This window comes from Streptomyces sp. NPDC049627 (genome assembly GCF_044465645.1).
Taxonomy (GTDB): Bacteria; Actinomycetota; Actinomycetes; order Streptomycetales; family Streptomycetaceae; genus Streptomyces.
The window spans coordinates 173015-229291 of the sequence record NZ_JBITLW010000010.1; the positions used below are offsets into that span (position 1 = coordinate 173015).

General features: G+C 70.6%; 53 protein-coding genes (2 of these 53 only partly in view). 12 read left to right on the plus strand and 41 right to left on the minus strand.

All coding sequences use genetic code 11. The annotated features are described in order from the left end of the window. The 10 genes from lepB (ACIBU0_RS27170) to proS all read right to left on the minus strand — a co-directional run. Window positions 1–639: the 5' portion of a signal peptidase I gene (lepB, locus tag ACIBU0_RS27170; RefSeq protein ID WP_398823215.1), read on the minus strand. Its footprint begins 333 nt before the window's first position; the window shows 639 of its 972 coding nt (coding positions 1–639); it begins with the start codon at window positions 637–639; its stop codon lies beyond the left edge, outside the window. After that, entirely contained in the window at window positions 527–1618 is a 1092-nt protein-coding gene (gene lepB / locus ACIBU0_RS27175; RefSeq protein WP_398823218.1) for a signal peptidase I, read from the minus strand. Before lepB (ACIBU0_RS27175) ends, lepB (ACIBU0_RS27170) begins: the two co-directional genes overlap by 113 nt. Then, the gene (lepB, locus tag ACIBU0_RS27180; RefSeq protein WP_398823222.1) at window positions 1611–2342 is read right to left on the minus strand and encodes a signal peptidase I; all 732 of its coding nucleotides are present in this window, start codon (window positions 2340–2342) and stop codon (window positions 1611–1613) included. Before lepB (ACIBU0_RS27180) ends, lepB (ACIBU0_RS27175) begins: the two co-directional genes overlap by 8 nt. 60 nt (window positions 2343–2402) lie before the next feature. Next, a complete protein-coding gene (gene rplS, locus ACIBU0_RS27185; protein ID WP_018531094.1) occupies window positions 2403–2753 on the minus strand; it encodes a 50S ribosomal protein L19 in 351 nt (116 codons plus the stop codon). A gap of 134 nt (window positions 2754–2887) precedes the next feature. Continuing rightward, window positions 2888–3721 (minus strand): tRNA (guanosine(37)-N1)-methyltransferase TrmD, encoded by an 834-nt coding sequence (gene trmD / locus ACIBU0_RS27190; RefSeq protein WP_398823226.1) that lies wholly within the window; start codon window positions 3719–3721, stop codon window positions 2888–2890. Beyond that, window positions 3721–4263: a ribosome maturation factor RimM gene (rimM, locus tag ACIBU0_RS27195; RefSeq protein ID WP_398823229.1), complete on the minus strand. Its 543-nt coding sequence runs from the start codon at window positions 4261–4263 to the stop codon at window positions 3721–3723. Before rimM ends, trmD begins: the two co-directional genes overlap by 1 nt. An 83-nt stretch (window positions 4264–4346) precedes the next feature. After that, window positions 4347–4586, minus strand: coding sequence for an RNA-binding protein (locus ACIBU0_RS27200; protein ID WP_003973401.1), 240 nt, complete (start codon window positions 4584–4586; stop codon window positions 4347–4349). Window positions 4587–4588: 2 nt separating this feature from the next. After that, window positions 4589–5008, minus strand: a complete 420-nt coding sequence (rpsP, locus tag ACIBU0_RS27205; RefSeq protein ID WP_030048919.1) for a 30S ribosomal protein S16 — start codon at window positions 5006–5008, stop codon at window positions 4589–4591. A gap of 346 nt (window positions 5009–5354) precedes the next feature. Then, window positions 5355–5951 carry a hypothetical protein gene (locus ACIBU0_RS27210; protein ID WP_048580659.1) on the minus strand — a complete coding sequence of 199 codons (597 nt, stop codon included), beginning with the start codon at window positions 5949–5951 and terminating at the stop codon, window positions 5355–5357. Window positions 5952–6212: 261 nt separating this feature from the next. Further along, window positions 6213–7628 carry a proline--tRNA ligase gene (proS, locus tag ACIBU0_RS27215; RefSeq protein WP_398823234.1) on the minus strand — a complete coding sequence of 472 codons (1416 nt, stop codon included), beginning with the start codon at window positions 7626–7628 and terminating at the stop codon, window positions 6213–6215. A gap of 197 nt (window positions 7629–7825) precedes the next feature. Between proS and ACIBU0_RS27220 the strand changes: the two genes are divergently transcribed. Continuing rightward, window positions 7826–8683 (plus strand): SAM-dependent methyltransferase, encoded by an 858-nt coding sequence (locus tag ACIBU0_RS27220; protein ID WP_398823237.1) that lies wholly within the window; start codon window positions 7826–7828, stop codon window positions 8681–8683. 12 nt (window positions 8684–8695) lie between these two features. Here the strand turns inward: ACIBU0_RS27220 and ftsH are convergent, their stop codons facing one another. From ftsH to ACIBU0_RS27250, 6 genes are all read right to left on the minus strand, one after another. Continuing rightward, on the minus strand, window positions 8696–10633 hold the full coding sequence (gene ftsH / locus ACIBU0_RS27225) for an ATP-dependent zinc metalloprotease FtsH (protein ID WP_398823239.1): 1938 nt from the start codon (window positions 10631–10633) through the stop codon (window positions 8696–8698). A 129-nt stretch (window positions 10634–10762) separates the two neighbouring features. After that, window positions 10763–12316, minus strand: a complete 1554-nt coding sequence (gene ffh / locus ACIBU0_RS27230; RefSeq protein WP_398823242.1) for a signal recognition particle protein — start codon at window positions 12314–12316, stop codon at window positions 10763–10765. A 204-nt stretch (window positions 12317–12520) separates the two neighbouring features. Beyond that, window positions 12521–14968 (minus strand): [protein-PII] uridylyltransferase, encoded by a 2448-nt coding sequence (locus ACIBU0_RS27235; RefSeq protein ID WP_398823245.1) that lies wholly within the window; start codon window positions 14966–14968, stop codon window positions 12521–12523. A gap of 23 nt (window positions 14969–14991) precedes the next feature. Continuing rightward, window positions 14992–15330, minus strand: coding sequence for a P-II family nitrogen regulator (locus ACIBU0_RS27240; protein ID WP_003997576.1), 339 nt, complete (start codon window positions 15328–15330; stop codon window positions 14992–14994). After that, complete coding sequence (locus ACIBU0_RS27245) at window positions 15327–16670, minus strand: ammonium transporter (RefSeq protein WP_398823248.1); 1344 nt, start codon at window positions 16668–16670, stop codon at window positions 15327–15329. Before ACIBU0_RS27245 ends, ACIBU0_RS27240 begins: the two co-directional genes overlap by 4 nt. 333 nt (window positions 16671–17003) lie before the next feature. Further along, window positions 17004–18497 (minus strand): hypothetical protein, encoded by a 1494-nt coding sequence (locus ACIBU0_RS27250; protein ID WP_398823251.1) that lies wholly within the window; start codon window positions 18495–18497, stop codon window positions 17004–17006. 455 nt (window positions 18498–18952) lie between these two features. Between ACIBU0_RS27250 and ACIBU0_RS27255 the strand changes: the two genes are divergently transcribed. Beyond that, window positions 18953–19609, plus strand: a complete 657-nt coding sequence (locus ACIBU0_RS27255) for a bifunctional DNA primase/polymerase (RefSeq protein ID WP_398823254.1) — start codon at window positions 18953–18955, stop codon at window positions 19607–19609. A gap of 105 nt (window positions 19610–19714) precedes the next feature. Here ACIBU0_RS27255 and ftsY read toward each other — a convergent pair whose 3' ends face one another. Continuing rightward, window positions 19715–20926, minus strand: coding sequence for a signal recognition particle-docking protein FtsY (ftsY, locus tag ACIBU0_RS27260; protein ID WP_398823258.1), 1212 nt, complete (start codon window positions 20924–20926; stop codon window positions 19715–19717). A gap of 105 nt (window positions 20927–21031) precedes the next feature. On the opposite strand from ftsY, the gene ACIBU0_RS27265 reads away from it, so the two are divergent. Next, entirely contained in the window at window positions 21032–22003 is a 972-nt protein-coding gene (locus ACIBU0_RS27265; protein ID WP_398823261.1) for an LLM class flavin-dependent oxidoreductase, read from the plus strand. Window positions 22004–22243: 240 nt separating this feature from the next. Here the strand turns inward: ACIBU0_RS27265 and ACIBU0_RS27270 are convergent, their stop codons facing one another. From ACIBU0_RS27270 to ACIBU0_RS27285, 4 genes are all read right to left on the minus strand, one after another. Then, window positions 22244–23659 (minus strand): sugar porter family MFS transporter, encoded by a 1416-nt coding sequence (locus ACIBU0_RS27270; protein WP_398823264.1) that lies wholly within the window; start codon window positions 23657–23659, stop codon window positions 22244–22246. 214 nt (window positions 23660–23873) lie between these two features. Further along, entirely contained in the window at window positions 23874–27473 is a 3600-nt protein-coding gene (smc, locus tag ACIBU0_RS27275) for a chromosome segregation protein SMC (RefSeq protein ID WP_398823267.1), read from the minus strand. A 250-nt stretch (window positions 27474–27723) separates the two neighbouring features. Then, window positions 27724–27927, minus strand: coding sequence for a hypothetical protein (locus ACIBU0_RS27280; RefSeq protein ID WP_031485142.1), 204 nt, complete (start codon window positions 27925–27927; stop codon window positions 27724–27726). A gap of 382 nt (window positions 27928–28309) precedes the next feature. Beyond that, a complete protein-coding gene (locus tag ACIBU0_RS27285; protein WP_398823271.1) occupies window positions 28310–28591 on the minus strand; it encodes an acylphosphatase in 282 nt (93 codons plus the stop codon). 152 nt (window positions 28592–28743) lie between these two features. On the opposite strand from ACIBU0_RS27285, the gene ACIBU0_RS27290 reads away from it, so the two are divergent. Continuing rightward, on the plus strand, window positions 28744–29889 hold the full coding sequence (locus ACIBU0_RS27290) for a CAP domain-containing protein (protein WP_398823273.1): 1146 nt from the start codon (window positions 28744–28746) through the stop codon (window positions 29887–29889). Window positions 29890–29928: 39 nt separating this feature from the next. Here the strand turns inward: ACIBU0_RS27290 and ACIBU0_RS27295 are convergent, their stop codons facing one another. Next, window positions 29929–30285 carry a hypothetical protein gene (locus ACIBU0_RS27295; protein WP_398823276.1) on the minus strand — a complete coding sequence of 119 codons (357 nt, stop codon included), beginning with the start codon at window positions 30283–30285 and terminating at the stop codon, window positions 29929–29931. A gap of 84 nt (window positions 30286–30369) precedes the next feature. Further along, the gene (locus tag ACIBU0_RS27300; protein WP_398823279.1) at window positions 30370–30954 is read right to left on the minus strand and encodes a flavodoxin family protein; all 585 of its coding nucleotides are present in this window, start codon (window positions 30952–30954) and stop codon (window positions 30370–30372) included. Between the two features lie 107 nt (window positions 30955–31061). Between ACIBU0_RS27300 and ACIBU0_RS27305 the strand changes: the two genes are divergently transcribed. Continuing rightward, entirely contained in the window at window positions 31062–31463 is a 402-nt protein-coding gene (locus ACIBU0_RS27305; RefSeq protein ID WP_398823282.1) for a winged helix-turn-helix transcriptional regulator, read from the plus strand. Here the strand turns inward: ACIBU0_RS27305 and mutM are convergent. The 8 genes from mutM to recG form a co-directional block, all read right to left on the minus strand. After that, complete coding sequence (gene mutM, locus ACIBU0_RS27310) at window positions 31436–32296, minus strand: bifunctional DNA-formamidopyrimidine glycosylase/DNA-(apurinic or apyrimidinic site) lyase (protein WP_398823284.1); 861 nt, start codon at window positions 32294–32296, stop codon at window positions 31436–31438. The two genes, ACIBU0_RS27305 and mutM, sit on opposite strands and share 28 nt — an antisense overlap. A gap of 127 nt (window positions 32297–32423) precedes the next feature. After that, entirely contained in the window at window positions 32424–33254 is an 831-nt protein-coding gene (gene rnc, locus ACIBU0_RS27315; RefSeq protein ID WP_398823287.1) for a ribonuclease III, read from the minus strand. Between the two features lie 7 nt (window positions 33255–33261). Further along, complete coding sequence (gene rpmF, locus ACIBU0_RS27320) at window positions 33262–33435, minus strand: 50S ribosomal protein L32 (protein WP_003951102.1); 174 nt, start codon at window positions 33433–33435, stop codon at window positions 33262–33264. A gap of 2 nt (window positions 33436–33437) precedes the next feature. Continuing rightward, window positions 33438–34082 (minus strand): YceD family protein, encoded by a 645-nt coding sequence (locus ACIBU0_RS27325; RefSeq protein WP_398823290.1) that lies wholly within the window; start codon window positions 34080–34082, stop codon window positions 33438–33440. Window positions 34083–34220: 138 nt separating this feature from the next. Next, window positions 34221–35309, minus strand: a complete 1089-nt coding sequence (locus tag ACIBU0_RS27330; RefSeq protein ID WP_398823293.1) for a cell division initiation protein — start codon at window positions 35307–35309, stop codon at window positions 34221–34223. Between the two features lie 57 nt (window positions 35310–35366). Then, on the minus strand, window positions 35367–35846 hold the full coding sequence (gene coaD, locus ACIBU0_RS27335; protein ID WP_217215171.1) for a pantetheine-phosphate adenylyltransferase: 480 nt from the start codon (window positions 35844–35846) through the stop codon (window positions 35367–35369). Between the two features lie 26 nt (window positions 35847–35872). Then, window positions 35873–36460, minus strand: a complete 588-nt coding sequence (gene rsmD / locus ACIBU0_RS27340; RefSeq protein ID WP_398823297.1) for a 16S rRNA (guanine(966)-N(2))-methyltransferase RsmD — start codon at window positions 36458–36460, stop codon at window positions 35873–35875. Between the two features lie 79 nt (window positions 36461–36539). Then, complete coding sequence (gene recG, locus ACIBU0_RS27345; RefSeq protein WP_398823300.1) at window positions 36540–38747, minus strand: ATP-dependent DNA helicase RecG; 2208 nt, start codon at window positions 38745–38747, stop codon at window positions 36540–36542. A 192-nt stretch (window positions 38748–38939) separates the two neighbouring features. Between recG and ACIBU0_RS27350 the strand changes: the two genes are divergently transcribed. Together ACIBU0_RS27350 and ACIBU0_RS27355 are read left to right on the plus strand one after the other, a co-directional pair. Continuing rightward, window positions 38940–40775, plus strand: a complete 1836-nt coding sequence (locus ACIBU0_RS27350) for an HSP90 family protein (RefSeq protein ID WP_398823303.1) — start codon at window positions 38940–38942, stop codon at window positions 40773–40775. Beyond that, window positions 40775–43726 carry a tetratricopeptide repeat protein gene (locus tag ACIBU0_RS27355; protein ID WP_398823306.1) on the plus strand — a complete coding sequence of 984 codons (2952 nt, stop codon included), beginning with the start codon at window positions 40775–40777 and terminating at the stop codon, window positions 43724–43726. The genes ACIBU0_RS27350 and ACIBU0_RS27355 overlap by 1 nt, the downstream gene beginning before the upstream one ends. A 24-nt stretch (window positions 43727–43750) precedes the next feature. Here ACIBU0_RS27355 and ACIBU0_RS27360 read toward each other — a convergent pair whose 3' ends face one another. Further along, the gene (locus ACIBU0_RS27360) at window positions 43751–45445 is read right to left on the minus strand and encodes a DAK2 domain-containing protein (protein WP_398823309.1); all 1695 of its coding nucleotides are present in this window, start codon (window positions 45443–45445) and stop codon (window positions 43751–43753) included. A gap of 256 nt (window positions 45446–45701) precedes the next feature. Here ACIBU0_RS27360 and rpmB point away from each other — a divergent pair, with 256 nt between their 5' ends. Continuing rightward, window positions 45702–45887 carry a 50S ribosomal protein L28 gene (gene rpmB, locus ACIBU0_RS27365; protein WP_003993230.1) on the plus strand — a complete coding sequence of 62 codons (186 nt, stop codon included), beginning with the start codon at window positions 45702–45704 and terminating at the stop codon, window positions 45885–45887. A 116-nt stretch (window positions 45888–46003) separates the two neighbouring features. Here rpmB and thiD read toward each other — a convergent pair whose 3' ends face one another. After that, window positions 46004–46792 (minus strand): bifunctional hydroxymethylpyrimidine kinase/phosphomethylpyrimidine kinase, encoded by a 789-nt coding sequence (thiD, locus tag ACIBU0_RS27370; protein ID WP_398823312.1) that lies wholly within the window; start codon window positions 46790–46792, stop codon window positions 46004–46006. Next, window positions 46789–47757, minus strand: a complete 969-nt coding sequence (locus tag ACIBU0_RS27375; protein WP_398823315.1) for a thiamine-phosphate kinase — start codon at window positions 47755–47757, stop codon at window positions 46789–46791. The genes thiD and ACIBU0_RS27375 overlap by 4 nt, the downstream gene beginning before the upstream one ends. 206 nt (window positions 47758–47963) lie before the next feature. Here ACIBU0_RS27375 and ACIBU0_RS27380 point away from each other — a divergent pair, with 206 nt between their 5' ends. Together ACIBU0_RS27380 and ACIBU0_RS27385 are read left to right on the plus strand one after the other, a co-directional pair. Then, window positions 47964–48197 (plus strand): Lrp/AsnC family transcriptional regulator, encoded by a 234-nt coding sequence (locus ACIBU0_RS27380; protein ID WP_003997603.1) that lies wholly within the window; start codon window positions 47964–47966, stop codon window positions 48195–48197. 20 nt (window positions 48198–48217) lie between these two features. Continuing rightward, window positions 48218–48727 (plus strand): DUF3515 domain-containing protein, encoded by a 510-nt coding sequence (locus ACIBU0_RS27385; protein WP_398823319.1) that lies wholly within the window; start codon window positions 48218–48220, stop codon window positions 48725–48727. Window positions 48728–48755: 28 nt separating this feature from the next. Here the strand turns inward: ACIBU0_RS27385 and ACIBU0_RS27390 are convergent, their stop codons facing one another. The 3 genes from ACIBU0_RS27390 to ACIBU0_RS27400 form a co-directional block, all read right to left on the minus strand. Continuing rightward, window positions 48756–49913, minus strand: coding sequence for a D-alanine--D-alanine ligase family protein (locus tag ACIBU0_RS27390; RefSeq protein WP_398823322.1), 1158 nt, complete (start codon window positions 49911–49913; stop codon window positions 48756–48758). 82 nt (window positions 49914–49995) lie between these two features. Beyond that, window positions 49996–51006 (minus strand): NAD(P)H-dependent glycerol-3-phosphate dehydrogenase, encoded by a 1011-nt coding sequence (locus ACIBU0_RS27395; RefSeq protein WP_398823325.1) that lies wholly within the window; start codon window positions 51004–51006, stop codon window positions 49996–49998. After that, window positions 51003–51791, minus strand: coding sequence for a lysophospholipid acyltransferase family protein (locus ACIBU0_RS27400; protein WP_398823328.1), 789 nt, complete (start codon window positions 51789–51791; stop codon window positions 51003–51005). The genes ACIBU0_RS27395 and ACIBU0_RS27400 overlap by 4 nt, the downstream gene beginning before the upstream one ends. A gap of 169 nt (window positions 51792–51960) precedes the next feature. On the opposite strand from ACIBU0_RS27400, the gene cofC reads away from it, so the two are divergent. After that, window positions 51961–52599, plus strand: coding sequence for a 2-phospho-L-lactate guanylyltransferase (gene cofC / locus ACIBU0_RS27405; RefSeq protein WP_398823331.1), 639 nt, complete (start codon window positions 51961–51963; stop codon window positions 52597–52599). 123 nt (window positions 52600–52722) lie between these two features. Beyond that, window positions 52723–52926, plus strand: coding sequence for a hypothetical protein (locus tag ACIBU0_RS27410; protein WP_398823334.1), 204 nt, complete (start codon window positions 52723–52725; stop codon window positions 52924–52926). Between the two features lie 63 nt (window positions 52927–52989). Here the strand turns inward: ACIBU0_RS27410 and ACIBU0_RS27415 are convergent, their stop codons facing one another. From ACIBU0_RS27415 to leuC, 4 genes are all read right to left on the minus strand, one after another. Next, window positions 52990–53634 (minus strand): HU family DNA-binding protein, encoded by a 645-nt coding sequence (locus tag ACIBU0_RS27415; protein WP_398823337.1) that lies wholly within the window; start codon window positions 53632–53634, stop codon window positions 52990–52992. A 137-nt stretch (window positions 53635–53771) separates the two neighbouring features. Further along, window positions 53772–54002: a hypothetical protein gene (locus ACIBU0_RS27420; protein ID WP_398823340.1), complete on the minus strand. Its 231-nt coding sequence runs from the start codon at window positions 54000–54002 to the stop codon at window positions 53772–53774. A 265-nt stretch (window positions 54003–54267) separates the two neighbouring features. Continuing rightward, the gene (gene leuD / locus ACIBU0_RS27425; protein WP_398823343.1) at window positions 54268–54861 is read right to left on the minus strand and encodes a 3-isopropylmalate dehydratase small subunit; all 594 of its coding nucleotides are present in this window, start codon (window positions 54859–54861) and stop codon (window positions 54268–54270) included. Between the two features lie 6 nt (window positions 54862–54867). Then, window positions 54868–56277, minus strand: partial view of a 3-isopropylmalate dehydratase large subunit gene (gene leuC, locus ACIBU0_RS27430; protein WP_398823346.1) — the 3' portion only. The gene runs 21 nt beyond the window's last position; 1410 of the gene's 1431 nt are visible here — the last part of the coding sequence; its start codon lies off the right edge, out of view — the gene reads right to left on this strand; the stop codon is at window positions 54868–54870.

Sequence of the window (56277 nt, forward strand, 5' to 3'; positions counted from 1 at the left end):
GCTGCACGGGGTGTTGCCCGGGTAGACGTACGGCTCGTTCAGCGCCTTGCCGTTGACCATCAGCGGGCCGGTCTTCTTGCACTCGACGGTGTCGCCGCCGACACCGATCACGCGCTTGATGAGGTCCTTCTCCTCCGCGGACGGCATCAGGCCGATCCAGCTGAGGAAGGTCTGCAGGGCGTTCGGGTCGGGGGTCGGCTCGCCCGCCAGCCAGTTGTCGGGGTCATGGAAGACGACGACCTCGCCGCGCTCGGGCTCGGAGCCGAACCAGGGGGTGAGCTTGTCGACCAGGACGCGGTCACCCTTCTGGAGGGTGTTCTGCATCGAGTCGGAGGGGATGGAGAACGCCTGGACCAGGAACGTCTTGATCAGCAGCGCGAGGACGAGCGCGATACCGATCAGGATCGGCAGCTCCTTCCAGAAGGAACGCTGCTTCTTCGGCTTGGGCGCGGCGCCGCCCGAGCCCTGACCGTCGGCCGGGGGCTGCCCGCCCGACCCTTCGCCGTCGCCGGCTGCTCCGGGGTGGTCATTCCCGGAGGTCACGGCGCCTTCCGCGGCCGGGTCGGCTGCTTCCACGGGGTGTCCGCGGTGCTCCTCGCCGTCGTGCCCGGACCGTGCGCCAACCGCCACATCCCCCACGCCAACTCCTTACTCTGTGCCGCTGCCTGCCCCATGCGCGGCGCAGGCCCACCACTCCCATAACGAGCGGGAGTTCCGCAGGGCTCGGGAGCTGGACAGTTCCGTTCGAATCGTTGGGAGCAACCCTATGCGACAGCTGGGCCGAGGCGGTCGACCCGGTCGCCGAGTCGGACACCGATGCGTAGGTTTTCGGTTCGTCCAGGGAGGTCCAGTGACCGAGCGGCCACGCGATCCACATGGCCCGTCCGACGACCTCGTCCTCGGAGACCGTGCCTCCGTAGTCCTGGTCCTGGTGCGCGCGGGAGTCGGCGGAGTCGGCGCGGTGGTCACCCATCACCCACAGCCGTCCCTGCGGGACGGTGATGTCGAACTGCGCGTTGGAGGGGGCGTTGCCGGGATACAGATAGTCCTCGTTCAGGGGGACGCCGTTGACGGTGACCCGTCCTTGCGTGTCACAGCACTTGACGCGGTCGCCGCCGACGCCGACGACGCGTTTGATGAGGTCCTTCTCGTCGTCGGAGGGCAGCAGACCGATGAAGGTGAGCGCCTGCTTGACCTGCTTGACGACGACGGGATCCTCCTTCTTCACCGTCGTCTGCTCGCCCCGGAGCCACCCGCCGGGATCCTTGAAGACGACCACGTCCCCGCGCTGCGGCTTGGAGCCGAACCAGGGAGTGAGCTTGTCGACCAGGACGCGGTCGCCGATCTGGATCGTCTGCTCCATGGAGCCGGACGGGATCACGAAGGCCTGGACGAGGAAGGTCTTCAGGACGAGCGCTATGAGGACGGCGACACCGACGAGGAGAGGTATCTCCTTCATCGCGGAGCGCCTGCGGCGCCGTTTGACCTTGCGCTGGAGCTTGCGCCGCTCCGCGCGCGTCCGCCCGCCGGCGGGACTGGCGGCTCGCCGGGCGCCGGTGGGGAGCAGATTGTCGGCGGGATTGCCGGACACGCCGCGGGGCTTGCCACGGTTACCCATGAGCCCCCGCCCCTTCGGCCTCGGCAGCCGCCGGCACGCGCGCGTAGGCGTCGGGACGGTGCAGGCGGGTCCAGTGGGCGGTCGGCCATACGATCCAGTCGGCGCGGCCGATGACGTCGTCGACCGGGATCATGCCGCCGCCGGGCGAGCCCAGATGGTCGCGGGAGTCGCTGGAATCGCTGCGGTGGTCGCCGAGGAGGAACAGCGTGCCGTCGGGCACGACGACGTCGAAACGCACCCTGGACGCACTGTCGCCGGGGTACAGGAACGTCGACTCGTCGACCGAGCGGCCGTTCACCTGGATCCTCCCCTCCTTGTCACAGCAGACCACGTGGTCTCCCCCCACACCCACAACGCGTTTGATGTAGTCCGCATCCCCGAAATACCCGGTTCCGTCGAACACGACAACATCGCCGCGCCGCGGCTCGGCACCGAAACGGTACGCCAACATATTTACGAGAACGCGGTCGCCGATCCTCAATCCGGACTCCATGGATCCGCTGGGAATCTGGAACGGCCGCAGGACGAACGTGTTGAGCAGCAGCAGGAGCACCAGGAAGACCAGCAGGGTCAGGCTGATCCGCCCGCCCGGGAGCCACTGCGTGATCCGCGAGACCAACGCGAAACGCGACCGTTCCTCCTGTCCCTCTGTGTCCGAGATCTCCTCGGAGTCGGAAGGGCGGGAGGAGCGGTCGCGCTCCGTCTGCTGTGCTTCGGTGTCCATCGAGGCCAGATGCTATCCGGCCCCGCTGTGGACCCCACGGGGGCGAGCCCCCTCAAGCGCTCAGTTCTCGCGCTTCTCCTTGATCTTCGCCGCCTTGCCGCGCAGCTCACGCAGGTAGTACAGCTTGGCGCGACGGACGTCACCCTTGGTGACGAGCTCGATCTTCTCGACGATCGGGGTGTGCACCGGGAAGGTGCGCTCGACGCCGACGGAGAAGGAGACCTTGCGGACCGTGAAGGTCTCGCGCACGCCGGCACCCTGACGGCGGATCACAACGCCCTTGAACTGCTGCACACGGGAGCGGTTGCCCTCGATGACGCGGACGTGGACGTTGACGGTGTCACCCGGGCGGAAGGCCGGGACGTCGCTGCGCAGCGACGCGGCGTCGACGGAGTCGAGCAGGTGAGACATTTCGTCTGCTTTCTTCGCTGATGCCACAGGTCATCAACGGGAGCTAGGTGTTCCAGAAGGATGCTGTCCGCGTCGGGGCGGGCGTCGTGTCCCCCTGTGGCAGGGGCGCACGCCGGACGGCGCACAACAGCGGCCTATTCTTCCACGCCCTCGGTCCTGCGCCAAAATCGGCCGAACCGCTCCCCCTCCGGGTCGGGCATCCAGCCCAGGATGGAGAGCATCTCGCGGTCCTTCTTGTCGAAGGCCTTGGGGTCGCAGCGCTCGATGAGGTCGGGCCGGTTGGCCGTCGTACGCCTGAGGGCTTCGTCGCGGCGCCAGCGGGCGATCCTGCCGTGGTGGCCGCTGAGCAGCACCTCCGGGATGTCCCGGCCGCGCCACTGGGGCGGCTTGGTGTAGACGGGGCCCTCCAGGAGGTTGGCCATGGCGCCGGGCGCGAAGGAGTCGTCGCGGTGCGACTCGGCGTTCCCCAGCACGCCGGGCAGCAGGCGCGCCACGGCCTCCGTGATGACCAGGACGGCCGCCTCGCCGCCGGCGAGGACGTAGTCGCCGATGGACACCTCATGGACGGGCATCCGGGTCGCGTACTCGTCGATGACGCGGCGGTCGATGCCCTCGTAGCGGGCGGGCGTGAAGATCAGCCAAGGTCGCTCGGAGAGCTCGACGGCGAGTTCCTGGGTGAAGGGGCGGCCGCTGGGGGTGGGGACGATCAGGGAGGGCGCGCGGGCGCCCGTCTCGTACCCGTCCGCGAGGACCGAGTCCAGCGCGTCGCCCCAGGGGTCGGTCTTCATGACCATTCCGGGGCCGCCGCCGTACGGCGTGTCGTCGACCGTGTTGTGGCGGTCGTAGGTCCAGTCCCGCAGGTCGTGCACGTGCACGTTCAGCTGTCCACGCGCGCGTGCCTTGCCGACGAGGGAGACGTTCAGGGGCTCCAGGTACTCGGGGAAGATCGTGACGACGTCGAGGCGCATTACGGCTCTTCCCTGGTCGACGCGATCTCTGCCTGGTCGTCGATCAGGCCGGGCGGCGGGGTGATGACCGCCCGCTGTTCCTGGAGGTCGATCTCGGTGACGATCTCCTCGACGAACGGGATCATCACCTCGCTCCCATCGGGCCGCTCGACGATGAAGAGGTCCTGGGAGGGCAGGTGCGAGATCTCGGTGATCCGGCCGACCTCGACGCCGTCCGCGGTGACGACATCCAGGTCGATCAGCTGGTGGTCGTAGTACTCGTCCTCCTCCTCGGGCAGCTCGTCCGGGTCGACCTCGGCGATCAGGAGGATGTTGCGCAGGGCTTCGGCCGCGGTGCGGTCCTTGACGCCCTCGAAGCGCAGGAGGAGGCGGCCGCTGTGCACGCGGCCCGTCTCGATGGTGAGGGGTCCCGCGGAGGCGGGATCGGTGGCGAGTACGGCTCCGGGCGCGAGCCTCAGCTCCGGCTCATCGGTGCGTACCTCGACGGTGACCTCGCCCTTGATGCCATGGGCACGGCCGATCCGTGCGACTACCAGCTGCACGTGTCCAAATCTCCTGTCATACGACTACGGGCCGGGGACGGCCCAGTGGCCCTCCCCGGCCCGAGCCGGTGCTGCGTTCGGCGTCAGCGGACGTGGTCCACGTCGACGAGGTCGACGCGGACACCGCGGCCGCCGATGGCACCCACGACGGTGCGCAGAGCGCGTGCGGTGCGGCCGTTGCGGCCGATCACCTTGCCGAGGTCGTCGGGGTGGACCCGGACCTCCAGCACACGCCCGCGACGCAGGTTGCGCGAGGCGACCTGCACATCGTCAGGGTTGTCGACGATGCCCTTCACGAGGTGCTCGAGAGCCTCCTCGAGCATGCTCAGGCCTCGGCCGACTCGGACTCGGCGGCAGCCTCGTCCTTCTTCTCCGCCTTCTTCTTCTGGGTGATCGCCTCACCCTTGCCCTCGTCGTCGCCGCCCAGGGCCTCGAACGACGGGCGCGCCTTCTTCGGCTCGGCGACGAGCAGCGGAGCCGGGGCGGGCTCGCCCTTGAACTTCTGCCAGTCGCCGGTCTTCTTCAGGATGGCGAGGACGGGCTCGGTCGGCTGCGCGCCGACACCCAGCCAGTAGGCCACACGGTCGGCGTCCACCTCGATGACCGACGGGTTGTAGGTCGGGTGGTACTTGCCGATCTCCTCGATCGCACGGCCGTCACGGCGGGTGCGGGAGTCGGCGACGACGATGCGGTAGTGAGGCGAACGGATCTTGCCCAGACGCTTCAGCTTGATCTTGACTGCCACGGGAGTGGGTTCTCCTGGATTTGACGTGGTTGGGCACGGCGAGAATGCCGCGTGGGGTTGCGGTACCCGAGTGCCCGATGGACGCGTCAGCCGGAGGAGAGAGGGGTCCTGTGCGGCTGTCGAGTACAGCTAGCCATTGTGCCACACCCTGCCGGTCGCTTTTGCGCCGAGGGGCCGGTGAAGGGCGCTTGGGCATGACTGAGGGGCACCCGGCGATTCGGGTGCCGTGAAGGTCGGTCGCGCAGGCCCGCGCTGGGGGGTGCCGCACCACGGCGGCACCCCGGCGCCTTACGTCCCCGACCGGCAGCCACGAGATGCCGGTGCTGGACGTTTCCGCGGCTGCGCGTTACGCCGCGCCCATGACCTCCGGAATCCGGAACGGCTTTCCGCAGCCGCCGCACACGATCGGTGCCTGGGCCAGGACCGACGGGACGACCCGGACGTTACGGCCGCAGTCGCACACGGCCTTGACGCGGACGCCGCCGCCGGAGGAGCCGTGCCGGGCCGCCGGGCCGCGGAAGGTCCGGCTCGTGTCGGCGGAGGTCGCCGCGGTGTGGGCCTTCAGGGCGCGCTGGAGGCGTTCGATGGTCGGGCGGTAGCGGCGCTTGGCCTCGGGGTTGAGCGTGACCAGGGAGAAGCCGCTGCTGGGGTGCGGTTCCTCGGGGTGGTCCAGGCCCAGCTCCTCGGCGATGGCGAGGAATCTGCGGTTGTGGTAACGGCCGGCGCGGGAGGTGTCGCGGACGCCGCGCGCGGCGGCGATGCCATGGACTGCCTCATGAAGCAGTCGCTCGAAGGAGAGCTCGTGACCGCACGCGGACGACGACTCCCCGATCAGGGACTCTGGCGCGGCGAGATCCGGCAGCTCGGGGTGGTACCGCTGAATGTCGGCCCACGCCTGTGCCAGCTCTGCGGCGAGAACAGGTGGTGTCTGTGTCGTGCTCACGTAATGACAACGAGCCGGAGTGCCGCTGTGTTCCGATTCCGGGCCATCCCAAATAATTTGCACGTACCCGTCAGTTGCGAATGATGCGCCCTGACGAGGGCGGGTGCGCCGATCTGCGGAGAAGCCTCACAGCTCCTACCAAGCCGGTGCGTAGCCACACGTACGCCCCGGCGCGTAGACGGCGTCCACGCGCCGCTGTCCCTGTGGTCCGCGGAAGCGCAAGAGGCGATTCGGCCGCTCTCGTTCCCCATGGGCGTCATCTCAATAAGCGCGCGCGACGACCGCGACGTTACCGGGGGCGTCGTCGGCGTCCGGCACCGACCCGTCCTCGGCGACCAGACACCGTACGGTCGCGGCGTGCTCGGCCAGCCTGGCCTCGCCTTCTTCGCCGAGCACCGCCCACGGGACGCGCGCCCAGCCGCCGGAGACGGCGGCCTCTACGGCCTCGTCGATCGTCGACACATCGGTGGTGCGGGACTCGCGGCGTTCGCGGGCCTGGGCCAGCAGCAGCGCCTGGTCCTCCTGGAGGACCGTGGGGAGCAGCCGTACGAGCGAGTCGACGGCCACCGGCTCCTTGCCGCCCGGGATGCGGCGGGCCAGCATCGCGGTGCCGTTCTCCAGGTCACGGGGCCCGACCTCGATGCGGACGGGCACGCCCTTGAGCTCCCAGTCGACCGCACGGCGGCCGAAGGGGGTGTCGGTGCGGTCGTCGACGTGGACGCGGATGCCGGCCGCCGTCAGCTGCTCGCCGATCTCGCGGACCTTGGCCAGAACCGCGTCGTCGCCCTTGATGGCGAGGACGACGGCCTGGATCTGCGCGAGGCTCGGCGGGACCCTGAGGCCGTGGTCGTCGCCGTGCATCATCACGAGGGCGCCGATCATGCGGGTGGTCGAGCCCCAGGACGTCTGCCAGACCAGCTCCTGGGTGCCGTCCTTCGACAGGTACGAGGTGTTGAAGGCCTTGGCGAAGTTCTGGCCCAGCTCATGGCTGGTGGCCATCTGCAGGGCCTTGCCGTCGCCCATCATCCCTTCGAGCGTGAGGGTGTTGACGGCGCCGGCGAAGCGCTCCTTGGCGGTCTTGCGGCCGGGGACGACGTCCATGGCGAGGACGTTCACCATGAAGTCCTCGTAGACCTCGCGGTGGATGTGCGCGGCGAAGTCGCGGGCGTCCTCGTAGGTGGCGTGCGCGGTGTGGCCCTCCTGCCACAGGAACTCGGTCGTACGCAGGAACAGGCGCGGCCTGAGTTCCCAACGGACCACGTTCGCCCACTGATTGATCAGCAGGGGCAGGTCGCGGTAGCTCTGCACCCATTTCGAGAAGTAGTCGTTGATGATCATCTCGGAGGTGGGGCGGACGACCGCCGGCTCCTCCAGCTCCTTGCCGCCGCCGTGCGTGACGACGGCGAGCTCCGGCGCGAATCCCTCGACGTGTTCCGCCTCACGCGTGAGATACGACTGCGGGATCAGCAGCGGGAAGTACGCGTTCTGGGTGCCGGTCGCCTTGATGCGGGCGTCCATCTCGGCCTGCATCCGCTCCCAGAGGCCGTACCCGTACGGTCGGATGACCATGGTGCCCCGCACCGGACCGTTGTCGGCGAGCTCCGCCTTGGCGATCAGATCCTGGTACCAGCGCGGGAAGTCGTCCGCCCGTGGCGTGAGTACGGGTGCCTTTGCCATGGCGCGATCGTACGGGCCCACGTTGCCGGAATGTGAAATCTCGCCAGCGGCACATGCAACTCTCAAGCCGCGGCCGCTTTCCACTGGACGGCACGTCGAGGGCGGAGTTTCCTGGCATACGGGGGGATGCGAGCGCATGTCACGGGGGCCATGGAATCGGGCACAGCGGCAACTCTCGGCGGATTGGGGCGCTTTAGATGACACCTACGCTCGTGCGACAGCACCTGCCTCACGCGGGCCCCGCGCCCCGCGTGGACCTGTGTGCACGCGCGCGTGACTGGTCCGAGATCCAGGAGCGGATGCTGGTTCCGCTCTACGAAGCCGTCTACGAACGACTGGAAGTGGGCCCCGGCACCCGGCTGCTGGGCCTCGGCTGCGGGAGCGGGCTCGCCCTGGTGATGGCTGCGTCCAGAGGCGCGGCCGTCACCGGTGTCGAGTCCGCCTCACCCGAACGACTGGCCCTCGCACGGCGGCGTCTGCTGCCCGAGGCGTGGGACACGCGCGCGCGTGCCGCCACCCGGCTGGTCGACGGCTCACCTGGTGACGCGGCCGACGCGGCGGCGCCTGCGTACACCCTGGTGACCGCGTTCGAGCCGATCGGGTGCCTCGCGGGCGACTCCGAGGGGCTCGGCGAGGCGCTCGCGGCCGCGACGCCGCTGGCCGAGCGCGGGGCCCCCGTGGTGCTCGCCGGCTGGGGTCCGCCGGAGCGCTGTGCCACCTCGTCGGTGCTGCGGGTCGCCACCAAGCTGGCCGATCCGCTGCGCAGCACGGGGAGTTGGCGTCCGGCGCTGCGTGACGACCTGGAGGAAGTCGCCCAGCGCGCGGGTTTGCGACCCGACGGTTCCGGGCGGGTGGCCTGCCCCTTCGGATACGCGGACGTCGACAGCGCCGTGCGGGGACTGCTGTCGACGGGGCTCTTCGACGCGGCGATCTCCGCGACCGACCGGGCGCAGGTGGACAAGGAGGTCGAGGAGGCACTGCACCCGCACCAGCGGCGGGACGGGACGGTGTGGATGCCGAACGTCTTCCGGTACTTGATCGCCCGCGTGCCCTGAGCCGGAATTCGCCTACGGGGCCTCGTCCTTCGTCAGCCGAGTGATCCCCGCGATCCGGTACGCGTCGGCCTCCTCCAGCGTCTCGTTCTCCAGCAGCGCCTCGGCCAGGGCGTTCAACTGACCCCTGTGGTCGGTGAGTTTGCGGCACGCCTCCTCGTAGCACTCGTCGACGATCCGGCGCATCTCGGCGTCGATCACGTCGAGGGTCTGCGGGGCGGCCGCGAGCCCGTACGCCTGCTGGGAGTCGCTCGGCAGGGCCGACAGCCGGCCGACGCGCTCGCTCATGCCCCAGCGGGCGACCATTCCGCGCGCGATGTTGGTGACCTGTTCGAGGTCGTTCTCGGCGCCCGTGGTGACGACGCCGTAGACCACCTGTTCCGCGGCCATGCCGCCCAGCGCGCCGATGATGCGGCCACGCAGGTAGCCCTCCGAGTGCGCGTACCGCTCCACCTCGGGGGTCGACATCGTCACCCCGAGCGCCCGGCCGCGCGGCACGATGGTGATCTTGCGCACGGGGTCGGCGCCCGGCTGCAGCATGCCGAGGAGGGCGTGTCCGCTCTCGTGGTAGGCGGTGCGCCGGCGGTCCTCCTCGGGCATCACGAGGGTGCGCTCGGCGCCCAGCTGCACCTTCTCCAGGGCCTCGGACAGGTCCGCCTGGGACACCCTGTCCTGCCCCCGCTTGACCGCGAGCAGGGCGGCCTCGTTGGCGAGATTGGCCAGATCCGCACCTGTCATGCCCGGGGTGGTGCGGGCCAGCTGGGCCAGGTCCACGTCGTCGGCGAGCGGGATCTCGCGGGTGTGGATCCCCAGGATCGCCTCGCGTCCGCCGCGGTCCGGCGGGGCGACGTTGACCACCCGGTCGAAGCGGCCGGGCCGGGTCAGCGCCGGGTCCAGGATGTCGGCGCGGTTGGTCGCCGCGATGACGATCACGCCCTCCGAACCGGAGAAGCCGTCCATCTCGGTGAGGATCTGGTTCAGGGTCTGCTCGCGCTCGTCGTGCCCGCTGACCGAGGCACCGCCGCTGCGCACCCGTCCGATGGTGTCGATCTCGTCGATGAAGATGATCGACGGTGCCACTTTGCGGGCCTCGGCGAACAGCTCCCGCACGCGGGAGGCGCCGACTCCGACGATCATCTCGATGAACTCGGAGGCGGAGGCGGAGAAGAACGGCACGCCCGCCTCGCCCGCCACCGCCCGCGCCAGCAGCGTCTTGCCGGTGCCGGGCGACCCCGCGAGCAGCACGCCACGCGGCATCTTCGCGCCCATCCTGCGGTAGACGTCGGGATGCTCCAGGAAGTCGACGACGTCGTCCAGCTCACCCTTGACCTCGTCGATGCCGGCCACGTCGGCGAACGTCGTGCGCTCCTTGCCCGGCTGGAGCTCGACGGGCTTGGGCGGCGCCTTCCGGCCGAGCATGCCGCCCGCGCCGCCCAGGCCCGCGCTCATCCGCCGGGCGAAGAAGATCCAGACCGCGACCAGGAACGCGATCGGGATCAGGGAGAACAGCAGGTTGGACAGGACGCCCCGCTCCCGGACGACCGGCCGGGCGGTCACCGTCACGTCGTGGCTGCTCAGCTGCCGCCAGAGGTCGTCGTCCGCGAAGGCCGGGCGCTGGGTCTTGAACCTGGTGTAGTCGCCGTCGCCCTCGGGGTTGTCCCGCGCGCTCTTGAGCTCGCCCTGGATCGCGTCGCCCTTGGAGTAGATCTTCTCGACGTTCCCGGCGTCGACCTGCCTGCTGAACTCGGTGTAGGAGATCGTCGGCTCGTTGCCCCGGTCGAGGTACGTCAGCCCGACATAGGCGAGCAGGAACACGATCACCGCGGTGAGGGCCAAGCCCCACCAGCGACCGCGTCCCCGTCGGGCACGGGGCCGCCCGGGGGGCTCGTCCGGCGTGCCCTCGGTGCGCCACGGCTGGTCAGGGGCCTTGCGTGGTGGCGCGGCATTGCTCATATCTGGACGTTACGGCAGATACCCGGCTACGGCATGCGCTGGGGGCGCCCCCCATCAAGAGGAGCGCCCCCAGTGACGTATGAAACCGTCCGAACCGTCGGCGAACCGAACCGCCGGTGAACCGAACCGTCAGCCCATGAACTTCTTGAACTCGTCCGGCAGCTCGAAGTCCTGCCCGCCCTGCTGGCCCGGCAGCCCGAGGGCGTTGCCCGCCTGAGCGGCGGCGGCCCGGCGTGCGGCGGCCTCCTGCTCCTGCTGCTTGCGCTTCATCGGGTTGCCGGAGCGCTGCTTGCCCTTGGCCTTCTTCGGCTGCTTCTTGGCGCGGCCGGGGCCGCCGCCCATGCCCGGGATCCCCGGCATACCGGGCATGCCGCCGCCCTGGGCCATGCGGGACATCATCTTGCGGGCCTCGAAGAACCGCTCGACGAGGTTCTTCACCGCGCTGACCTCGACGCCGGAACCACGGGCGATTCGGGCGCGCCGCGAGCCGTTGATGATCGTCGGGTCCTGGCGCTCGCCCGGCGTCATCGACTTGATGATCGCCGCGGTGCGGTCGACGTCGCGCTCGTCGAGGTTGTTGATCTGGTCCTTGATCTGGCCCATGCCCGGGAGCATGCCGAGCAGCTTGGAGATGGAGCCCATCTTCCTGACCTGCTCCATCTGGGCCAGGAAGTCGTCGAGGGTGAAGTCCTGGCCCTTCTTGGAGGCCAGCTTCTCGGCCATCTTCTGGGCTTCGGCCTGGTCGAAGGTCTTCTCCGCCTGCTCGATCAGGGTGAGCAGGTCACCCATGTCGAGGATGCGGGAGGCCATCCGGTCCGGGTGGAAGGCGTCGAAGTCGTCGAGCTTCTCGCCGTTCGACGCGAACATGATCGGCTTGCCGGTGATCTGCCGGATCGACAGGGCCGCACCACCGCGGGCGTCACCGTCGAGCTTGGAGAGCACCACGCCGTCGAAGCCGACGCCGTCGCGGAAGGCCTCCGCGGTGTTGACGGCGTCCTGACCGATCATCGCGTCGACGACGAACAGGATCTCGTCCGGGGAGACCGCGTCGCGGATGTCCGCGGCCTGCTGCATCATCTCCTGGTCGATGCCGAGGCGGCCGGCGGTGTCCACGATCACGATGTCGTGGACCTTGGTCCGCGCGTGCTCGATGGAGTCCTTGGCGACCTTGACCGGGTCGCCCACGCCGTTGCCCGGCTCGGGCGCGTAGACCGCGACGCCGGCGCGCTCGGCGACGACGCTGAGCTGGTTGACGGCGTTGGGGCGCTGGAGGTCGGCGGCGACCAGGAGCGGCGAGTGGCCCTGCTCCTTCAGCCAGTGGCCGAGCTTGCCCGCGAGGGTGGTCTTACCGGCACCCTGCAGACCCGCCAGCATGATCACGGTGGGCGGCTGCTTGGCGAAGCGCAGGCGGCGGGTCTCGCCGCCGAGGATCGTGACGAGCTCGTCGTTGACGATCTTCAGGACCTGCTGGGCCGGGTTCAGCGCACGGGACACCTCGGCGCCGAGGGCACGCTCCTTGACGTTCTTGATGAACGTCCGGACGACCGGCAGCGCCACGTCCGCTTCGAGGAGGGCGATGCGGATCTCGCGCGCTGTGGCGTCGATGTCCGCCTCGGAGAGCCGTCCCTTGCCGCGCAGGTTCTTGAAAGTCGCTGAGAGGCGATCGGAAAGAGTATCGAACACGGCGCTCGCGGTCCTCGGGGTCGGTGGCGGCTGGCAATCGCCCTCCAGGGTATCCCGGCGGCGCGGGTTGCCGGGATCCCCGGGTTCGGGGCCTGTCTTTCGGATCGGCTCGGCGTCGCGGGCCCGGCACGCACATCTGCCGCGTCGCCGTCGGTCGCCGGCTCCTTCGTCCCTTTGCAGCGGACCTGAGCCGAAAGACAGGCCCTACCCCCGCAGCGTCTCCTCCAGCTTCCGCGCCACGGACGCCGCCTCCTCGCCGGGCAGCGGCGCTCCCTCGGGCCCTGTGACATAGAACGCGTCGACGGCGTTGGCGCCCAGCGTGCTGACGTGCGCACTGCGCACCCGTACGCTCGCGTCCTCCAGCGCCCGGCCGATCCGGAACAGCAGCCCCGGCGCGTCCTGGGCGCGCACCTCGATCACTGTGGCGAGGCGTGAGGCGGCGGGGTGGACCGACACCCTCGGCGGCGGCGCCACGACGCCGCGGCGGCGCGGATACGCCGCGTCCCGCTCGGCGAGGCGGCCGGCGATGTCCAGCGAGCCGTCCAGGGCCCGTACGAGGTCGGCGCGCAGCCGGCTGGCCTGCGGCAGGGAGCCGTACTCGGCCGCGACCCGCCAGTTCAGCAGCAGGACCGAGCCGTCGACGCCGTCGGGCAGGTCCAGGGTGCGCAGTTCGGCGGTGCGGACGGTCAGGCGGTGCATCGCCAGGACGCCGGCCACCGCGGGCAAGACGCCCGGCTGGTCCGGTACGGCGATGAGGAGCTCCACGCCGAGGGGTTCGGGGGCACCGGAGGGCTGCTCGTCCGTCGGCGGCTCGGTCTGTGCGCGCAGGGCCAGGACGGGGCTGCCCGTGGCGACCGCCTCGATGGCGAGCCGTTCCTGCTCGGCCGTGGGCGCGGCGGCCTCGGGCTCGTCCGGGTCGTCCCCGGCGAGCACGGCCGCGACCCGTTTCACCAGGTCGGCGACGAGCGAGCCCCGCCAGGACGACCAGGCCGCCGGGCCGGTGGCCAGGGCGTCCGCCTCGGTCAGGGCGTGCAGCAGCTCCAGGGTGGACTGCGACCCGACCGCGTCGGCGACCGAGCGCACGGTGGCCGGGTCCTCCAGGTCGCGCCGGGTGGCCGTCTCCACGAGCAGCAGGTGATGACGTACGAGGGTGGAGAGCACCGTCACGTCGTCGCGGTCGAAGCCGATGCGCGCGGCCACGTCCTTGACGATGATCTCGCCGGCCACCGAGTGGTCGCCGGGCCAGCCCTTGCCGATGTCGTGCAGCAGCGCGGCGACGAGGAGCAGGTCGGGGCGGTGGACGCGGCGGGTGAACTCCGAGGCGCGGACGGCCGTCTCGATGAGGTGCCGGTCCACGGTCCAGATGTGTACGGCGTTGCGCTGCGGACGGCAGCGCACGCGCTCCCAGTCGGGCAGGAAGCGGGTGATCAGCCCCTCGGCCTCCAGCGCCTCCCACACGTCGACGGTCGGCCGCCCGGAGCCCAGCAGGGTCACGAGCTGCTCGCGCGCCTCGGCGGGCCAGGGCGTGGGCAGGGGACGCACGGTGGCCGCCATGCGCCGTACGGCGTGCAGGGAGAGCGGGAGTCCGGCCTGCGCGGCGGCGGCCGCGGCGCGCAAGGGGAGCACGGGGTCGCGTTCGGGGCGCGCCGCTCGGGCGAGCACCACCTCGCCGTCCTGTTCCACCACGCCCTCGGCGAGAGGAGACCTTTCCGCAGTGGGTTTCGCACCCCCCAGCATGGCGCGCAGCCGTGGCCGCACAGCGCGCGACCGCAGCACGCGCCCTACTTCGCGCCACGTGACATCACTCGCATACGAGATGACCCGCGCCGCCTCGTACACCTGCCGCAGCAGCGTGTCGGCGTCGAGCAGGCCGAGGTCGGCCGCGACCTGGTCCTGCTCCTGCAACGCCAGCCGGTCGGTCGCCCGCCCGGTCGTCAGGTGCAGCGCGTCCCGTACGTCGAGCAGCCGGCGCCGGGCGTCGGCGAGGCCCTCGCGCGGGGCGTCGGCCAGCCAGGAGGCGGCGACGGCGCGCAGGATGGTGGCGTCCCGCAGGCCGCCGCGCGCCTCCTTCAGATCGGGTTCCAGGAGGTACTGCAGCTCGCCCTGGCGCTCGGCGCGTTCGGCGGACAGCTCCTGGAGTTCGGGCAGACGCTTGGGCGCCTGGTTGCGCCAGTCGGCCAGGACCGCCGTACGCAGTCCGGCCGTGAGGCCGAGGTCGCCCGCGATGTGCCGGGCGTCCAGCAGCCCGAGCTGGACCTTGAGGTCCTCGCCGGCCGTCTTGCGGGCCTCGGCGGGCGTGCGCACGGAGTGGTCCAGGGCGAGGCCGAGGTCCCACACGGGGTACCAGATGCGGTCGGCCAGGGCGGCCACCGCCTTGCCGTCGCCGCCGTCGTGCAGCAGGAGCAGGTCCAGATCACTGCGCGGGGACAGCTCGCCGCGGCCGTAGCCGCCGACGGCGACCAGGGAGACGCCGCGCATCCCCTCGGCACCGGCCGCGAACAGGCCGGTCAGCCAGTCGTCGGTCAGTTCCGCGAGGGCGGCACGGCGCGGCGGCCCGGACCGCGCCCCCTCGGTGAGGAGGCGCAGCCGGGCCGCCGCGTAGCCGCTGGGTCCCGAGTCCTCTGCTTCGTTGTGCACGTCCGTACTCGACACCCAGCAGCTCCTGTTCTTCTCTGTCAGAGCGCGTCGGGCCCGCGCTCGCCGGTACGGACCCGTACGGCCGTCTCGACCGGCAGGGACCAGACCTTGCCGTCACCGATCTTGCCGGTGCGGGCGGCCTTGACGATGACGTCGATCAGTTGCTCGGCGTCGTCGTCCTCGGCCAGGACCTCGATACGGATCTTCGGGACCAGGTCGACGGTGTACTCGGCACCGCGGTAGACCTCGGTGTGGCCCCGCTGACGACCGTAGCCGCTCGCCTCGGTGACCGTCAGGCCGTGCACTCCGAAGGCCTGGAGGGCTTCCTTGATCTCGTCGAGCCGGTGCGGCTTGACGACTGCGGTGATGAGCTTCATGCGTCCACCTTCTTGCTCGCAGCTTCGGCGACCGCGGCCGGAGCGGCGGTCCGGGCGGCGGCACCACCGCCGGCGCCGCTGAAGTCGTATGCGGTCTCGGCGTGCTCGGCCTGGTCGATGCCGGCGACCTCCTCGTCCTCGGTGACCCGCATCCCGATCGTCTTGTCGAGGATGAAGGCGAGGATCGCGGAGACGACCAGCGAGTAGGCCAGGACGGCGAAGACACCGGCGCACTGCTTCCAGAACTGGGTCAGGCCGCCGCCGTAGAAGAGGCCCTCGACCTTGGACTGGCCCTCACCGCTGGCGAAGAAGCCGATGAGCAGGGAGCCGATGACACCGCCGACCAGGTGGACGCCGACGACGTCGAGCGAGTCGTCGTAGCCGAGCTTGTACTTCAGGCCCACGGCCATGGCGCACAGCAGACCGGCGATGGCACCGACGGCGATCGCGCCGATCGGGGTGACCGCACCACCGGACGGGGTGATGGCGACCAGACCGGCGACCGCGCCCGAGGCGGCGCCCAGCGTGGTGAACGCGCCGTGGCGGATCTTCTCGTAGACGAGCCAGGCCAGCATGGCGGCGGCGGTGGCGACCTGCGTGTTGACGAACATCAGCGCGCCGACGCCGTCGTCGTTGCCGAGCCACGAGCCGGCGTTGAAGCCGAACCAGCCGAACCACAGGAGCCCTGCGCCGAGCATGACCAGCGGCAGGCTGTGCGGGCGCATCGGGTCCTTCTTGAAACCGACGCGCTTGCCGATGACCAGGATCACGCCGAGCGCCGCGGCACCCGCGTTGATGTGGACCGCCGTACCACCGGCGAAGTCGATCACACCCAGTTCGAAGGCCCAGCCACCGGTGCCCCAGACCCAGTGCGCGACCGGGAAGTAGACGACCGTGGCCCACAGGGCGATGAACAGCGCCCACGCGGAGAACTTCACACGGTCCGCGAGAGCACCGCTTATCAGGGCGGGCGTGATGATCGCGAACATCAGCTGGAAGACCATGAACACGAAGATCGGGATGGTGTAGCCGTCCCAGAGCTCCGTGAGGCCGATGTTGCTGAGGCCGAGCCAGTCCGAGTTCCAGCCGATGATGCTGCCGGAGTCGGTGCCGAACGCCATGGAGAAGCCGTACAGCACCCACAGGATGGTGACGATTCCCAGGCTGATGAAGCTCATCATCAGCATGTTCAGGGTGCTCTTGACGCGGACCATGCCTCCGTAGAAGAAGGCCAGGCCCGGGGTCATGAGCATCACCAGGGCGGAACAGATGAGCATGAAACCTGTGTTGGCGGCGGACAGCTCCGGAGCGTCTGCCGCAAGCGTGATGGCTGGTGCCATCGGCGTCTCCTCGTCATGTGGTACGGCCCCGTGCGGGCGAAGCCTGAGCGGATTGAGGGGTGGGCCGGTTATGCGCCATGAGATTGGCGCAGCGCCGTTTCGGTGGAAGCCCCTCGTTGTTTCGCCGCCGTGACGAAGGCACCCTGCGTGTTACGCGTTGATGAACTCCGAGATGTTGCGCCGCTCGATCGTTATCGTGGCGCAACCTTCGGTGAAGGAAATAAACCGGCCGCGGCGGGCCTTCCGATGACCTGGCATGGGGGAGCCGAGTCGGGCAGTTCGGGAGGGCCGGCCGCGGCCGGGGTTCTGGGGGTTTGCAGGATTCCGCCGGGCTCAGACCGCCTCGACGCTCTCCGGCAGCTCCACCGCGAGCCGGTCGGTGAGGTCCACGACCTCGGCGAGATCCCCGAAGTCGCGTACGGCCGTGTCGACCGTCTTTCGAATACGAGTGTTGACGCGTTCGGAGCGCACCTTCTTGGCGACCCGCATGGCCTGCTCGGCGTAGACCGCGCTCTGCTCCGGCTCGCGCCGCAGCAGATGCACCGTGGCCATGCCGATGAGGTTCAGCGCGTACGACCGCTGGTGTTCGCCGTCCTTCGCGAACAGGTCCACGGCCTGCTGCATCACGGGTTCGGCCAGCGAGGCGTACGTCGGGCTGCGGCCGGCGACATAGGCCAGGTCGCGGTAGGAGTGGGAGTTCTCGCCGTACAGCTCGGCCTCGGAGAAGAAGCGGATCCAGTCCGGGTCCGGCTCGTCCCACTCGTCGGCCTCGGCGAAGGTGTCCTCGGCCATCCGGACGGCCCGCTTGCACTTGCCGGGCTGGCCCATGTTGGCGTACGCGCGGGCCTCCATCGCATACAGCATGGACTGGGTGCGCGGGCTCGCGCAGTCCCGGCTCCCGTACTGCGCGAGGTGGACCAGCTCCAGGGCGTCGTCGGGCCGGCCGAGGTGGATCATCTGGCGGCTCATGCTGGAGAGGACGTACGAGCCGAGGGGCCGGTCACCCGCCTCCTTGGCGGCGTGCAGCGCGAGGACGAAGTACTTCTGTGCGGTGGGCTGCAGCCCGACGTCGTAGGACATCCAGCCGGCCAGCTCCGCCAGCTCGGCGGCGACCTTGAACAGCTTCCTGGTGGTGGCCTCGGGCTGGGGCTCCTGGAGCAGGTCGGTCACCTCGTGCAGCTGGCCGACGACCGCCTTGCGGCGCAGGCCGCCGCCGCACTGGGCGTCCCACTGCCGGAACATCACGGTGGTGGATTCCAGCAGGTCCAGCTCGGGCTTGGACAGGCGGCCCCGCGCGCGGGAGGACGGGATGGGCCGGGGCTCCTGGTGCGGGGCGGGCGGCGCGGGGACGAGCCAGCGCTGCATCGGTTCGATGAGGGCCGGGCCCGCGGCCAGGGCCAGCGAGCTCCCGAGGAAGCCACGCCGCGCCAGCATCAGGTCGCTGCGCGAGAACTCGCTGAGCAGCGCCACCGTCTGCGGGCCCGTCCAGGGCAGGTCGACGCCGGACACGGAGGGTGACTGGCGGGCGGCGCGCAGGCCGAGGTCCTCGACGGAGACGACGCAGCCGAAGCGCTCGGAGAACAGCTCGGACAGGATCCGCGGGATGGGTTCGCGGGGGTTCTCCCCGTCCAGCCAGCGGCGTACGCGGGAGGTGTCGGTGGAGATGTGGTTGGCGCCCAGCTGGCGGGCCCGGCGGTTCACTTGGCGGGCGAGCTCGCCCTTCGACCAGCCGCTGCGCACGAACCAGGAGGCGAGCAGCTCGTTCGGGCGCTTGTCAGCGTGCGATGCGCCACCAGCACTCGTACCGCTTCCGCTGTTGCCGCTCACTGGAACGCCCCCATCCCTTGGACCACTTTTCACCGAGTGCGCCAAGCCCTATCAGAATGCCGGTACATACGGTCGTCCGTCCGGCGGTTCCACTCTTCGAACGGAAAGCCGACTTGCCCCCGGCATACCCACGAGTGCATGTGCCCCAGAGGCCCGTGCACACACGGTAATCCTACGATCACGCCTCCAGCCATGGCGATCCCGGAATCGCCACCATTCGCCACCCCTTCGAATGAACTAACGGTGGCCTCCACGCGATTCACTTGACATAGGACGGCCGGGAGTGGCGGAGCGAAGCACTCAGGGGCGCGCATCGCCAAGTCCACAACCCGGCGTACTTCCGGGCGCCACGTGGACCGAGCGGCGCGACGGGGTAACCGGCCGCCATGAACACAGAGGGTCACGATCCGCTTCCGCGTCGTAACCACCGGCGCGTTGGACCCGTTGGAGGGGGCATGGGCTTCACGATCGGCGGCATCCGGGAGATCCGATCCGGCTCGCGTCGACGCGGCCGCTCCTCGGAGTGCACCGCCGTCGCCGAGTACACCGGGTTGTGGGGCTGGGACGTGGTGCCCGGCGCGCGGGCCGCGGCGGGCGCCTGTTCATGCGGCCGTTCCGACTGTGACGCTCCGGGCGCACACCCCCTCGACTTCGCTCCCGAGGTTCCGGCCGGGGCCACGCTCGACGAGGTCGGCAAGGCATGGGCGGAGGTCCCTGGCGCGGCGGTGATGCTGCCCGTCGGGCGTGCGTTCGACGTGATCGAGGTGGCCGAGCCCGCCGGTCGCCGTGCGCTGACCCGGCTCGAACGCATGGGGCTCCCCCTCGGCCCGGTCGCCGCCATCCCCGAGGGCCGCGCCCACTTCTTCGTCGCCCCCGGCGCCGCCGCCGAGCTCCCCGAGCTCCTCTACCGCATGGGCTGGGACGACCCCACCCACCTCGACCTGCGCGGCCTAGGCCCCAATACACACATCACGGCACCGCCCTCCGACCGGGGCGGGCTGGGGCCGGTGCGGTGGCTGCGGCCACCGGAGCTGGACACGGCGACGAGACCACCGGCCGCGCGGTTGCTGCTGGGCACGCTGGCCTATGTGGCGCATCGGTCGCGGGCGTAACACACGTCCCGAACGTCACAGACGTACACAGCGAAACGCCCGTCCCCCAACTGCACCTTGGGGAACGGGCGTTTCTTGCACCACCTACCGAATTCGGTAGGTGGTTCACTCTCCGATAAGGGCGTCAACGAACGCCTCCGGCTCGAACGGCGCGAGGTCGTCGGCGCCCTCGCCCAGCCCGACCAGCTTCACCGGCACGCCCAGCTCGCGCTGCACAGCGACGACGATGCCGCCCTTGGCCGTGCCGTCCAGCTTGGTGAGCACGATGCCGGTGATGTCGACGACCTCGGCGAAGACGCGGGCCTGGACCAGGCCGTTCTGCCCGGTGGTCGCGTCCAGCACGAGCAGCACCTCGTCCAGCGGCGCGTGCTTCTCCACGACCCGCTTGACCTTGCCGAGCTCGTCCATGAGGCCGGTCTTGGTGTGCAGGCGCCCCGCGGTGTCGATCAGGACGACGTCGGAGCCCATCTCCTTGCCTTCCTTCACCGCGTCGAAGGCGACGGAGGCGGGGTCGCCGCCCTCCGGCCCGCGCACGGTGTAGGCGCCGACGCGCTCGCCCCAGGTCTGCAGCTGGTCGGCGGCGGCGGCGCGGAAGGTGTCGGCCGCGCCCAGGACGACGGAGCGCCCGTCGGCCACGAGGACACGGGCCAGCTTGCCGGTGGTGGTGGTCTTGCCGGTGCCGTTGACGCCGACGACCATCACGATGCCGGGCTTGCTGGTCTCCGGCTCGGTGCGGACCGTACGGTCCATGTCGGTGCCGACCAGCTTGAGCAGCTCCTCGCGCAGCAGGCCGCGCAGCTCCTCGGGGGTGCGGGTGCCGAGGACCTTCACGCGCTCGCGCAGCCCGTCGACCAGTTCCTGGGTGGGCTGCACACCGACGTCGGCGGTCAGGAGGGTGTCCTCGATCTCCTCCCAGGTGTCCTCGTCGAGGTGCTCGCGCGACAGGAGCGTGAGCAGCCCCTTGCCGAGGGCGTTCTGCGAGCGGGAGAGCCGGGCGCGCAGCCGGATCAGGCGGCCGGCGGTGGGTTCCGGGACCTCGATCTCGACGGGCGGGAGCTCTTCGACGACGGGCGGTTCCTCGACGGCGGTCGGGGCCCCGCCGCCGGGAAGGTCCACCTCCTCTATGGTCCGGCGCGGTTCGTCGCGCGGCGTCTCGGCCTCGTCGCCGACGTGCGGCTCGGCCGGAGGGGCGGTGATGTCGGGGGCGGCGGGCGGCGGCGGGGGCAGCTGCTTCTTGCGGCGGGTGCCGACAATGAGCCCGCCGAGCGCGCCGAGCACGACCACGGCGATGACTACAGCAAGGATGACGATGTCCATAACGCGTCCAGTATCGGCCATGGAGTCCCGCGACACCCCTATGGATGTCTGACACACCGTCAGCTAACGTCCGCCTTCACACCCGCCCGGTGAAGGGGGACCCCCATGCCCGTCACGGTCGTACGCTTCAACCTCGTCGAGCCCGACGCGACGCCCGCCTCGCTCGCCGCCCGCTATCGGGCGGCCCTGGAGATGGCCGCGTACGCCGACGAGCACGGAATCACCACCGTGCAGACCGAGGAGCACCACGGCGCCGACAACAACTGGCTCCCCTCCCCCTTCGCCTTCGCGGCCGCGGTCTTCGGCGCCACGCGGCGCATCGCGGTCACCGTGTCGGCGATCATCGGCCCGCTGCACGACCCGCTGCGGCTCGCCGAGGAGATCGCCGTACTGGATCTGCTCAGCGGCGGCAGGCTGGTCACGGTCGCCGGGATCGGGTACCGGCCCGAGGAGTACGCCCTGTTCGACGTGGACTGGAAGCGGCGCGGCAGGCTCCAGGACGAGTTGCTGGAGACGCTGCTGAGGGCCTGGACCGGCGAGGAGTTCGAGTACCGGGGCCGTACGGTACGGATCACCCCGCGCCCGTACACCGACCCGCACCCCCTGCTCCTGGTCGGCGGCTCCTCGAAGGCGGCCGCCCGCCGGGCCGCCCGGCTCGGCCTGCCGTTCTTCCCCAGCGCGCATCTGCCGGAGCTGGAGACGTACTACAAGGAGCGGCTCGTCGAGTACGGCACCGAGGGCTGGACCATGATGCCGGCCGCCGAGACGCCGCTGCTGCACGTGGCCGAGGATCCCGACCGGGCCTGGGCCGAGTACGGCGGTCACTTCCTGCACGAGGCGCGGACGTACGCCTCCTGGCAGTCCGGCGGCATCCGCTCCGCGGTGAAGTCGGCGGCGACGAGCGTGGCGGAGCTGCGCGCCGAGGGGGTGTACCGGATCGTGACGCCCGAGGAGTGCGTGGCGCTGGGCCACGAGAACTACGTACTGCACCCGTTGTCGGGCGGGATGCCGGTGGAGGAGGGGTGGCGGAGCCTGCGGCTGTTCGCGGAGCACGTGGTTCCGGCGCTGGGCGGCTGACCAGCGGGGATATTCGGTCCGGACGCTTCGAGTCGTGGCGTACGACCCTGCGGGGTCGGGGTCGGTGCGCTCGCCGAGTGCACGAGGTCGCCCTGCTGTGTGAGGAACACCGGGACGGGGTGACCGGCCGGACGCGAAACCGCCGCCCCGGCTCGGGCAGTGGCCGAGCCGGGGCGGCGGCGGGGTTACGGGGAGAGGGGCAGCGGGGACTTGGCCCTTCCCCCCGAGTTCGGGGGCCGGTCAGCCCATCTCCTCCAGCTTCTTGCCCTTGGTCTCGGGCACGAACTTGAGGATGAAGGGGATGGAGAGGAAGGCGAACACCGCGTACATGACGTACGTCAGCGACAGGTTCCAGTCCGACAGGTCCGGGAAGGTGATCGTGATCACCCAGTTGGCGATCCACTGGGCCGAGGCGGCCACGCCCAGTGCGGCGGCGCGGATCTTGTTCGGGAAGACCTCACCGAGCATGACCCAGACGACCACGCCCCAGGACAGGGCGAAGAAGAGGACGAAGGCGTTGGCGGCGATCAGCGCCACGTAGCCCTGCGCGGTCGGCAGCGGGTCGTTGCCGTTCTGGAAGGAGAAGGCCCAGGCGGCCGCCGCGAGCGAGATGCCCATGCCGACGGAGCCGATGAGGGCGAGCGGCTTGCGGCCGATGCGGTCGACGAAGATCATCGCGATGACGGTGCCGATGATGTTGATGATCGAGGTCTCGAACGAGTAGAAGAACGAGCTCGACGGGTCGACGCCCACCGACTGCCACAGCAGGTTCGAGTAGTAGAAGATGACGTTGATGCCGACCAGCTGCTGGAAGACGGACAGGCCGATACCGATCCACACGATCGGCAGCAGACCGAACCGGCCGCCCAGCAGGTCCTTGAACGTGGACTTGTGGTCGCTGCGCATGGCCTGGTCGATCTCGGCGACCCGGGCGTCCAGGTCCACGTTGCCCTCGACGTCGCCGAGGACCTTCTTCGCGTCGTCGATACGGCCGACGCTGATCAGGTAGCGCGGGGACTCGGGGATGGCGAAGGACAGCAGGCCGTAGACGACGGCGGGGACGATCATCACGCCGAGCATCCACTGCCAGGCCTCCAGGCCCGCGACCGTCCCGCGCTCCTCGCCGTCGGCCATGTTCAGGATGGCCCAGTTGACCAGCTGCGACACGGCGATGCCGATGACGATGGCGGCCTGCTGGAACGAGGCGAGCCGGCCGCGGTACGCGGGCGGGGCGACCTCGGCGATGTAGGCCGGGCCGATGACGGAGGCCATGCCGATGGCGATGCCGCCGAGGACACGCCAGGCGGCGAGGTCCCACGCGGCGAACGGGAGGCCGGAGCCGACGGCGCTCAGAGCGAACAGCACCGCCGCGATCTGCATGACGCGGATGCGGCCGATGCGGTCGGCTATGCGGCCGGCGACCGCGGCACCCACGGCGCTGCCGAGCAGGGCGCTGGCGGCGACCGTTCCGGTGACACCGGAGCTGAGGTCGAACCGGGCCTGGATGCCGCCGTTCGCTCCGTTGATCACGGAGCTGTCGTAGCCGAACAGGAAGCCGCCCATGGCGGCCGCCGCGGTGATGAAGACGACGTGCCCGAGATGTTCGGGGTGCGCCGTCCTGGCTCCTGACGTGGGGGCCTGCGCTGTGCTGGTCACGTGTTCTCCTCGGGCCCCGGCAACGCTGCCGGGTGGGGGTCAGCCGCTCCAAGTAGTGATACCTGAAGGTAAAAGCAACGTTGCAGAGACTATGCCTTCAAGTTTCGAAGTCAATAGACCCGGAGCTATGACTTTCGAGACGCGACGAGGTGAAGCGTGTTCACTTCTTGAAGTGAATGGTGACTGAGTGGAGTGATCGCCCCGCTGACCGGCGTCAACGCAGCCGCTGGCTGATGACCTTCGACACGCCGTCGCCCTGCATGGAGACGCCGTACAACGCGTCGGCGACCTCCATCGTGCGCTTCTGGTGGGTGATCACGATCAGCTGCGAGGCCTCCTGCAGCTCCTGCATGATGCGGATCAGCCGCTGCAGGTTGGTGTCGTCCAGGGCGGCCTCGACCTCGTCCATGACGTAGAAGGGGCTGGGCCGGGCCTTGAAGATCGACACCAGCATGGCCACGGCGGTCAGCGATCGCTCGCCGCCGGACAGCAGGCTGAGCCGCTTGACCTTCTTGCCGGGCGGGCGCGCTTCGACATCGACACCCGTGGTGAGCATGTTGTCGGGATCAGTCAGGATCAGCCGTCCCTCACCGCCCGGGAACAGCCTGCTGAAGACGCCTTCGAACTCCCGGGCGGTGTCCCGGTACGCCTCGGTGAAGACCTGCTCGACGCGCTCGTCGACCTCCTTGACGACCTGGAGGAGATCGGCACGGGTCTTCTTCAGGTCCTCCAGCTGCTCACTGAGGAACTTGTGGCGTTCCTCCAGCGCGGCGAACTCCTCCAGCGCGAGCGGGTTGACCTTGCCGAGCTGCTGGTAAGCGCGTTCGGCGGCCTTGAGCCGCTTCTCCTGCTCGGCCCGGACGAAAGACCTGGGCTGGTTGCGGGGGTGCTCGGGGTCGTCGGGAAGCTGCTCCCCCTCGGCAGGCGGCGACGGCGGTACGAGCTGGTGGGGGCCGTACTCCGAGACGAGCCCGGCCGGCTCCACGCCCAGCTCCTCCAGGGCCTTGGTCTCCAGTTGCTCGATCCGCAGCCGCTTCTCTGCGCCGAGGACCTCGCCACGGTGGACGGAGTCGGTGAGCTTGTCGAGCTCGGCCTTGAGGTCGCGGCCCCGGTTCCGGGCGACGGTGAGTTCCTGCTCACGGCGGGCCTTGGCGGCCTCGGCGGCGGTGCGTTCCTCGTCGGCGCGGGCGAGGGAGACCTCGACGTGCGCGAGGAGTTGTCGGGCACCGGAGGCGACGGCTTCCGCGACGGACGCCTCGTGCCGCAGCCGCGCCCGCCGCTGCTCGGCACGCGCGCGTGCGTCTCGCTCCGCTCGGGCGGCGCGGTCGAGGGAGTCGGCGCGGCCGGCGAGCCCCTTGACGCGTTCTTCGTGCGTGCGGGCCTGGAGGCGGGCCTCCATCTCGGTCTGGCGGGCGTTGGCGCCGTCGGCGGCGAGACGGTCGCGTACCGACGTGTCGGGCTCGTCGTCGACCGGCATCTCCTCGGCGACGGCGAGCCGTTCGGCCAGCTCCTCGACCTCTTGGAAAGCCTTGTCGAGCGCCTCCTGCGCGCGTGCGGCGGCGGCGACGGAGCGCTCCGCCTCGCCCGCCGCGCCCCTTGCCTGGCCGGCGAGCCGGCCGAGCTGCTGGGCCACGGCCGACTTCTCCCGGTCGGCGGCCCGGCGCCGCTCTCCGAGCTCCTCGACATGGGCGGCGCATTCCTTACGCCGTTCCTGCGCCGCGTGCTGCGCCTCGGTGAGCGCTTCGCACCGGACGGCCAGCTCTTCGAGTTCGGCGGCGGCCTCGTCCACGGAGGCCTGTACCTCCAGGAGGCTCGGGGCGCCCGCGGAGCCGCCGTGGGCGAAGTGGGCACCGAGGAGGTCGCCTTCGGCCGTGACCGCGGTGAGGCCGGGGTGGGCGTGGACGAGGTCTTCGGCGTCTTCGAGGGTGGCTACGACGACGATGCCTTGGAGGAGGCGTCGTACTGCCGGCATGAGGTCGGCGGGAGCGCGGACCAGGTCTGCCGCGTATGGTCGTCCGGCGTCTGCGGGTTCGTCGGGGCTGGGCGCCCAGTTCCCCGCGCCCCTTGGGTGGGCTGCTGTACCGGTGTCTTCAAGCGCACCCGCCAGCAGCAGCGACGCCCGACCCCCGTCCTGCTTCCGCAGCAGCCTGATCGCATCGGCCGCCGCCGACGTTGACGTCACCGCGATCGCGTCCGCCGCCGCACCGAAGGCGGCAGCCAGCGGAACCTCGTAGCCCGGCGTCACGGTCAGCAGTTCCGCCGCCGGCCCCAGCAACCCCGTGAGGCGGTCCTTCGCGCCGAGCAGCGCGCCGGTGCCGTCCTTGCGGCGCAGGCCCAGCGCCAGCGCCTCGTGTCGGGCCTGCGTCGCCGCGCGCCTGCGTTCCGCCGCCGTCGCCGCCTCGCGGGCAGCCGTGAGGGCGGCCTCCGCCTCGGCGAGCTGCTGCTTGGCGGTCTCGTGCTGCTCGGCCAGTTCCGCATCGCCTGCGTCCAGGCCGTCGACCTCGGCCTTCAGGGCCTCGTACTCCTCCTGCGCGGCGAAGGCCCGCTCCTGGGCCTCGTCGCGCGCGGCTGCCAGGCGCTCTATCTCGGACTGGGCGGCAGCCGCACGCGAGCGCGCGGCGTTGACCTGGCCGTTCAGCCGGGCGAGGCCCTCGCGGCGGTCGGCGATGGCACGGGCGACGTCCTTCAGGCGGCGCTCTTCGAGGGCGAGCTCGCGTTCCAGTTCGGCGCGGTGGGCGACCGTGTCCTCCAGGGCCCGTTCGGCCGCCTCAAGGGCCGCTTCCAGCTCGGCCTCCTGCTCCCGGATGCGGGCGGCCTCGCGTTCCATGTCCTCGGGGTCGCGGCCCCGGCGCTCCTCCGGCGGTGCGGACGTCGCGCTCTTGACGCGCGCGTCGGCCAGCGAGATCGTGCCGCGCACCCGTTCCGCGAGCTGGGACAGCTCGTACCAGGTCTGCTGGGCCCGCTGCAGGCGCGGCGTGAGCTGCCGTACCTCGTCCTCAAGGAGCGCTTCGCGCTGCAGGGCCTTCTTCAGCTCCTGCTCGGCGGCTTCCTTGCGTTCCTTCAGCGCGGCCTCGTCGGCGATCTCGGCCTGGAGCGCCTCGCGGAGTCGTACGAGATCGTCGGCCAGCAGCCTCAGGCGGGCGTCGCGCAGGTCCGCCTGGATGACGGCGGCCCTGCGCGCCACCGCGGCCTGGCGGCCCAGCGGCTTCAGCTGCCTGCGCAGCTCGTCCGTCAGGTCCTGGACGCGCGCGAGGTTGGCCTGCATAGCGTCCAGCTTGCGGAGGGCCTTCTCCTTGCGCTTGCGGTGTTTGAGGACGCCGGCGGCCTCCTCGATGAAGGCGCGGCGGCCCATGGGATCGGCGTGCAGGACGGAGTCGAGCTGGCCCTGGCCGACGATGACGTGCATCTCACGGCCGATGCCGGAGTCGGACAGGAGCTCCTGGATGTCGAGGAGGCGGCAGGTGTCGCCGTTGATCTGGTACTCGCTGCCGCCGTTGCGGAACATGATCCGCGTGATGGTGACCTCGGAGTACTCGATGGGCAGCGCCCCGTCGGAGTTGTCGATGGTCAGCGACACCTCGGCGCGGCCCAGCGGCGGGCGGCCGGTGGTGCCGGCGAAGATGACGTCCTCCATCTTGCCGCCGCGCAGCGACTTGGCGCCCTGCTCGCCCATGACCCAGCTGAGCGCGTCCACGACATTGGACTTGCCCGAGCCGTTCGGGCCGACGACACACGTGATTCCCGGCTCGAACCGGAGCGTGGTCGCCGAGGCGAACGACTTGAACCCGCGGAGGGTCAGGGCCTTCAGGTGCACGCCGCTGGACTCTACCTTCCGGGGGTGTCTCGCTCCATGAACCCACGGTTTCACCAGTGAACGTCCAGGGCACACCAGACGTTAAAGAGGGTGAAAGGATGCGCGGGCCATCAAGGCGGGGGCAAGAAAGAAGGGACGCCGAAGCGTCCCTTGCAACTTCTGACGGCTGGCTCGCCAGTCGCCTGACAACTTAGCGGTTGGATACGGGCAGCCCAACCACTGCTTGTGCTGTCGTGGAGCGATGCAGTGATCAGGTGAGCGCAGGCTCCGCCTGGTGTGCGTCGATGCTCTCCATGATCCTGTCGTGAGAAGCGGCAGCCTGCAGAGCGTCCTTCTCCGCCTGGATCCGTACGAGTTCGGATTCGAGGTCCTGGACGCGCTGCTGGAGCCGTCGCATCTCGGCGAGGAGTCGAGGGTCGGAGCCGCCGACGTAACCGAGAAGCGCCTTTGCCATGATGGATGGTCCTCCACACTGAGTGACCGACCGATGCGGTGTGGGTCGTGAGGGATTCGCACCCGCCGTTGCTTGGCAGGCCTGGAGTTGTGCTGCCGTTCAGCCATGCCAAACAGCTAAGGTGCGCGGGGCTTTCAGCGTCTCACCAAAAAGTTTGACGGTCAACACGATCACGCCCCGTATTCGCGGGCAACCCGGGGGCGCGCGGCCGGAAAGCGGCGGCGCTGCGACTCCTGCGGGCCCTCAGGGCGTGGCGATCATCCTTACGGCGGGAGCCTGCCACTGCAACCGGGTTCTTGGCAACCACCTGCTCATTTCTGCTCGGGGCAGTTGCCGGTGGCACGTCCCTCCGCTTGCACCGGGGCCGCTTCGCAGAACCGGCTCAGCGGATGGCGAAGCCGTCGTAACCCCCGCGAGGTGTGTCCCAGATCTCGGTGACGCCGTCCACGCGCCCGGGCGTGTCGTCACCCTGGAGCCAGTCCAGAAGCCCCTCACAGCCCTCCCGGGGACCCTCCGCGACCACCTGGACCCGACCATCGGCCAAATTGAGAGCAAAACCACTCAGGCTGCCGATCTCCAGCGCCTTGGCCCGCGTGAACCAGCGGAAACCCACACCTTGGACGCGTCCACGCACCCAGGCGACCAGCCGTACATCCTCGCTCATGAGTGCAACCTAACGGGCCAATGTCTCTTCGAGCACTTCCTCCTCGCGCGCCATGCGGTACCGTCCCCACCCAATGCATCTCATATGAAACTCACTCGATCGTGTGAGTTCTGTGAGGACGTTGAGACTGCACGGACGAGGAAGGCCAGAACATGGGACGCCACCGACGCTCCGCCGCCGGCCGCGCCGCCAGGGGCCGCGCCACGGGGATCACACATACGGACGGCTCCTATACGGAGGGCCACGACCCGCTGGACTCGTACACGGGCGACCGCCCCGTCAGAGGCATCGCCCCCTATCTGAACCCCGAGGCGTACGCCGAGGCCTACGCGAGGAGTGACGCCTACCTCTTCGCTACGGACGACGAGTACGACTCGTTCACCGATCCCGCGACGTTCCCGCCCGACGCCGACTTCGACTTCCGCGGCGACACCGCGGCCTTCGCGAGCGAGGGCTTCACTCCGGACGCCGGCTCCCGGCGCCCCGCGAGCGGCTCGCACCGCCGCCGCAAGAAGAAGGCCGCGGCGCCGGTGAAGACCGGGCTCCTCGGCGTCTCCGCGGCGGTCGCCCTGGGCACGGTCGCCGTCGCCGCGGGCGTGGTGCCCGGCATCGACAACTACCAGCTCGGCGGGAGCAGCGGCACGGACAAGGTGCAGGCCGCCGACACCCCGACCAACTCGCCGAGCGAGCAGGGCGGCACGTCCGGCAGCGCCGAGAGCCATGACGACGGCTCCTCGACCAGCCGCGACGTCGAGCGGCCCGCTTCGCCGTCCCCGTCGACGTCGTCCGCCGCGCCGACGAAGACCCCGTCGAAGAAGCCGTCGGCCACGCCCAGCGCGAAGCCGAAGGAGACCCCTTCGCGTACGGCCACGAAGGCGCCGGAGAAGCAGAAGACCAGCGCTCCGGTGGTGGTGTCCGCGGAGACCGCCGCCGCGGCCGAGGTGCTCAAGCTCGTCAACGAGGAGCGCGCCCAGGTGGGCTGCAGCGCGGTCTCCGCCAACAGCGCCCTGGCCGACCTGGCCCAGAACTTCAGCGAGGACATGGCCCAGCGGGGCTTCTTCGACCACACCGACCCCACCGGGGCGTCCCCGTGGGACCGGGCGGCGAAGCTCGGCGTCACCGACCTCGGCGGCGAGAACATAGCCCGCGGCCAGGCCGACGCGGCCGCGGTGATGGAGGCCTGGATGAACAGTCCGGGCCACAAGGCCAACATCCTGAACTGCGACTTCAAGACGCTGGGCGTCGGCGTGCACTTCGGCGCCGGCGGGCCGTGGTGGACGCAGGACTTCGGGTACTGACAGGCCCCGGACGCGTCGGAGCGCGCCGCGTCCCGGCCGTCAGTCCTCGGCGGGCCCCAGCGGACGCAGGGCCGACCTGTAGTCGCCGGTGGTGACGAGGTTGTCGATGACGTGGACCATGGCGGGGATGCCGGGGTCTCGGACGATCAGGTTGTCCCAGCCGTAGAAGTACCGGCCGCCGAGGTTCTCCCCGGTGTCCTTCCAGCGGTCCATCAGACGGCGGGCCTCATCGAGGGTGGTGACGGTCCCGGACCACCGCTGTCCGTCGGCGAACGTCACCCACATGTCGACGTCGCAGACCTCGTCGAGTTCCTCCCCCGCGCCCGGGACGAAGCAGATCTCGTATGCGTCCCTGCGCACCCGGTAGAACGGGCCGTCGTACACACTTCCCCCCACGCCAAGGCGCCGTCCCCCGGTGGCCGGCTCGGTGAGCAGGCTACTGCGGGGGCGGCGCCTCGCGCGCGTTCATTACGACGCCGCTCAGGCGGCCACGCGGCCCCGCGCGAACACCTTCGCCGTCTCGGCCACCCGGCGCCCCAGGTGCTCGGCCGTCGCCACGTCGGCCTTGTGGACGGCTTCCGGGCCCTGGTCGGCGTTGGTCTGGGCGGCGGCGCCGGCGAAGACGCCGAGGCGGTTGAGGTCGTTCTCGGAGCCGGCGCTGTGGTTCCAGCCGGGGAGCAGGCCGAGGTTGATCCAGTGCATGCCGAGCTGGGCGGCCAGGATCTGGAAGAACTGCAGGGTGTGCAGCTTGTCACCGCTCTTGGAGGCGGAGTTCGTGAAGCCGGCGGCCAGCTTGTCGGTCCAGGCCTGGTCGGCCCAGCGCTTCGAGGTCGCCTCGGCGAAGACGTGGAAGGCGCCGGATGCGGTGCCCATGTAGGTGGGCGAACCGAACACGATGGCGTCCGAGGAGTCGAGGGTCGCCCACTGCTCCTCGGTGATCTCGTCGACCTTGATCAGGTGCACCTCGGCACCGGCCTCGACGGCACCGGAACGGACGGCCTCGGCGATGACGGCGGTGTGGCCGTAGCCGGAGTGGTAGGCGATGGAGATGACAGGGGTGGTCACGTGCGTACTCCTCAAATAGGCAGCTCACTGGCGATGACGAAAGGAAAGCACTAACTTCTGGTTAGTGCAACCTGTTGGTTAGCGCTGCACTGGAGTACGCTTGAGGTATGGACATCACGCAGGACCGCACGGCGACCCAGGACCTGCCGTACAACGTGTTCGCCAAGGCCTGCCCTTCGCGCGGCACGCTGGAGCACGTCACGGGCCGCTGGGGCGGGCTCACGCTCGGCGCCCTGTACGAGGGCTCGCTGCGCTTCAACGAGCTGCGCCGCCGCGTCGACGGCGTCAGCGAGAAGATGCTGTCCCAGACGCTGCACGCCCTGGAACGCGACGGCCTGGTGCACCGCGAGGCACAGCCGACCAATCCGCCACGCGTGGACTACGAGCTGACGCCATTGGGGCGCGAGGTCGCCGAGCGGCTGCTGAGCCTCATCCACTTCGTGGAGGGGCAGATGGACGGCGTACTGGAAGCACGCCGCCGTTACGACGAGACGCGCGGCGCCCTCTGACACTTCGGGCAGAAGTAGCTGGACCGGTTCATCCACGGCCGGCGCCGCATGGGCGTACCGCACCGCTTGCACGGCAGCCCTTCACGGCCGTACGCGTCCAGCGACCGGTCGAAGTACCCCGACTCACCGTTGACGTTGACGTACAGGCTGTCGAAGCTCGTGCCGCCCACCGCGAGGGCGGCGTTCATCACGTCCCTCGTGTGGCCCAGGAGTTCGAGGGTGCGCGGGCGGGTGAAGGTCGCGGTCGGGCGGTCGTAGTGGAGGCGGGCGCGCCAAAGGGCCTCGTCCGCGTAGATGTTGCCCACGCCGCTGATCAACGACTGGTCGAGCAGGGCCCGTTTGATGGTCGTGCGCTTGCGGCGCAGGGCCTGGTGGAAGGCCTCGTCGTCGAAGAGCCCGTCGAGGGGGTCGCGGGCGATGTGCGCGATGACGTCGGGCAGGCCGCCCGGGGTGTTGTCGTGCAGCGACAGGCCGCCGAAGGTGCGTTGGTCGACGAAGCGCAGTTCGGTGCCGAGGGCGTCCGCGAAGCGCACCCTGATCCTGAGGTGCTTCTCGTCGGGCGCCGTGTGCGGCTGCACCAGCAGCTGACCGCTCATGCCGAGGTGGGCCAGGATGGACTGGTTCGTGTCCTCCAGGGGCAGCCACAGGTACTTGCCGCGACGGCTGGGGGTGCCGATGCGGTGCCCCTTGAGACGGTGCGCGAAGTCGTCAGCGCCCGCGATGTGACGGCGTACGGCACGCGGGTGCAGCACCTCGGCGTCGGCGACCGTACGGTGGGCGACCCACCGCTCCAGACCGCGCCGGACGACCTCGACCTCGGGCAATTCGGGCATGGGATCCCCCGTACACCTGCGTGGACCCGTAAGGCCCGTTCTACACCTGCGCGGCCCGCCGAGGCCGCTCAATGGGCCGAGCGCCCGCCCCACGGCGGGGTACGGGCGCTCGGATCGCGCTGTTCGGTCAGGCGGAGGCCGACGCGTCGGCGTCGGGCTCGGCGGCAGCCTGGGCCGCCTTCTTGGCCCGCTCGTCCGCTGCGGCCTTGATGGACCGCCACGCGGATTCCGCGGCCTGCTGCTCCGCCTCCTTCTTGCTGCGGCCGGTGCCGGTGCCGTACGAGACGCCTCCGACGCGGGCGGCAGCAGTGAAGGTCTTCTCGTGGTCGGGGCCGGTCTCCGTGACCAGGTACTCGGGGACGCCGAGCCCCTCGGTCGCGGTGAGCTCCTGGAGACTGGTCTTCCAGTCCAGGCCGGCTCCGAGGTTCGAGGACTTCTCGATCAGGGGGTCGAACAGGCGGTGCACCAGCTCCGCCGCCGAGTCCAGGCCCTGGTCGAGATAGACCGCGCCGATCACCGCTTCCAGGGTGTCGGCGAGGATGGACGCCTTGTCCCGGCCGCCCGTGCCCTCTTCACCGCGGCCGAGCCGGATGAAGGAGCCCAGGTCGAGCCCACGGCCGACCTCCGCCAGCGCACGCGAGTTGACCACCGCGGCCCGCAGCTTGGCCAGCTGGCCTTCGGGCAGGTCGGGGTGGGTGCGGTACAGCGTGTCCGTGACAACGAGACCGAGGACGGAGTCCCCGAGGAACTCCAGGCGCTCGTTGGTGGGCAGGCCGCCGTTCTCGTACGCGTACGACCGGTGCGTCAGCGCACGCACCAGAAGGGCGGACTCGAGCTTGTACCCGAGCCGCCCTTCCAACAGCGTGTGGGACGAGGCCTGGTTGTCCGCCTTCTTCCTGGCGTTTGGGTCCGCCTTGGCGTCATCCGCCTTCTTCGGGGTGGACACAGTGCCTCTCACCAGCCGCTCAGACCTCGAGGACCTGGCGCTTGTTGTAGGTGCCGCACGACGGGCACGCGATGTGCTGCTGCTTGGGCTCGTGGCAGCGCTCGCACGCAACCAGGGTGGGGACCGCAGCCTTCCACTGCGACCGGCGGTGGCGCGTGTTGCTGCGCGACATCTTCCGCTTCGGAACAGCCACGGCTACTTCTCCTGCTTCTCGTCGACGCCCGCTTCGGCGCCGCTCATCTCGTCCTTATCGCCGGATTCGAGCGAACCGGCGAGTCCCTGCAGTGCCGCCCAACGGATGTCGACGGCGTCATGGTGGTGGTCCGGGTCGTCCGCAAGGCGTGCGCCGCACTCGGCGCACAGACCTGGGCAGTCGTCCTGGCACACCGGCTGCATCGGCAGTGCGAGCACCACCGCATCGCGCAGCACGGGTTCGAGGTCGAACAGGCCGTCCTCGAGAAAGAGCCTGTCCTCGTCGTCCTCGGCGTCGTCGCCGGGTTCCGCACCGTGGTGGTGACGGCCCCGATCGTCGGCGTCAGGGTACGAGAACATCTCCTGGAAGTCCGCTTCGACGTCGAGCTGAAGCGGCTCCAGACACCTTACGCACTCCCCCTCGGCCTGTGCACGGGCGGTGCCTGTGACGAGCACACCTTCCATGACCGACTCGAGTCGGAGTTCGAGCTCCACCGGGGCGCCTTCCGGCACTCCGACCACTCCCTGGATACCGAGATCCTTGGGAGCGTCGACCTCGCGGGTCAGGCGCTGCAGCGCACCAGGCCGCCGGCCCAGCTCGTGTGTGTCGAACACGAGAGGGTTGCGGTGGTCGAGGCGGGCTGTCACGCCATTCCTGCTTTCGATCTGCTGAGCTCAGGGGGTCACTGCCCTGCGGTGTTCCCGGGCAGCGTTGATCGCGGACGTACGCGCGACCGAAGAGCCAGGATACTGGACCTTTCGCTCACGGCCCAATCCGGTGGCTCTTTACTGGCCCCGCCCCTGCTCGTAGGCCCGCAACTGCTCGGCACTGATCATGCTGGTGTCGAAGAGGCTGGTCTCGTCGAGGGCGTAGCCCTGGCCGCCCTGCGCGGTCTGCTGCGGGACCTGGTGCTGGGCTGCCTGGTTCGGGTCGTAGGCGGCCTGCTGGGGGGCGTAGCCGGGGTAGCCGTAGGGGTCGGCCTGCTGGTAGCCGTAAGGGTCCTGCTGGCCGCCGTACGTCTGCTGGTAGCCGCCGTACGGATCGGCGGTCTGCTGCTGGTAGCCGTACGCCGGCTGCGCGGTCTGCGGGTCGTACTGCGGCTGTGGCGGTACGGCTGCCGCGGCCGGCTCGGCGGGGGCGGCCGGGGCGTCCTGCTCCGCGAGTGCGGCGAGGTCGGCGAGGTAGTCGGCGTCGCTGGAGTGCTGGACGGTGCTCATGTCGTCGGCGAGGGCGCCGAGGTCGTCGGTGGCGATACGGCCGTGCAGCTTCTGCCGGCCGCGGCCGACGGCCTCCAGGGTCTTGGCGAGGACCGCTTCGAAGGCGCCGAGCTTGACGTCGACGTACTCGTCGGCGGTGCGGCGCAGGGTCTCGGGGTCGTGGCTGCGCTCGGGGGCGTCCTCGTCCTCGTAGCCCTGCTCGTCGGTGCCGGGGCCGGTGCCGAGGAGCTTCTCGCGGCCGCGGCCGACGGAGCCGAGGGTCTTGGTGAGGACGACCTCGAAGTTGGCGAGCTTGGAGTCGACGTAGTCGTCGGCCTCCGCGCGGATCTCCTCGGCCTCCTTGCGGGCCTCGGCGAGGATGCGGTCGGCCTCGGCCTGGGAGCGGCGGGCGACCTCGGTGTCGGAGATCAGCGAGCCGCGCTCGGCATGGGCGCCCTGGATGATCCGCTCGGCCTCCTGGCGGGCCTGCTCGACCATCTGCTCACGGTCGCCGATCAGCTCCTGGGCCTGGGCGAGGGAGCCGGGCAGGGCCGCGCGGACCTCTTCCAGCATCGAGAGCAGGTCGGCGCGGTTGACCACGCACGAGGCCGACATGGGCATCGACCGGGCGCCGGAGACCGCGGCCACGATCTCGTCGAGCTTCTTCTGCACGTCCACCTGTGCTCGCCACTCTCTACAGCTGTGTTGGAGACGGACGGGACGACTGTAGCCCCATCAGTCCTTGCGCAGGCGCTTGTTGAGAGCCTCCAGGACCACCGGGGGAACCAGGTGGGAGACGTCGCCGCCCCAGGTGGCGACCTCCTTGACCAGGGAGGAGGACAGGAAGCTGTAGGTCGGGTTGGTCGGCACGAAGAGCGTCTCGACGCCCGACAGACCGTTGTTCATCTGCGCCATCTGCAGCTCGTAGTCGAAGTCGCTGACGGCACGGAGGCCCTTGACGATGGCCGGGATGTCGCGCTGCTTGCAGAAGTCGACGAGGAGGCCGTGGAAGGCCTCGACCCGGACGTTCCCGTACTCGGCCGTGACCTGGCGGATCAGATCGAGCCGCTCGTCGACCTCGAACAGGCCCTTCTTGGCCTTGTTGATCATGACGGCGACATAGACCTCGTCGTACAGCCTGGAGGCGCGGGAAATGATGTCGAGATGTCCGTTGGTGATCGGGTCGAACGACCCGGGACAGACGGCGCGGCGCACTTGTGATCCCTCGCTCTCCGGTCCGGTCATCGTGCGTCTTCGCACGTAGAGGCGGCGCGACCGTACCAAAACGTTCCCTCGCCGTAGCGGCGGGCCCGGATCGCCTCGAAACCGTCCGGCCACCTGAACTCGCCGCCTCTGGTGCTGCGCTCCACGGTGACGAGAGCGTCCGGGGTGAGCCAGCCCCCAGAGCGGAGTGTGAGCAGAATCTCGCGAAGATCGTGATCTGTGACTCGGTACGGCGGGTCGAGGAAGACGATGTCGTACGGCTCGGTCGGCGGCGGTGACTGGATGATCTGTTCGGCTTTGCCTGCGATGACCTGAGCGCCGGGGAGGCCGAGATTCTTGACGTTCTCGCGGACGATGCGGGCGGCACGGGCGTCGGCCTCGACGAGGAGGGCGTGGCCGGCGCCGCGGGAGAGGGCCTCCAGGCCGACTGCGCCTGAACCTGCGTAGAGGTCGAGGACGCGTTCGCCGTCCAGAGGGCCGCCCAGGAGGGACTGCCAGGTGGAGAAGAGACCTTCGCGTGCGCGGTCGGAGGTGGGGCGGGTGCCGGTCCCTGGCGGGACGGCCAGGCGACGTCCGCCGGCTGCGCCGGCGATCACGCGGGTCATCTTCGGTCCTTGGTCGTGGGCGGCTTTAGGTTCAGTGTGGCTGGTCGCGCAGTTCCCCGCGCCCCTTAGGGAGTCTCCCTCACCCCTTCTCCAAGTACTGCTCCCTCTCCTCGTCCAAGAGGGCGTCCAGGGCCGTCCGTAGTCCGGGAAGCTGCGTCAACTCCGGGTCGGCGGCCACCAGCCTCGCCGCCTCCTCCCTCGCCTCCGCGATGATCTCCTCGTCCTCGATGACCGTCAGGACCCTCAGACTGGACCGGGCGCCCGACTGGGCCTGCCCCAGGACATCGCCCTCACGGCGCTGTTCCAGGTCGATGCGGGACAGCTCGAAGCCGTCCAGGGTGGAGGCGACCGCGTTCAGGCGCTGTCGGGCCGCACTGGCCTCCGGCATCTCGGTGACCAGGAGGCAGAGGCCCGCCGCCGAGCCCCGGCCCACGCGGCCGCGCAGCTGGTGGAGCTGGGAGACGCCGAAGCGGTCGGCGTCCATGATCACCATCGCCGTGGCGTTGGGGACGTTGACGCCCACTTCGATGACCGTCGTGGCCACCAGCACGTCGGTCTCGCCGGCGGCGAAGCGGCGCATGACGGCGTCCTTGTCGTCCGGGTGCATCCGGCCGTGCAGGACCTCGACCTTGAGACCGCTGAGCGGACCCTTGGAGAGCTGGTCGGCCACGTCGAGGACCGCGAGCGGCGGGCGCTTCTCGGCCTCGTCCTCGGGGGACTTCTTCTTGCCGGTCTTCTTGGGGTCGTCCTCCTCGTCGCCGATGCGCGGGCAGACGACGTACCCCTGATGGCCGTTCGCGACCTCTTCGCGCACCCGCTCCCAGGCGCGGGCGAGGAAGTGGGGCTTGTCGGCGGCCGGGACGACGTGGGAGGCGATGGGTGAGCGACCGGCGGGCAGCTGGTCGAGCACCGAGGTCTCCAGGTCACCGAAGACGGTCATGGCGACCGTGCGCGGAATGGGCGTCGCGGTCATGACGAGCAGATGCGGGGGCTGCTTGCCCTTGCCGCGCAGCGCGTCGCGCTGTTCGACGCCGAAGCGGTGCTGTTCGTCCACGACCACCAGGCCGAGGTCGTGGAACTGCACCTTGTCCTCGATCAACGCGTGGGTGCCGATCACGATCCCGGCCTCTCCGGTGACCAGGTCGAGCAGGGCCTGGCGGCGGGCGGCGGCTCCCATGGAGCCGGTCAGCAGGACCACCTTCGTGGCCTGCTCGGCGCCGCCCAGCATGCCGCCCTCGGCCAGTTCGCCCATCATCTCGACGATGGAGCGGTGGTGCTGCTGGGCGAGCACCTCGGTGGGCGCGAGCATGGCGGCCTGACCGCCCGCGTCGACCACGGCGAGCATGGCGCGCAGGGCCACCATCGTCTTTCCGGAACCGACCTCTCCCTGCAGCAGCCGGTGCATCGGGTGCTCCATCGCCAGGTCGTCGAAGATCTCCTTCGAGACCTTCTGCTGGCCCTCGGTGAGAGTGAAGGGCAGGCGGTCGTCGAAGGCGGCCAGGAGGCCGTCGGGGCCTGCCTTGCGGGCCACGGCCGGAAGTTGGGCGTCGGCGTGGCGGCGGCGGGCGAGGGCGACCTGGAGGACGAAGGCCTCGTCCCACTTCAGGCGCGAGCGTGCGTCCTCGATGTCCGCCTTGGTGTGGGGGCGGTGGATCTTGAGGAGGGCCTCGGGGAGGGAGACCAGGCCCCGGCCCTCGCGCAGGGAGTCCGGGAGGGGATCGACGGCCTCCTGTGCGCTGGGGAGGACCGTCTGGATCGCCTTGCCGATCTTCCAGGACTCCAGCTTGGCGGTGGCCGGGTAGATGGGGATCAGGGTGCCCGCCCAGGTCTCCACGGTTTCGTCCGAGTCGCCGCGCAGCAACTCGTACGCCGGATGCGCCAGTTGCAGACGGCGGTTGAAGACGGAGACCTTGCCCGCGAACATCGCGCGTGTGCCCGGCAGGAGCTCCTTGTGGGGCTTGTGCACGCCGTTGCCGAAGAAGACCAGCTGGAGGCGGCCGCTGCCGTCCGTGATGGTGACTTCGAGGCGCTGGCCCTTGCCTCGGGGGGCCTTGGTGGAGGCGAACGTGTGCAGGCGGGCGTCGGCGACCTGGGCGACCACCGTGACGTGTTCGTCCATGGGAAGGTCGGCGAGGTGGGTCAGCTGGCCGCGCTCCTCGTATCTGCGCGGGTAGTGGTGCAGGAGGTCGCCGACGGTGTGCAGGCCGAGGTGCTCGGCCATCACCTTCGCGGTGGGAGGGCCGAGCACTTTCTTCAGTGGTTCTTCCAGTGCGGGCACGAGATCCATTCCACACCACGGCACTGACAATGCCGTACAGCTCGCACCGGCCACGATGGTAAACGTCCCGGAAACCCCTGGTCAGGCGGCTCGTTCCGGCCCTAGGATGGCGCGCTCCGGCCATCCTTTCCGCGGTCACCGCCTCACCGGGGCCGCCCGACCCCGCGCCGTCGCGACAGTCCCCCCGCCGGCGCAGCGACGATGGACTCCCAGACCTCACAGTCAGCTCAGGCACCTCAGCCGTCCCAGTCACCTCATACGTTCCAGGTCGACCTGCGTGGTCTGGTGGACCTGCTGTCCCATCACCTCTACTCCAGCCCGAAGGTCTATCTGCGCGAGCTGCTGCAGAACGCCGTCGACGCCATCACCGCCAGACGCGCCGAGGAGCCGGGCGCGCCGGCAGCCGTCCGGCTGTACGCCGAGTCGGGCGCCTTGCGGGTCGAGGACTCCGGGATCGGGCTCACCGAGGCGGATGTGCACACCCTCCTCGCGACCATCGGGCGCAGCTCCAAGCGTGCCGAGGGGCTCCAGGCAGCGCGGTCCGACTTCCTGGGGCAGTTCGGCATCGGGCTGCTGGCCTGTTTCGTGGTCGCCGAGCGGATCCGGGTGGTCAGCCGCAGCGCCCGTACGCCCGACGCGGCGCCGGTCGAGTGGACGGCGACGGACGACGGTTCGTACACCGTGCGGACGCTGCCGGACGACGCCCGCCCCGAGCCGGGCACCACCGTGCACCTGGTGGCGCGGGCCGGGGCGGCCGAGTGGCTGGCCGAGGACCGGGTGCTCGCGCTGGCCCGGGACTTCGGTTCGCTGCTGCCGTACGACGTGCGGGTCGGCGACGAGGCGGTCACCGATCTGCCGGCGCCCTGGGACCGGGCGTACCCCTCCCCCGCCAACCGGCGGGTGGCCCTGGCCCGGCACTGTCACGACCTGTTCGGTTTCACGCCGCTGGACTCGATCGCGCTGGACGTGCCGCTCGCGGGGGTCCGGGGCGTGGCCTACGTCCTTCCCTCGGCGGTCAGCCCGGCCCAGCGGGCGGGTCACCGTGTCCACCTCAAGGGCATGCTGCTGACCGAACGGGCCGAACAGCTCCTGCCCGACTGGGCGTTCTTCGTGCGCTGCGTGCTCGACACGGACAGCCTGCGGCCGACGGCCTCGCGTGAGGCGCTCTACGAGGACGAGACGCTGGCGGCCGTACGGGAAGCGCTGGGCGAAAGGATTCGGTCCTGGCTGACCGGCCTCGCGGCCGGTGATCCGGAACGGCTGGCGGCCTTCCTGGCCGTGCACCACCTGGGGGTGAAGTCCCTCGCGCGGCACGACAAGGAGATGCTGCGCACGATGCTGCCGTGGCTGCCGTTCGAGACGAGCGACGGGCGGCTGTCCCTGGAGGAGTTCGCGCAGCGGCACCCGGTGGTGCACTTCACGCGGACCGTCGAGGAGTACCGGCAGGTGGCGCCGATCGCGTCCGCGCAGGGCGTCGGGGTGATCAACGGCGGTTACACGTACGACAGCGAGCTCGTCGAGGCACTGCCTTCGGTACGGCCCGGGACGGTGGTCGCCGAACTGGACGCGGACACCGTGACCGCGCACCTGGACTCCGTCGATCCTGCCGAGGAGCTGGCCCTGTCCGGCTTCCTGGCGGCCGCGCGGGCGAAGCTCGACCCGCTGGGCTGTGATGTCGTCCTGCGCGCCTTCCATCCGCTGTCCGTGCCCGCGCTGCATCTCGACGACCGGGCCGCCCGGCACGAGCAGGCGCGTGCGGAGGCACAGGAGCAGGCCGACGACCTGTGGGCGGGCATCCTCGGCTCGCTGCGCGGCAGCGCCCCACGCGCGCGTCTCGTGCTCAACCACCTCAACCCACTGATCCGCAGGATCGGTTCCCTGGGCGACGCCGAGCTGATCGGCACTGCCACCGAGTCCCTCTACGGGCAGGCCCTGCTGATGGCGCAGCGCCCGCTCAGGCCCGCCGATTCCGCGCTGCTGAACCGGGCCTTCATCGGTCTGCTGGAGTGGGCCACGAACGGCGAGGAGGGCCGCTGATGAGCGGAATCGACGGGACCGCGGCCTTCGACTCGCTGCGCCGGGCGATGGCGGAGAACTCCGACGAACCGGAGGGCCCCGCCCGCAACGCGCGCGCGGAGCAACTGCTCGCCGAGGCCGAGAAACTGAACATCCCGCTCGCCGTGATCGAGGCGCTCGGACACCAGCTGAAGGTCTACAACTACAGCTCCGAGAAGGACAAGATGTTCGTCCCCTTCGCGCGGCTGCTGCGCATGTGGGACGAGCGGCCCGAGGACTTCGACGAGTACGAGACGCACTCGCTGCACTGGGTCTTCAAGTGGATGTCGTCCGGCATGCTCGACCAGCCGCACATCCCGCTGGCCTCGATCGAGAAGTGGCTCGGCGAGATGGAGCACCGCTACCGGCTCGCCGGGCACTCCGAACGGGCCGTGCGCAGCGCAGAGTTCAGCGTGGCCGCGCACGTCGGGGACGTCGCGCGGGCCGAGCGGGCGTACGGCGCCTGGCTGGCCGCCGACCGGGACAGCATGGCCGACTGCCACGCGTGCGAGCTGCACGGGCAGGGCTGGTGGCAGGCGGAGCGGGGCCGGGACGCGGAGGCACTCCAGCTGTGGCAGCCCGTCCTGGAGGGCGAGTTCACGTGCGCCCACGAGCCGCACACGGTCCTCGCGTCCTCCCTGGTGCCGCTGCTGCGCCTGGGCCGCGTGGACGAGGCCCGCGCCAACCATCTGCGGGGCTTCAGGCTCGTGCGGCCCATGGAAAGCATGCGCGGGGCGTACGCCGATCACGTGGAGTTCTGTGCGCTGACCGGCAACGAGGCGCGCGGCCTGGAGCTGCTCGCGGAGCGGCCGGCGTACTTCACGGACGACGGGCATCCGCGCAGCAAGCTGGAGTTCATGACCGTGGTGGCCCTGCTCATGGAGCGCCTGGCCGCACTCGGGCTGGGCGGCCGGCAGGTGCCCGGGCCGGCGGGCCGTGACTGGACCGCTCGTGAACTCGCCGCCCGCGCGCGCGGGGAGGCCCTCGCGCTGGCGGCACGCTTCGACGAGCGCAACGGCACGGCGCACACCAGCGAACGGGCACGCGCGCGTATGGCACAGCGGCCGCTGGTGGAGCGGCTGCCGCTGGGGGTGCGTACGGCGGTACGGCCCACGGTTGTGGCGGCGCCCGCGGCGGCTCCAGCCGACGCGCCCGAGACCTCCGAGGCCGACCTGCCCGCGCTGCTCGCCGAGGCACGACGCCTGTCGGACACCCTGCAGCCGAACGCCATCGAGGCCTGGGCCGCCGTCTCCCGGGCCGCCGAGGGCGTCGAGCTGACCGCCCTCGACCGCGCCGAGATCGCCGACCACCGGGCGATGGACCTGGGCCCGCAGGGCATCCCCTTGTTCGACGAGGCCGCCGGGCTGTACGCGGAGGCGGGCGATCCCGGGGAGGCTCTGGCGGCACGCGCGCGTGGAGCGTACGTCCGCGCGCTCTCGGGGGAGGTGGCGCAGGCCCTCACTGCGATCGCCGACCTGTACGACCAGGTCCTCGCGCTGTACGCCGACGACGGCACGGGCGTGCGTCAGACGGCGGCCGTGCTGATGAGCCGGGCCCGGATTCTGATGCGGCGCGTCCACGAGACGGCCGAGGACGCGGTGGAGGAAGCGGCAGTCGCCGAGGCCAGGGCCGCCGCCCGGGAGGTGCTCGCGCTCGTCGACGGGCGGGGCGGGGACGACGTACGGCTCGCCTCGCGGGCCGCGGAGGCGCAGGCGATGCTCGCGGAGCTGGCGGCGCTCACGGGGGACGTGCAGGGGGCCGCCGAGCTGTTCGCGCGGGCCTCGGCGGCGTTCGTCGGGGCGGGGTTGCCGTGGTTCGCGGTGGAGTACGAGGCCCGGCTGGCCGGGCTCGCGCACCATCTCGGCGACACGGCGGAGGCCGAGCGGGCGCTGCGGGCGGCCCTGGAGCACGGCGGTCCGCATCTGGAGGCCCCGGGGCGGGCCCAGCTGCACCTCCAGCTGGCCGAGGTGCTGGGCGGCAGGGGGTTGTCCGAGGAGGCCGCCGAACACGCCCTTCAGGCGGCGCACTGGGCCGACGAGGCGGGCGAGAGCCGCACGCTGGGCGCCTGGGCGCGGCATCAGCTCGGCGGGTTCCTGCTGCGCCAGGGGCGGTTCGCCGAGGCCGCCGAGGTGCTGGAGTCGACGCTGCCCGACCTGACCGCGACGACGCACGGCGACGGGATGGTCGTCCAGACGCAGTGGTGGCTCGGCGACTGTCTGAGCGAGCTCGGCGAACACCGCGCGGCGGCCGAACGCCGGCTGCAGGCCGCCGAGATCGCCCGGCACTGGCCCGAGCAGCACGACCACGCCACGCTCGCCCACCTCGCCGCCGAGTCCCTCGGCCACGCCGGTCTGCTCGTCGAGGCGGACCAGGCCTACACGCGCGCGGGTGCCCTGTGGCGCGAGCTCGGGAACATCCACGGCCTCGTCCGCTCCTTGCGCGCACGCGCGTGGCTTGCGTTGCGGGAGGAGGACAGGGACGACAGGGCATACGAGTTGATGGCGAGCGCGGTCCGGGAGTGCGCCGCGGCACTCGACGCGGCGGCCGACGACGAGGGCCGGCAGCGGCTCACCGCCGAGCTCGGCCACACCCACCGGCAGTTCGGCGACCTCCTCGCCCGTTCCGCCGCGGAGGACGCCGAGGACGAGTCGATCCGGGCCGCTCTGGAGGAGGCGCTGTCCCAGGTGACGGAAGCCGTCACGGTGTTCGCCACGCTCGGCGACGACGCCCTGCACAGCCGTACCGGAGCCGAACTCGCGGCGGGCTGGCTGGAGGCCAACCTGAGCCGTCCGGACCGGGCAGCGGCACGCGCGCGTGCGGTGCTGGCGGCGTACGACGGCGCCGACGAGGACGAGGCCGCTCAGGAGCGCCGGACGGAGGCCGGGCAGCTGCTTCAGGTGGTGGAGGAACGGGACACGGAACAGCGCCGCTGAACGGCTGACCGCGCGCCGCGGCGCTCACTCCACGCCGATGAGCAGCAGCGCCCCTTGCCGCCCGCCCCGGTACACCACCGTGTCGACGGCGAGGTACGACTCCCGCACGCGTGCCTCCAGATGCGCGGCGATCGCTTCGGGCGCCTCGTCGCCGAGGACGAGGGTGACGAGTTCACCGCCGGCCGCGAGCATGCGGTCGAGCACGGCCTCCGCGGTGGCCGTGACGTCCGAGCCGATCACGGCCACGTCGCCGTCGACGAGGCCGAGGACGTCGCCGGCCTGGCAGATCCCGGCCATGGTCCAGGACTGGCGCTCGGCGACGGCGACCTCGGCGTAGCGGGTCGCCCCGGCCGCCGAGGTCATGGACACGACGTCCTCGTCGAAGCGCCGCTCGGGCTCGTGCACGGCGAGCGCCGCGATGCCCTGGACGGCCGAGCGGGTCGGGATCAGCGCCACGCGGATGCCGTCGGCGCGGGCCTGTTCGGCTGCCGCGGCCGCGGTGTGGCGCAGCTCGGGGTCGTTGGGCAGCAGCACGACCTCGCGCGCGTGGGCGCGCCGTACGGCCTCCACGAGCTCCCCGCTCGCGGGCGGCTCCCCGGGGCGCGCGAGGACGGTGGTCGCGCCCGCCTCACGGTAGAGCCCGTCCAGGCCCTCACCGGGCACGACGGCGACCACGGCACGCTGGACCCGCTCGCGCGGCGGCCGCTCGGCGCCGGTGGTGTGCACATCACCGGCGCCGAAGTGGGTGATCCGGATCCGGTACGGCCGCCCGGCCTCGACCCCGGCTTCCACGGCGGCCCCGGCGTCGTCGACGTGCACATGCACGTTCCACAGCCCGTCCCCGCCGACGATCACCAGCGAGTCCCCGAGGCCGTCGAGCCGCTCCCGCAGCCGTGCCACGGCCGCGTCCTCGGCCTCCAGCAGGTAGATCACCTCGAAGGCGGGGCCGCCCGTCTGCACGACGTCGGTGCACTCCTCGGCGTCGGCGCGGGAGGGGCCGTCACCGACAGCAGGGGCCGTATACGAACCGCCCTCCACGCGCGCGTGCACCCCGGGTACCGCGGCGACCGCTTCCCCCGTGAACGTCTCCACCAGCGCGCCCAGCACCGCGACCAGTCCCCGCCCGCCGGCGTCGACCACTCCCGCGCGCTCCAGGACCGCCAGCTGTCCGGGCGTCGCGGCGAGCGCCGCACGCGCCCCCTCGTAGGCTGCCCGCGCGACCGCCCCGCAGTCGTCGCCGTCGGCCCCGCCGGCCGCGTCCGCGGCGGCCGAGGCGACCGTGAGGACCGTGCCCTCGACGGGGTGGGCCACGGCCCCGCGGGCCGAGTCGGCCGCGTGCCGCAGGGCGAGGCGGAGACCGGAGCCGTCGGTATGGGCGCTGTCACCGTCCGTGGCGAGCACCTGAGCCATGCCGCGCAGCAGCTGGGCGAGGATCGTCCCGGAGTTCCCCCGGGCGCCTATCAGAGCCCCGTGGGCCATCGCGCGGGCGGCGTCCGCCAGGGTGGGCTTGCCCACGTCGTACGCGGTGAACACGGCCTCCACCGCCGCGACCGCCGACTCCACCGTCAGATACAGGTTCGTCCCGGTGTCCCCGTCGGCCACGGGATAGACGTTGATCGCGTCGATCTCCTCACGCGCGCGACCGAGGGACTCCAGCGCGAGGCCGCACCAGGTGCGCACCGCGAGAGCATCGAAGAATGTCTGCGGCACCTGCGCCACCTGCGCCTCCTCGGACTGCTGGACGTGGGACGCAGCGTAGACCCAGGACCGGTGCCCGCCGGAAGAGGGCCGGGAGCGGGCCCCTGAGCAGCCATGGTAGTTTCGTTCTACTGGCGCAGCCGTTGTATGCTGCTCCGGTTGCCCGATCCAGATCGGGCCGTTCCCCTGGCAACGCCACTCAGATCTCTGATCCTAGATCTCGATCCCGGCCTGCCGGGATTAACCGTAAGTGCATCTGAAGTCTTTGGAGTGACCCGTGGCTGCCAACTGCGACGTCTGCGGCAAGGGGCCGGGCTTCGGCAACAACATCTCGCACTCGCACCGCCGTACGTCCCGCCGCTGGAACCCGAACATCCAGCGCGTCCGTACCGTGGTCGGCGGGACGCCGAAGCGCGTGAACGCCTGCACCTCGTGCATCAAGGCCGGCAAGGTCTCGCGCTGACGCTCAGCTGAGCGCGCGGCCACCGCTGGTTCGCCGCACGAAGCCGGTCCACCTCTGGTGGACCGGCTTTTTGCTGTACCCACTTGCTGGACCCACAGAACCGGCCGAGCCCAGGATCAGGGCGTCCTGAACCGCCACCCGTGATCCACCGGCCCGATGCCCCCGCCGAGCGCGAACCCGGCCCTGATCGCCCCGGTGACGTACTCCTTGGCCGCGGCCACCGCCTCCGGCACCGGCAGCCCCTTGGCGAGCCCCGAGGCGATCGCGGAGGCGAGCGTGCACCCCGTCCCGTGCGTGTGCCGGTTGTCGTGCCGGGGCGCCCGCAGCCAGTGCTCCTCGGAGCCGTCCGTGAGGAGGTCAACGGCGTCGCCGGGCAGATGCCCGCCCTTGATCAGCACCCATCGCGGCCCGTACGCCAGAACGGCCGCCGCGGCCTCCCGCAGCTGCTCCTCCGACTCGACGCGCACGCCCGTCAGCTGCGCCACCTCGTCCAGGTTCGGCGTCGCCACGGTCGCCACCGGCAGCAGCTTCGTACGCACCGAATCGAGCGCGGAAGCCGCGAGCAGCGGGTCCCCGTGCTTGGACACCCCCACCGGGTCGATCACCGCCGGCGCGTCCGTCCCGCCGAGCAACTCGGCAACCGTCTCGACGAGTTCGGCCGAGGCGAGCATCCCCGTCTTGATCGCCTGTACGCCGATGTCGTCGACGACACTGCGGTACTGCGCCCGCACGGCCGCCACCGGAAGCTCCCAGGCCCCCTGCACGCCAAGGGAGTTCTGGGCCGTGACCGCGGTGATCACGCTCATGCCGTGCACACCGAGCGCGAGCATCGTCTTCAGGTCGGCCTGAACGCCCGCTCCCCCGCCGGAGTCGGAGCCCGCCACCGTCAGCACATGGGGGATCATGACTCGATGTCCCCGCCGAAGTGGTCCCAGCCGCCCTTCTTGGTCCACGGCGCCCCGTCCACCGTCACCTGGGGCAGCGCCGAGGGGTTGAGGACCTCGCCGATGACCTTCCAGCGGGCCGGGAGCTTCACGTCCGGCGGGAACGTCGCCACGATCGCGTGGTCCTCTCCCCCGGTCAGCACCCACTGCATGGGGTCGACGCCGACGGCCTGCCCGATGTCGTTCATCTGGGTCGGAATGTCGATCGCGCCGGAGCGGATGTCGATACGGACCTTGCTGGCCTCGGCGATGTGCCCGAGGTCGGCGATCAGCCCGTCGCTCACGTCGCACATCGCGGTCGCGCCGAGCCCCGCGGCGGCCGGACCCGCGTGATACGGCGGCTCGGGGCGCCGGTGCGCCTCCACGAAGGCGCGCGGCGAGCGGAAACCGCGGGCGAGCACGGCGTATCCGGCGGCGGACCAGCCCAGCCAGCCGGTCACCGCGACGAGGTCGCCGGGCTGCGCACCGGCCCGGGTCACGGGCTCCTGGTTGCGCAGATCGCCGAGCGCGGTGATCGACACCATGATCGAGTCACCTCGTACGACATCCCCGCCGACCACCGAGGCGCCCGCGACCTGGCACTCGTCGCGCAGCCCGTCCATCAGCTCGCTCGGCCAGGTCACCGGGAGTTCGGCCGGCACGACCAGGCCGAGCAGCAGCGCGGTCGGTACGGCGCCCATGGCGGCGATGTCCGCGAGGTTCTGCGCGGCGGCCTTGCGGCCGACGTCGTACGCCGTGGACCAGTCGCGGCGGAAGTGCCGGCCCTCCAGCAGGATGTCGGTGCTGGCCACGACCCTGCGGTCGGGCGCGGCCACCACCGCGGCGTCGTCGCCGGGGCCGACCCGGACCGCCGGGGTGGTGGTGAGACGGGAGGTGAGCTCCCTGATGAGCCCGAACTCACCGAGCTCACCAACAGTGCCCTTCATTGCCCTTACGCCCCTTCTGTCCCTGTCCGCACCCGGTCGCGCGTCACTACTGTCCTCGCTACGGTCGAGATGTCCGTCAACTTCTGTCGTGCCTGCACCCCGGCGCGGCGACCGTGGCCACCGCAGGTCTCCCCGCGGCGAGCGGCGACGCGATACCGTGGCGTTCCTTTTCCCCACATGATCCTCGTGGCCGCCCTGGAGGTTCCGTGGTACAGGCGTACATCCTGATCCAGACGGAGGTCGGCAAGGCGTCGACCGTCGCCGAGACGATCAGCAAGATCCCTGGAGTCATCCAGGCCGAGGACGTGACGGGACCGTACGACGTCATCGTGCGCGCCCAGGCCGACACAGTCGACGACCTGGGTCGCATGGTGGTCGCGAAGGTCCAGCAAGTGGACGGCATCACCCGCACCCTGACCTGCCCGGTCGTGCATCTGTAGCCCCCGTCTACCCTTGGCCGGTGAACGTTTTCCGTCACCGGCACACTTCTGTCCTCGGGCTGCCCGCACTCGTCCTGCTGATCACCGCCTCGGGCTGCTCATCAGCAGACGACAGCGCGTCGGCGGCGGTTCCCGGCCCCGGCGCGAAGGCCGGGCAGCTGTGCCGGAACCTCGACAAGGTACTGCCGGCCGAGGTGGACGGTGAGAGCCGTGAGGACCCCTCGCCCGCGTCCGCGCTGACCGCGGGCTGGGGGAACCCGGCGATCATACTGCGGTGCGGTGTACCGCGACCGCCCAAGATGCTCGACCCCAAGGTGGCCGAGGGACGGGACCCGGACGCGGTGCCCGGTGGGGTGGAAGGCGTCAAGTGGCTGATGGAGAAGCAGGACGGCGGGGACTACCGGTTCACGACCGCGAGCCGCCTCGCGTACGTCGAGGTCACCGTGCCGGAGGGCCGGGACAGTTCGGGTGTGCTCATCGACCTGGCTCCGGCCATCAAGAAGGCGATCCCGGAAGGGATCGCCGACTGAAGGGTGCGCATCCGGACGGTACGGGCTCCTACCTGAGCCCGGTGGACCGCCGGAGCGCCGCCTGGATCAGCTGGTCCACGAGGTCCGGGTAGCTGATCCCGCTCGCCTGCCACATCTGCGGGTACATCGAGATCGGCGTGAAGCCGGGCATCGTGTTGATCTCGTTGATCACGAACTCCCCGTCCTCGGTGAGGAAGAAGTCCGCCCGGACCAGTCCCTCGCAGCTCGCCGCCTCGAAGGCGTCCACCGCAAGCCGCTGGACCTCGGCCGTCTCCTCGTCCGTCAGGGGCGCCGGCACGATCCCCGGGGTCGAGTCGATGTACTTGGCCTCGAAGTCGTAGTACGCGTGGGCGTCCGGCGGCGGGATCTCGGCCGGTACGGAGGCACGCGGGCCGTCCTCGAACTCCAGGACGCCGCACTCGATCTCCCGGCCGCGCAGCGCCGCCTCGACGAGGATCTTCGGGTCGTGCCGCTGGGCCTCGGCGATCGCCTCGTCCAGGCCGGACAGGTCCTCGACCTTGGTGATGCCGATCGACGAACCCGCGCGCGCGGGCTTCACGAAGAGCGGCCAGCCGTGATCGCCGGCGAGGTCGACGATCTTCTTGCGGGCGGCGGACTGGTCCTGCTCCCACTCGCGCGGCCGGATCACCACGTACGGGCCCACCTTGAGCCCGAACGAGGTGAACACCCGCTTCATGTACTCCTTGTCCTGGCCGACGGCCGAGGCGAGCACGCCGGAGCCGACGTACGGCACCCCGGAGAGCTCCAGGAGGCCCTGGAGGGTGCCGTCCTCGCCGTACGGGCCGTGGAGCACCGGGAAGACCACGTCGATCTCTCCGAGGGCCTTGGGCACCGATCCGGGCTCGCTGTAGACCACTTCGCGGTTGGCCGGGTCGACGGGGAGCACCACGCCGCCCTCGCCGGAGTCGGTGAGATCCTCGACCTCGGGCGTACGGCGGTCGCTGATCGCCATCCGTTCCGGTTCGTCCGCGGTGAGCACCCAGCGGCCTTCCCGAGTGATGCCGATCGGCAGGACGTCGTACTTCGCCCGGTCGATCGCGCGCAGTACGGCGCCGGCGGTGACCATGGAGATCCCGTGCTCGGAGCTGCGACCGCCGAACACGACGGCCACACGCGGCTTGCGGGGCGGCTGGCCAGGGCTCTGGGGGAGGTTCTCGGTGCTCATATCGCGATGAGCGTACCCGCCCGTAGGGGCCGAGTCAGCGTCCGGGCCGCGTGTGGGCAAAGGGCGCGCCGGTGCCCTTCGCTCAGCGTCGTTCGGGCTTCGCGCTGCGCGACATCAGCTCCTTGAGGGCCACCACAGGCGGCTTGCCCTCGTGGACGATGCCCACGACCGTCTCCGTGATGGGCATGTCGACGCCGTGCCGGCGGGCCAGATCCAGCACGGACTCACAGGACTTGACGCCCTCGGCGGTCTGCTTGGTGACCGCGATGGTCTCCTCCAGGGTCATGCCCTTGCCGAGGTTGGTGCCGAAGGTGTGGTTGCGGGACAGCGGCGAGGAGCAGGTCGCCACCAGGTCGCCGAGACCCGCGAGACCGGCGAACGTCAGCGGGTTGGCGCCGAGCGCGACCCCGAGCCGGGCGGTCTCCGCCAGGCCGCGGGTGATGAGCGAGCCCTTGGCGTTGTCGCCGAGCCCCATGCCGTCCGCGATGCCGACCGCGAGGCCGATGACGTTCTTCACGGCACCGCCCAGCTCGCAGCCGACCACGTCGGTCTCGGTGTACGGCCGGAAGTACGGCGTGTGGCAGGCGGACTGGAGTCGCTGGGCGACGGCCTCGTCCGTGCAGGCCACCACCGCGGCGGCCGGCATGCGGGCCGCGATCTCGCGCGCGAGGTTGGGCCCGGTGACGACGGCGATGCGGTCCTGGCCCACCTTGGCCACGTCCTCGATGACCTCGCTCATCCGCATCGCGGAGCCGAGTTCGACGCCCTTCATCAGCGAGACGAGGACCGTGCCGGGTGCGAGCAGCGGGGCCCATTCGGCGAGGTTTCCGCGCAGTGTCTGCGAGGGGATCGCGAGGACGGTGAAGTCGGCGCCGTGCGTGGCCTCGGCGGCGTCCGGCGTCGCCCGCAGGTTCTCCGGGAGTTCGACGCCGGGGAGGTAGTCGGGGTTCGTACGGGTGGAGTTGACCGCTTCCGCGAGGTCGGCGCGGCGGGCCCACAGGGTCACCTCGCAGCCGGCGTCGGCGAGAACCATGCCGAAGGCGGTGCCCCACGATCCCGTGCCCATGACGGCCGCCTTGACGGGCTTGCTCACGTGCCCTGCCCCTCTTCCTGCTCGGCCTTCACCTGCTGCGCCTGCCGGTTCTGCGCGGCGGTCCTGCGCCGCTGTTCGATGCGCTCCTGGCGCGGGTCGTACGGCGTCTCGGGCGCCTTCTCGCCGCGGATCTCCTCCAGCTGGCGGGTGATGGCGGCCATGATGACCTCGGTGGCCTCCTTGAGCAGGTCCGGGGTCATCTCCTTGTCGTAGAAGCGCGAGAGGTCCACGGGCGGGCCGGCGAGCACCCGGTGCGTCTTGCGCGGAAGGATGTTGGCCTTCTTCGCGTACGGCGGCAGCAGCTCGTTGGCGCCCCACTGCGCGACCGGGATCACCGGGCACTTGGTCTGCAGTGCGACGCGGGCGGCACCGGTCTTGCCCGTCATGGGCCACTGGTTCGGGTCGCGGGTGATGGTGCCCTCGGGGTAGAACGCGACGCACTCGCCGCGCTCCACGGCGTCGATCGCGGCCCGGAAGGCGCTCAGCGCGTCGGTGGTCTCCCGATAGACGGGGATCTGCCCGGTGCCGCGCATCGCGGCGCCGACGAACCCCTTCTTGAAAAGCCCGCTCTTCGCCAGGAATCGCGGGACCCGGCCGGTGTTGTACTGAAAGTGCGCGTACGCGAAGGGATCGATGTGCGAATTGTGGTTCACCGCGGTGATAAATCCGCCCTCGGCCGGAATGTGCTCCATTCCACGCCAGTCCCGCTTGATCAGAACCACCAGCGGCGGTTTGCAGAGCACCGCGGCGAAGCGATACCAGAAGCCGATTCTGCGGCGGGGCACGCGGACACCTTCCTCTAGGGATCAAGGACATCGGGCCGGGGGGCCGCACAAGTGTCGCCCCAGGCCGCCGGTCTGTCGAGAACACCGTACGCCTCGCCGCCGTGACCGCCAGATGCCCCTGGTGACGGCTGAGTGACAATGGCCGCGACAAGAGAGGGACGTAACGCTCGTGCAGTGGACCTTGGTCATACCCCTGAAGCCCTTGGCGCGGGCGAAGAGCAGGCTCTCGGACACCGCGGCGGACGGGCTGCGCCCGGGCCTGGCCCTCGCGTTCGCGCAGGACACGGTGACAGCGGCACTGGCCTGCCCCGCCGTGAAGGATGTGGCCGTCGTCACGGACGACACCCTGGCCGGCCGCGAGCTGGGCGCACTGGGCGCCCACATCGTCCCCGACGAGCCGGGCGACGGCCTGAACGCGGCGCTGGCCCACGGCGCGGCCTTCGTGCGCTCCTCCCGCCCCGAATCCGCCGTAGCGGCCCTGAACGCCGATCTCCCCGCCCTGCGCCCCCTGGAATTGGCCCGGGTCCTCGAGGCGGCGACGGAATTCCCCCGCGCTTTTCTCCCCGACGCCGCGACAATCGGCACGACGCTGCTGGCCGCGGGTCCGGGCCAGGAATTGCGTCCGGCATTCGGCACGGATTCCCGTGCCCGTCATCGCACGTCGGGGGCCGTGGAACTCTCCCTCACCGACGTGGACTCCGTACGCCAGGACGTGGACACCGGAGACGACCTGCGCGCGGCGCTGGCGCTGGGCGTGGGGCCGCGTACGGCCGCGATGGCGGCAAGGCTGCTGATCACAGGGCCGTAGGCCGAGCGCCCCGAAGGGGCGCAAGGCTCAGGGGCGCGGGGAACTGCGCGACCGGCCCCCACTGCGCCGCACCCGCCAGCCGACACATCGCGGCACCCCGGTGGAGCGCATACGCTGACCACCATGCAGGCCACCGCTTACACGTACGACGCCGACACCCGCTCCGGCAGCGTCCTCCTCGACGACGGCACCCCCATCCCCTTCGACACCCCCGCCTTCGACGCCGGCGGCCTGCGACTGTTGCGCCCCGGCCAACGGGTCCGCATCGAGACGGAGGGCGAGGGCGAAGCCCTGCGGATCACGCTGGTGACACTGCAGACCCTCTGAACACGCCGCGGGCCGGGCTCCCTACGGAGTCCGGCCCGGCGCGTGAGTGCCCTTGCGGTCGGTTTACCTGCTGCGGGTGCCGGCCCGCTTGGCGGTCGACTTGCGCGCAGTCGACTTCTTGGCGGGCGCCTTCTTGGCGGTCGCCTTCTTCGCCGGGGCCTTCTTGGCCGTCGCCTTCTTGGCGGTGGTCTTCTTCGCCGCGGTGGTCTTGGCGGCGGCCGTGGTCTTCTTCGCCGGCGCCTTCTTCGCGGTGGTCTTCTTGGCGGCGGCCGTGGTCTTCTTGGCCGTCGTCTTCTTCGCGGTCGTCTTCTTCGCCGCGGCCGCCTTGGTGGTCTTCTTCGCGGCGGCCTTCTTGACCGTCGCCGCGGCACCACCGGTCAGGCTGCCCTTGGGCGCCTTCTTGACGGCGACCTCGCCGCCCCGCGGGAGCTTCTTCGAGCCGCTCACCAGGTCCTTGAAGCCCTGACCCGCACGGAAGCGCGGAACGGAGGTCTTCTTGACCCGAACCCGCTCGCCCGTCTGGGGGTTACGGGCGTAACGAGCCGGGCGGTCGACCTTCTCGAACGAACCGAAGCCGGTGACCGAGACCCGCTCACCCGCGACGACCGCGCGGACGATCGCGTCCAGTACGTGGTCGACAGCATCGGCGGCCTGCTGGCGGCCGCCCATCTTGTCGGCAATCGCTTCTACGAGCTGCGCCTTGTTCACGTCTTCCCCTTCGGAGACATCGCCAGAACGAAAGTGTTCAAGCTTTTTCGCACGTTAGGCAGATATATACCGCAAATCAAACACGAAACGGGCTAATCACCCTTGTGCCGCAACAGACTCGGCGATCTCGAAGATGTTCAGCGTTCCTCTTCGGGGAATCGCCCCTCGTCGAGGTCCGCGATGAACCGCTCCAGACGCCTTGTCGCTTCGGCGACGTCGTGCTTGGCCGCGGCCGTAATGACCAGCAGCTTCCGGGCCAGCGCCATCCGTACGCCCTCCGGGACTTGCAGTGCGCGCACCCTTGCGTGCGCTTCCTTGAGTTGGTCCGCGACTGCCGCATAGAGCTCGAGTTGGCCGTCGTGTTCCATGCACAGATTGTGCCATCTGGGGCGAGTTGTCGCCCGCCAGGGGTGCAACTCCGGCCTCAAATGGCCTTCCGGGCACTTGCGGAAGCCACGGCTACATCACTCGCGTACCCCGGCAACCCCCCTCCTAACGTGGGAAGTTGAGCGCCGCACCGAACGGCGCAGGGCCGTTCGGGTGCAGACATGGCAGTACCCCCGATCGGGGCCGATCGGGGGTACGGAGGGGGTGTTGCGGTGTCCGAAAGTCGCCTTGCGCGCGGGCCTCGGATCAGACCTCGAGCGTGCGCGGCTTGAACGACGGCCGCTTCGCCTCGTAGGCGGCGATGTCGGCCTCGTTCTGCAGGGTGATCGAGATGTCGTCGAGGCCGTTCAGCAGCCGCCAGCGGGAGTTCTCGTCCAGCTCGAAGGAGGCGGTGATGCCCTCGGCTCGCACCTCACGAGCCTCAAGGTCCACAGTGACCTCAGCGGTCGCGTCCTTCTCCGTGAGCTCCCACAGCGCATCCACGATCTTCTGCTCCAGAACCACCGTGAGCAGGCCGTTCTTGAGCGAGTTGCCGCGGAAGATGTCGGCGAAGCGCGAGGAGATGACGGCCTTGAAGCCGTAGTTCTGCAGCGCCCACACCGCGTGCTCGCGGGAGGAGCCGGTGCCGAAGTCGGGGCCGGCGACCAGGACCGTGGCGCCTTGGCGCTCGGGCTGGTTGAGGATGAACGTCTCGTCCTTGCGCCAGGCCTCGAACAGCCCGTCCTCGAACCCGTCCCGGGTGACCTTCTTGAGCCAGTGAGCAGGGATGATCTGGTCGGTGTCGACGTTGGAGCGGCGCAGCGGGACGGCCCGGCCGGTGTGCTTGGTGAATGCTTCCATGGCTGATCAGACTCCAGCGGGCGTACGGGTCTCGGCGTCGGACAGGTCGGCCGGGGAGGCCAGGTGGCCCAGGACCGCGGTGGCCGCCGCGACCTGCGGCGACACCAGGTGCGTACGACCGCCCTTGCCCTGCCGGCCCTCGAAGTTGCGGTTGGAGGTGGACGCGGAGCGCTCACCGGGGGCCAGCTGGTCGGGGTTCATGCCCAGGCACATCGAGCAGCCCGCGTGCCGCCACTCGGCGCCGGCCTCCTTGAAGACGACGTCCAGGCCCTCGGAGACGGCCTGCAGACCCACCCGCGCGGAGCCCGGGACGACCAGCATCCGTACGCCGTCGGCGACTTTGCGGCCCTTCACGAGCTCGGCGGCGGCGCGCAGGTCCTCGATGCGGCCGTTGGTGCAGGAGCCTACGAAGACGGTGTCCACCTTGATGGAGCGCAGCGGCTGTCCGGCCTCCAACCCCATGTATTCCAGGGCCTTTTCGGCGGCGAGGCGCTCCGAAGCGTCTTCGTACGAAGCCGGGTCGGGGACGGACGCCGAAAGCGGCGCACCCTGGCCGGGGTTGGTGCCCCAGGTGACGAACGGCGACAGCTCGGAGGCCTCGATGACGACCTCGGCGTCGAACTCGGCGTCCTCGTCCGTCTTCAGCGTCTTCCAGTACGCGACGGCCGCGTCCCAGTCCTCGCCCTTGGGCGCGTGCGGGCGGCCCTCGAGGTAGTCGAAGGTGGTCTGGTCGGGGGCGATCATGCCCGCGCGGGCGCCGGCCTCGATCGACATGTTGCAGATGGTCATCCGGGCCTCCATCGAGAGCTTCTCGATGGCGGAGCCGCGGTACTCCAGGACGTAGCCCTGGCCGCCGCCCGTACCGATCTTGGCGATGATCGCCAGGATCAGGTCCTTGGCGGTGACGCCGTCGGGCAGCTCGCCGTTGACGGTGATGGCCATGGTCTTCGGGCGGACCAGCGGCAGCGTCTGGGTGGCCAGCACGTGCTCGACCTGGGAGGTGCCGATGCCGAACGCCAGGCCGCCGAAGGCGCCGTGCGTGGAGGTGTGGGAGTCACCGCAGACGACGGTCATGCCGGGCTGGGTCAGACCCAGCTGCGGGCCGACGACGTGTACGACGCCCTGCTCGACGTCGCCCAGCGGGTGCAGGCGCACGCCGAACTCGGCGGCGTTCTTGCGCAGCGTCTCCAGCTGGACCCGGGAGACCGGGTCGGCGATGGGCTTGTCGATGTCGAGGGTCGGGGTGTTGTGGTCCTCGGTCGCGATGGTCAGGTCGAGCCGGCGCACCTTGCGACCGCTCTTGCGGAGGCCATCGAAGGCCTGCGGGCTGGTCACCTCGTGCAGCAGGTGCAGATCGATGAAGAGGAGGTCGGGCTCGCCCTCGGCGCGCCGGACGACATGGTCGTCCCAGACCTT

Coding starts and splice junctions, on each gene's coding strand:
- leuD (WP_398823343.1), bottom strand. CDS start 54,861: ATGGAAGCATTCACCAAGCACACCGGCCGGGCCGTCCCGCTGCGCCGC.
- lepB (WP_398823218.1), bottom strand. CDS start 1,618: ATGGGTAACCGTGGCAAGCCCCGCGGCGTGTCCGGCAATCCCGCCGAC.
- ftsY (WP_398823258.1), bottom strand. CDS start 20,926: ATGGACATCGTCATCCTTGCTGTAGTCATCGCCGTGGTCGTGCTCGGC.
- ACIBU0_RS27350 (WP_398823303.1), top strand. CDS start 38,940: ATGGACTCCCAGACCTCACAGTCAGCTCAGGCACCTCAGCCGTCCCAG.
- ACIBU0_RS27355 (WP_398823306.1), top strand. CDS start 40,775: ATGAGCGGAATCGACGGGACCGCGGCCTTCGACTCGCTGCGCCGGGCG.
- ACIBU0_RS27410 (WP_398823334.1), top strand. CDS start 52,723: ATGCAGGCCACCGCTTACACGTACGACGCCGACACCCGCTCCGGCAGC.
- ACIBU0_RS27290 (WP_398823273.1), top strand. CDS start 28,744: ATGGGACGCCACCGACGCTCCGCCGCCGGCCGCGCCGCCAGGGGCCGC.
- ACIBU0_RS27245 (WP_398823248.1), bottom strand. CDS start 16,670: ATGGCACCAGCCATCACGCTTGCGGCAGACGCTCCGGAGCTGTCCGCC.
- ACIBU0_RS27280 (WP_031485142.1), bottom strand. CDS start 27,927: ATGGCAAAGGCGCTTCTCGGTTACGTCGGCGGCTCCGACCCTCGACTC.
- mutM (WP_398823284.1), bottom strand. CDS start 32,296: ATGCCCGAATTGCCCGAGGTCGAGGTCGTCCGGCGCGGTCTGGAGCGG.
- trmD (WP_398823226.1), bottom strand. CDS start 3,721: ATGCGCCTCGACGTCGTCACGATCTTCCCCGAGTACCTGGAGCCCCTG.
- ACIBU0_RS27255 (WP_398823254.1), top strand. CDS start 18,953: ATGGGCTTCACGATCGGCGGCATCCGGGAGATCCGATCCGGCTCGCGT.
- ACIBU0_RS27220 (WP_398823237.1), top strand. CDS start 7,826: ATGACACCTACGCTCGTGCGACAGCACCTGCCTCACGCGGGCCCCGCG.
- lepB (WP_398823222.1), bottom strand. CDS start 2,342: ATGGACACCGAAGCACAGCAGACGGAGCGCGACCGCTCCTCCCGCCCT.
- ACIBU0_RS27390 (WP_398823322.1), bottom strand. CDS start 49,913: ATGAGCACCGAGAACCTCCCCCAGAGCCCTGGCCAGCCGCCCCGCAAG.
- rsmD (WP_398823297.1), bottom strand. CDS start 36,460: ATGACCCGCGTGATCGCCGGCGCAGCCGGCGGACGTCGCCTGGCCGTC.
- recG (WP_398823300.1), bottom strand. CDS start 38,747: ATGGATCTCGTGCCCGCACTGGAAGAACCACTGAAGAAAGTGCTCGGC.
- ACIBU0_RS27375 (WP_398823315.1), bottom strand. CDS start 47,757: ATGAAGGGCACTGTTGGTGAGCTCGGTGAGTTCGGGCTCATCAGGGAG.
- ACIBU0_RS27305 (WP_398823282.1), top strand. CDS start 31,062: ATGGACATCACGCAGGACCGCACGGCGACCCAGGACCTGCCGTACAAC.
- rplS (WP_018531094.1), bottom strand. CDS start 2,753: ATGTCTCACCTGCTCGACTCCGTCGACGCCGCGTCGCTGCGCAGCGAC.
- ACIBU0_RS27265 (WP_398823261.1), top strand. CDS start 21,032: ATGCCCGTCACGGTCGTACGCTTCAACCTCGTCGAGCCCGACGCGACG.
- ACIBU0_RS27200 (WP_003973401.1), bottom strand. CDS start 4,586: ATGCTCGAGGAGGCTCTCGAGCACCTCGTGAAGGGCATCGTCGACAAC.
- ACIBU0_RS27240 (WP_003997576.1), bottom strand. CDS start 15,330: ATGAAGCTCATCACCGCAGTCGTCAAGCCGCACCGGCTCGACGAGATC.
- proS (WP_398823234.1), bottom strand. CDS start 7,628: ATGGCAAAGGCACCCGTACTCACGCCACGGGCGGACGACTTCCCGCGC.
- ACIBU0_RS27285 (WP_398823271.1), bottom strand. CDS start 28,591: ATGAGCGAGGATGTACGGCTGGTCGCCTGGGTGCGTGGACGCGTCCAA.
- thiD (WP_398823312.1), bottom strand. CDS start 46,792: ATGATCCCCCATGTGCTGACGGTGGCGGGCTCCGACTCCGGCGGGGGA.
- ACIBU0_RS27420 (WP_398823340.1), bottom strand. CDS start 54,002: ATGGAACACGACGGCCAACTCGAGCTCTATGCGGCAGTCGCGGACCAA.
- ftsH (WP_398823239.1), bottom strand. CDS start 10,633: ATGAGCAATGCCGCGCCACCACGCAAGGCCCCTGACCAGCCGTGGCGC.